The sequence below is a fragment of the Herbidospora cretacea genome (assembly GCF_001570605.1).
GTDB classification, from domain to species: Bacteria; Actinomycetota; Actinomycetes; order Streptosporangiales; family Streptosporangiaceae; genus Herbidospora; species Herbidospora cretacea.
Map to the genome: position 1 here is coordinate 199,693 of NZ_BBXG01000002.1, position 55,988 is coordinate 255,680.

55 protein-coding genes, 2 tRNA genes and 1 other RNA gene (2 of these 58 only partly in view) are annotated in these 55,988 nt (G+C 68.6%); 25 read left to right on the forward strand and 33 right to left on the reverse strand.

All coding sequences use genetic code 11. From position 1 onward, the window contains the following. Positions 1-678, forward strand: partial view of a ParA family protein gene (locus AW270_RS03435; protein WP_061290529.1) — the 3' portion only. Its footprint begins 204 nt before the window's first position; the window shows 678 of its 882 coding nt (coding positions 205-882); the start codon falls outside the window, past its left edge; its stop codon occupies positions 676-678. 74 nt (positions 679-752) lie between these two features. Next, positions 753-1,706 (forward strand): ParB/RepB/Spo0J family partition protein, encoded by a 954-nt coding sequence (locus AW270_RS03440; RefSeq protein ID WP_061290531.1) that lies wholly within the window; start codon positions 753-755, stop codon positions 1,704-1,706. Positions 1,707-2,733: 1,027 nt separating this feature from the next. Here the strand turns inward: AW270_RS03440 and AW270_RS03445 are convergent. From AW270_RS03445 to AW270_RS03460, 4 genes are all read right to left on the reverse strand, one after another. Continuing rightward, positions 2,734-3,480 (reverse strand): dienelactone hydrolase family protein, encoded by a 747-nt coding sequence (locus AW270_RS03445; RefSeq protein WP_245674552.1) that lies wholly within the window; start codon positions 3,478-3,480, stop codon positions 2,734-2,736. Positions 3,481-4,207: 727 nt separating this feature from the next. Continuing rightward, the gene (locus AW270_RS03450) at positions 4,208-5,245 is read right to left on the reverse strand and encodes a threonine aldolase family protein (protein ID WP_275477743.1); all 1,038 of its coding nucleotides are present in this window, start codon (positions 5,243-5,245) and stop codon (positions 4,208-4,210) included. Between the two features lie 538 nt (positions 5,246-5,783). Further along, positions 5,784-6,734, reverse strand: coding sequence for a D-alanine--D-alanine ligase family protein (locus AW270_RS03455; RefSeq protein ID WP_061290535.1), 951 nt, complete (start codon positions 6,732-6,734; stop codon positions 5,784-5,786). A 59-nt stretch (positions 6,735-6,793) separates the two neighbouring features. After that, positions 6,794-8,137 carry an aminotransferase-like domain-containing protein gene (locus AW270_RS03460; RefSeq protein ID WP_082801272.1) on the reverse strand — a complete coding sequence of 448 codons (1,344 nt, stop codon included), beginning with the start codon at positions 8,135-8,137 and terminating at the stop codon, positions 6,794-6,796. A 252-nt stretch (positions 8,138-8,389) separates the two neighbouring features. Between AW270_RS03460 and AW270_RS03465 the strand changes: the two genes are divergently transcribed. Further along, positions 8,390-8,920, forward strand: a complete 531-nt coding sequence (locus AW270_RS03465) for a GNAT family N-acetyltransferase (RefSeq protein WP_245674553.1) — start codon at positions 8,390-8,392, stop codon at positions 8,918-8,920. A gap of 56 nt (positions 8,921-8,976) precedes the next feature. On the opposite strand, the gene trxA is transcribed toward AW270_RS03465, so the two are convergent. The 8 genes from trxA to AW270_RS03505 all read right to left on the reverse strand — a co-directional run bounded on the left by trxA (position 8,977) and on the right by AW270_RS03505 (position 17,897). Next, a complete protein-coding gene (gene trxA / locus AW270_RS03470; protein WP_061290541.1) occupies positions 8,977-9,300 on the reverse strand; it encodes a thioredoxin in 324 nt (107 codons plus the stop codon). Positions 9,301-9,329: 29 nt separating this feature from the next. After that, positions 9,330-10,259 carry a thioredoxin-disulfide reductase gene (gene trxB / locus AW270_RS03475; RefSeq protein ID WP_061290543.1) on the reverse strand — a complete coding sequence of 310 codons (930 nt, stop codon included), beginning with the start codon at positions 10,257-10,259 and terminating at the stop codon, positions 9,330-9,332. A 116-nt stretch (positions 10,260-10,375) separates the two neighbouring features. Continuing rightward, positions 10,376-11,227: an anti-sigma factor family protein gene (locus AW270_RS03480; RefSeq protein WP_061290546.1), complete on the reverse strand. Its 852-nt coding sequence runs from the start codon at positions 11,225-11,227 to the stop codon at positions 10,376-10,378. Beyond that, positions 11,217-11,861 (reverse strand): RNA polymerase sigma factor SigM, encoded by a 645-nt coding sequence (sigM, locus tag AW270_RS03485; RefSeq protein ID WP_061290548.1) that lies wholly within the window; start codon positions 11,859-11,861, stop codon positions 11,217-11,219. Before sigM ends, AW270_RS03480 begins: the two co-directional genes overlap by 11 nt. Before the next feature lie 96 nt (positions 11,862-11,957). Then, the gene (locus AW270_RS03490) at positions 11,958-13,448 is read right to left on the reverse strand and encodes a protein kinase family protein (protein WP_063819083.1); all 1,491 of its coding nucleotides are present in this window, start codon (positions 13,446-13,448) and stop codon (positions 11,958-11,960) included. Positions 13,449-13,636: 188 nt separating this feature from the next. Beyond that, the gene (gene murJ / locus AW270_RS03495; RefSeq protein WP_061290552.1) at positions 13,637-15,250 is read right to left on the reverse strand and encodes a murein biosynthesis integral membrane protein MurJ; all 1,614 of its coding nucleotides are present in this window, start codon (positions 15,248-15,250) and stop codon (positions 13,637-13,639) included. A 42-nt stretch (positions 15,251-15,292) separates the two neighbouring features. Further along, a complete protein-coding gene (locus tag AW270_RS03500; protein WP_157521660.1) occupies positions 15,293-17,356 on the reverse strand; it encodes a DUF6049 family protein in 2,064 nt (687 codons plus the stop codon). Between the two features lie 37 nt (positions 17,357-17,393). Then, positions 17,394-17,897, reverse strand: a complete 504-nt coding sequence (locus tag AW270_RS03505) for a YbaK/EbsC family protein (RefSeq protein ID WP_061290556.1) — start codon at positions 17,895-17,897, stop codon at positions 17,394-17,396. A 114-nt stretch (positions 17,898-18,011) separates the two neighbouring features. Here AW270_RS03505 and AW270_RS03510 point away from each other — a divergent pair, with 114 nt between their 5' ends. Both AW270_RS03510 and AW270_RS03515 read left to right on the forward strand, forming a co-directional pair. After that, the gene (locus AW270_RS03510; RefSeq protein WP_061290557.1) at positions 18,012-19,427 is read left to right on the forward strand and encodes a CCA tRNA nucleotidyltransferase; all 1,416 of its coding nucleotides are present in this window, start codon (positions 18,012-18,014) and stop codon (positions 19,425-19,427) included. A 5-nt stretch (positions 19,428-19,432) separates the two neighbouring features. Further along, positions 19,433-20,644 (forward strand): adenosylmethionine--8-amino-7-oxononanoate transaminase, encoded by a 1,212-nt coding sequence (locus AW270_RS03515; protein ID WP_082801333.1) that lies wholly within the window; start codon positions 19,433-19,435, stop codon positions 20,642-20,644. Here the strand turns inward: AW270_RS03515 and AW270_RS03520 are convergent. Beyond that, positions 20,634-21,935, reverse strand: a complete 1,302-nt coding sequence (locus AW270_RS03520) for an MFS transporter (protein ID WP_061290561.1) — start codon at positions 21,933-21,935, stop codon at positions 20,634-20,636. The two genes, AW270_RS03515 and AW270_RS03520, sit on opposite strands and share 11 nt — an antisense overlap. Before the next feature lie 91 nt (positions 21,936-22,026). Here AW270_RS03520 and idi point away from each other — a divergent pair, with 91 nt between their 5' ends. Next, positions 22,027-22,614, forward strand: coding sequence for an isopentenyl-diphosphate Delta-isomerase (idi, locus tag AW270_RS03525; protein WP_061290563.1), 588 nt, complete (start codon positions 22,027-22,029; stop codon positions 22,612-22,614). A gap of 47 nt (positions 22,615-22,661) precedes the next feature. On the opposite strand, the gene AW270_RS03530 is transcribed toward idi, so the two are convergent. After that, positions 22,662-23,741, reverse strand: coding sequence for an inositol-3-phosphate synthase (locus tag AW270_RS03530; RefSeq protein ID WP_061290565.1), 1,080 nt, complete (start codon positions 23,739-23,741; stop codon positions 22,662-22,664). A 21-nt stretch (positions 23,742-23,762) separates the two neighbouring features. Next, entirely contained in the window at positions 23,763-24,356 is a 594-nt protein-coding gene (locus AW270_RS03535; RefSeq protein WP_061290566.1) for a PadR family transcriptional regulator, read from the reverse strand. Between the two features lie 677 nt (positions 24,357-25,033). Between AW270_RS03535 and AW270_RS03540 the strand changes: the two genes are divergently transcribed. From AW270_RS03540 to AW270_RS03550, 3 genes are all read left to right on the forward strand, one after another. Beyond that, on the forward strand, positions 25,034-27,601 hold the full coding sequence (locus AW270_RS03540) for a transglycosylase domain-containing protein (protein WP_157521661.1): 2,568 nt from the start codon (positions 25,034-25,036) through the stop codon (positions 27,599-27,601). A gap of 138 nt (positions 27,602-27,739) precedes the next feature. After that, positions 27,740-28,999, forward strand: coding sequence for a glycosyltransferase family 87 protein (locus AW270_RS03545; protein WP_245674554.1), 1,260 nt, complete (start codon positions 27,740-27,742; stop codon positions 28,997-28,999). Positions 29,000-29,002: 3 nt separating this feature from the next. After that, complete coding sequence (locus tag AW270_RS03550; RefSeq protein WP_061290571.1) at positions 29,003-30,211, forward strand: glycosyltransferase family 87 protein; 1,209 nt, start codon at positions 29,003-29,005, stop codon at positions 30,209-30,211. 60 nt (positions 30,212-30,271) lie between these two features. Here AW270_RS03550 and AW270_RS03555 read toward each other — a convergent pair whose 3' ends face one another. After that, entirely contained in the window at positions 30,272-31,045 is a 774-nt protein-coding gene (locus AW270_RS03555; RefSeq protein WP_174549838.1) for a deoxyribonuclease IV, read from the reverse strand. 111 nt (positions 31,046-31,156) lie between these two features. On the opposite strand from AW270_RS03555, the gene AW270_RS39400 reads away from it, so the two are divergent. Beyond that, entirely contained in the window at positions 31,157-31,333 is a 177-nt protein-coding gene (locus AW270_RS39400; protein WP_169807248.1) for a hypothetical protein, read from the forward strand. A 60-nt stretch (positions 31,334-31,393) separates the two neighbouring features. Here the strand turns inward: AW270_RS39400 and AW270_RS03560 are convergent, their stop codons facing one another. Then, entirely contained in the window at positions 31,394-31,702 is a 309-nt protein-coding gene (locus AW270_RS03560; RefSeq protein WP_061290573.1) for a hypothetical protein, read from the reverse strand. 166 nt (positions 31,703-31,868) lie between these two features. Here AW270_RS03560 and rpsF point away from each other — a divergent pair, with 166 nt between their 5' ends. The 4 genes from rpsF (at position 31,869) to rplI (ending at position 33,553) form a co-directional block, all read left to right on the forward strand. Further along, complete coding sequence (rpsF, locus tag AW270_RS03565) at positions 31,869-32,159, forward strand: 30S ribosomal protein S6 (RefSeq protein ID WP_030452633.1); 291 nt, start codon at positions 31,869-31,871, stop codon at positions 32,157-32,159. A gap of 68 nt (positions 32,160-32,227) precedes the next feature. Next, positions 32,228-32,788, forward strand: coding sequence for a single-stranded DNA-binding protein (locus AW270_RS03570; RefSeq protein ID WP_061290575.1), 561 nt, complete (start codon positions 32,228-32,230; stop codon positions 32,786-32,788). A gap of 63 nt (positions 32,789-32,851) precedes the next feature. Next, positions 32,852-33,088, forward strand: a complete 237-nt coding sequence (rpsR, locus tag AW270_RS03575; protein WP_030452635.1) for a 30S ribosomal protein S18 — start codon at positions 32,852-32,854, stop codon at positions 33,086-33,088. An 18-nt stretch (positions 33,089-33,106) separates the two neighbouring features. Continuing rightward, positions 33,107-33,553, forward strand: a complete 447-nt coding sequence (gene rplI / locus AW270_RS03580; RefSeq protein ID WP_061290577.1) for a 50S ribosomal protein L9 — start codon at positions 33,107-33,109, stop codon at positions 33,551-33,553. 49 nt (positions 33,554-33,602) lie between these two features. Here the strand turns inward: rplI and AW270_RS03585 are convergent, their stop codons facing one another. Next, positions 33,603-34,916, reverse strand: coding sequence for an MATE family efflux transporter (locus tag AW270_RS03585; RefSeq protein WP_061290579.1), 1,314 nt, complete (start codon positions 34,914-34,916; stop codon positions 33,603-33,605). A 261-nt stretch (positions 34,917-35,177) separates the two neighbouring features. Between AW270_RS03585 and dnaB the strand changes: the two genes are divergently transcribed. Together dnaB and AW270_RS03595 are read left to right on the forward strand one after the other, a co-directional pair. Continuing rightward, entirely contained in the window at positions 35,178-37,733 is a 2,556-nt protein-coding gene (gene dnaB, locus AW270_RS03590) for a replicative DNA helicase (protein WP_061290581.1), read from the forward strand. 55 nt (positions 37,734-37,788) lie between these two features. Next, positions 37,789-39,177 carry a hypothetical protein gene (locus AW270_RS03595; protein WP_061290583.1) on the forward strand — a complete coding sequence of 463 codons (1,389 nt, stop codon included), beginning with the start codon at positions 37,789-37,791 and terminating at the stop codon, positions 39,175-39,177. Here the strand turns inward: AW270_RS03595 and AW270_RS03600 are convergent. Genes AW270_RS03600 through AW270_RS03620 form a run of 5 tightly spaced genes read right to left on the reverse strand, consistent with a single transcriptional unit; the run spans position 39,159 to position 42,876 of the window. Then, positions 39,159-39,902 (reverse strand): metallophosphoesterase, encoded by a 744-nt coding sequence (locus AW270_RS03600; RefSeq protein ID WP_061290585.1) that lies wholly within the window; start codon positions 39,900-39,902, stop codon positions 39,159-39,161. The two genes, AW270_RS03595 and AW270_RS03600, sit on opposite strands and share 19 nt — an antisense overlap. Before the next feature lie 9 nt (positions 39,903-39,911). Then, positions 39,912-40,367: an SRPBCC family protein gene (locus AW270_RS03605; RefSeq protein ID WP_061290587.1), complete on the reverse strand. Its 456-nt coding sequence runs from the start codon at positions 40,365-40,367 to the stop codon at positions 39,912-39,914. Between the two features lie 27 nt (positions 40,368-40,394). Beyond that, entirely contained in the window at positions 40,395-41,165 is a 771-nt protein-coding gene (locus AW270_RS03610) for a helix-turn-helix domain-containing protein (protein WP_061290589.1), read from the reverse strand. A 58-nt stretch (positions 41,166-41,223) separates the two neighbouring features. Beyond that, positions 41,224-41,982, reverse strand: a complete 759-nt coding sequence (locus AW270_RS03615) for an ABC transporter permease (protein ID WP_061290590.1) — start codon at positions 41,980-41,982, stop codon at positions 41,224-41,226. A 39-nt stretch (positions 41,983-42,021) separates the two neighbouring features. Continuing rightward, positions 42,022-42,876, reverse strand: a complete 855-nt coding sequence (locus AW270_RS03620) for an ABC transporter ATP-binding protein (RefSeq protein ID WP_061290592.1) — start codon at positions 42,874-42,876, stop codon at positions 42,022-42,024. 132 nt (positions 42,877-43,008) lie between these two features. On the opposite strand from AW270_RS03620, the gene AW270_RS03625 reads away from it, so the two are divergent. The 3 genes from AW270_RS03625 (at position 43,009) to dnaN (ending at position 46,317) form a co-directional block, all read left to right on the forward strand. Continuing rightward, a complete protein-coding gene (locus tag AW270_RS03625; protein WP_061290594.1) occupies positions 43,009-44,496 on the forward strand; it encodes a sensor histidine kinase in 1,488 nt (495 codons plus the stop codon). 6 nt (positions 44,497-44,502) lie between these two features. Further along, positions 44,503-45,150 carry a response regulator gene (locus tag AW270_RS03630; RefSeq protein WP_061290596.1) on the forward strand — a complete coding sequence of 216 codons (648 nt, stop codon included), beginning with the start codon at positions 44,503-44,505 and terminating at the stop codon, positions 45,148-45,150. Between the two features lie 75 nt (positions 45,151-45,225). Continuing rightward, the gene (gene dnaN, locus AW270_RS03635) at positions 45,226-46,317 is read left to right on the forward strand and encodes a DNA polymerase III subunit beta (protein ID WP_061290599.1); all 1,092 of its coding nucleotides are present in this window, start codon (positions 45,226-45,228) and stop codon (positions 46,315-46,317) included. Here dnaN and AW270_RS03640 read toward each other — a convergent pair. The 6 genes from AW270_RS03640 to upp all read right to left on the reverse strand — a co-directional run bounded on the left by AW270_RS03640 (position 46,314) and on the right by upp (position 50,286). Then, positions 46,314-47,000: a FadR/GntR family transcriptional regulator gene (locus AW270_RS03640; RefSeq protein ID WP_061290601.1), complete on the reverse strand. Its 687-nt coding sequence runs from the start codon at positions 46,998-47,000 to the stop codon at positions 46,314-46,316. The genes dnaN and AW270_RS03640 overlap by 4 nt on opposite strands. A 114-nt stretch (positions 47,001-47,114) precedes the next feature. After that, positions 47,115-48,443 (reverse strand): helix-turn-helix domain-containing protein, encoded by a 1,329-nt coding sequence (locus AW270_RS03645; protein WP_061290603.1) that lies wholly within the window; start codon positions 48,441-48,443, stop codon positions 47,115-47,117. Between the two features lie 145 nt (positions 48,444-48,588). Then, positions 48,589-49,119 carry a PH domain-containing protein gene (locus tag AW270_RS03650; RefSeq protein ID WP_061290605.1) on the reverse strand — a complete coding sequence of 177 codons (531 nt, stop codon included), beginning with the start codon at positions 49,117-49,119 and terminating at the stop codon, positions 48,589-48,591. After that, positions 49,116-49,274, reverse strand: a complete 159-nt coding sequence (locus tag AW270_RS40435) for a hypothetical protein (RefSeq protein WP_170991084.1) — start codon at positions 49,272-49,274, stop codon at positions 49,116-49,118. The genes AW270_RS03650 and AW270_RS40435 overlap by 4 nt, the downstream gene beginning before the upstream one ends. An 83-nt stretch (positions 49,275-49,357) precedes the next feature. Then, on the reverse strand, positions 49,358-49,552 hold the full coding sequence (locus tag AW270_RS03655; RefSeq protein ID WP_061290607.1) for a three-helix bundle dimerization domain-containing protein: 195 nt from the start codon (positions 49,550-49,552) through the stop codon (positions 49,358-49,360). A 95-nt stretch (positions 49,553-49,647) separates the two neighbouring features. Further along, a complete protein-coding gene (gene upp / locus AW270_RS03660) occupies positions 49,648-50,286 on the reverse strand; it encodes a uracil phosphoribosyltransferase (RefSeq protein WP_061290608.1) in 639 nt (212 codons plus the stop codon). 139 nt (positions 50,287-50,425) lie between these two features. Between upp and AW270_RS03665 the strand changes: the two genes are divergently transcribed. The 4 genes from AW270_RS03665 (at position 50,426) to AW270_RS03680 (ending at position 51,983) form a co-directional block, all read left to right on the forward strand. Continuing rightward, complete coding sequence (locus AW270_RS03665) at positions 50,426-50,914, forward strand: tRNA adenosine deaminase-associated protein (protein WP_061290611.1); 489 nt, start codon at positions 50,426-50,428, stop codon at positions 50,912-50,914. Positions 50,915-50,933: 19 nt separating this feature from the next. Next, the gene (locus AW270_RS03670) at positions 50,934-51,416 is read left to right on the forward strand and encodes a tRNA adenosine deaminase-associated protein (RefSeq protein WP_061290613.1); all 483 of its coding nucleotides are present in this window, start codon (positions 50,934-50,936) and stop codon (positions 51,414-51,416) included. A 17-nt stretch (positions 51,417-51,433) separates the two neighbouring features. Then, positions 51,434-51,871, forward strand: coding sequence for a tRNA adenosine(34) deaminase TadA (tadA, locus tag AW270_RS03675; protein WP_061291428.1), 438 nt, complete (start codon positions 51,434-51,436; stop codon positions 51,869-51,871). Between the two features lie 24 nt (positions 51,872-51,895). Beyond that, positions 51,896-51,983, forward strand: a tRNA-Ser gene (locus AW270_RS03680). 43 nt (positions 51,984-52,026) lie between these two features. Here AW270_RS03680 and AW270_RS03685 read toward each other — a convergent pair. The 4 genes from AW270_RS03685 to AW270_RS03700 all read right to left on the reverse strand — a co-directional run bounded on the left by AW270_RS03685 (position 52,027) and on the right by AW270_RS03700 (position 53,978). After that, the gene (locus AW270_RS03685; RefSeq protein WP_061290615.1) at positions 52,027-52,317 is read right to left on the reverse strand and encodes a type II toxin-antitoxin system VapB family antitoxin; all 291 of its coding nucleotides are present in this window, start codon (positions 52,315-52,317) and stop codon (positions 52,027-52,029) included. 33 nt (positions 52,318-52,350) lie between these two features. Further along, entirely contained in the window at positions 52,351-53,244 is an 894-nt protein-coding gene (gene ypfJ, locus AW270_RS03690) for a KPN_02809 family neutral zinc metallopeptidase (RefSeq protein WP_245674556.1), read from the reverse strand. Positions 53,245-53,281: 37 nt separating this feature from the next. Then, positions 53,282-53,653, reverse strand: a complete 372-nt coding sequence (locus AW270_RS03695; protein ID WP_157521662.1) for a hypothetical protein — start codon at positions 53,651-53,653, stop codon at positions 53,282-53,284. 236 nt (positions 53,654-53,889) lie between these two features. Then, positions 53,890-53,978: transfer RNA gene (locus AW270_RS03700), tRNA-Ser, on the reverse strand. Between the two features lie 88 nt (positions 53,979-54,066). Here AW270_RS03700 and ffs point away from each other — a divergent pair. Continuing rightward, positions 54,067-54,164, forward strand: an RNA gene (gene ffs, locus AW270_RS03705) — signal recognition particle sRNA small type. 31 nt (positions 54,165-54,195) lie between these two features. Next, a protein-coding gene (locus AW270_RS03710) for a DNA polymerase III subunit gamma and tau (protein WP_061290621.1) crosses the window boundary here: on the forward strand, positions 54,196-55,988 show its 5' portion. 802 nt of this gene lie beyond the right edge of the window; 1,793 of the gene's 2,595 nt are visible here — the first part of the coding sequence; its start codon is at positions 54,196-54,198; its stop codon lies off the right edge, out of view.

Sequence of the window (55,988 nt, forward strand, 5' to 3'; positions counted from 1 at the left end):
GTCGACCTCGACCCGCAGGGCAACGCCTCGACGGCTTTGGCCACCGAACACCGGGCCGGGACGCCCTCCATTTATCAGGTCCTCGTGGAAGACCTCCCGCTGGAGTCGATCGTGACCGGCGTCCCGGACATGCCGGGCCTCTTCTGCGCCCCCGCCACGCTCGACCTGGCCGGCGCGGAGATCGAGCTGGTCCCCATGGTCGGCCGGGAGACCCGGCTGCGCCGCGCCTTCGCGGCCTACGAGTCGGCCGAGATGGACTACATCCTGATCGACTGCCCGCCGTCGCTCGGCCTGCTGACGGTCAACGCGCTGACGGCCGCCCAGGAGGTCCTGATCCCGATCCAGTGCGAGTACTACGCGCTGGAAGGCCTGACCCAGCTCCTCCAGAACGTCGAACTGGTCCGCGTCCACCTGAACCAGCCCCTGAACGTGTCGACGATCCTGCTGACCATGTACGACGGCCGCACCCGCCTGGCCTCCCAGGTCGCCGAGGAGGTCCGCTCCCACTTCGGCGCCACCGTGGTCGACGCGGTCATCCCCCGCAGCGTCCGCGTCTCGGAGGCCCCCAGCTACGGCCAGTCGGTCATGACCTACGACCCGGGTTCGAGCGGCGCGATGGCCTACATGGACGCGGCGCGAGAGATCGCCTATCGAGGTGCTGCGGTCGCGGAGGCGTGAACCGGTAGCCTTCTACAATCGCGCGGCGGTTGAGGAATCGACGCGGCGTTTCTTTGGTGCGGTAAGGAGCAAGGGTGAGTCAGCAGCGTCGGGGACTCGGCAAGGGCCTGGCCGCCCTCATCCCCAACGGCCCGGTCCACGAGCCGGGGGTCGTGCCGCCGCCCGCACCCCCCGGTGACCGGGATCTGGTGCCCGTGGCCGGGGCACACTTCCAAGAGATCCTGATCAGCCAAATCCTGCCCAACCCCCGCCAGCCCCGGGACATCTTCGACGACGACCGCATCAAGGAGCTGTCCGAATCGATCGTGGAGGTGGGCCTCCTCCAGCCGATCGTCGTCCGCGCCGCCGGCCGGGACAAGTTCGAGCTCATCATGGGCGAACGCCGCTGGAGGGCCAGCAAGCTGGCCGGCCTAGAGCGCATCCCCGCGATCGTCCGCACCACGAGCGACGACGAGATGCTCCGCGAGGCTCTCATTGAGAACCTCCAGCGAGAGCAGCTCAACGCCCTGGAAGAAGGCGCCGCATACCGCCAGCTCCTCGACGACTTCGGCGCCACCCACGAACAACTGGCCAAGAAGGTCGGCCGCTCCCGCTCCCACATCACCAACGTCCTCCGCCTCCTGAACCTCCCGGCGAACGTCCAGGTCCGCCTGGCGGCCGGGACGATCACGCCGGGACACGCGCGAGCACTGCTGGCCTTGGGCGACCCGGCTGCCCAGGAGCGGCTGGCCGACCGTATCGTGGCGGAGGGTATGACGGTCCGGACGGTCGAGGAGATCGTCTCCATGGGGGAGGCGACCGCGGGCCCCGCGCCTCGGAAGCCGAGGGTGAAGCAACCGACGGCACCGGCGCTGCGGACGTTGGCGGATCGGCTGTCGGATCACTTCGAGACCAAGGTGAAGGTCGATTTAGGGCGTCGGAAGGGACGGATCGTGGTGGAGTTCTCCACGATCGACGACCTTGAGCGCATCATCGGGACCATGGCGCCGGACGCGGCCAACCAGATGCGAGGGCTAGAAGGCGACTAGGTTTCACGTGAAACAGCTCCTCTGGGCTTTGGCCTAGGGGAGCTGTTTTGGTTTGCGGAGGGGTGTGGGGTGCGTCTTGGTGGCGTGCCGCCCTGCTGGGAGGGAACTGAGTTGCTTGGTTTCACGTGAAACAGCGCGTGGAAGGCGGGCACCTCAGCCACGAGCATTTGCTCGCTAAGCGATGGGTTCAACTGTTCCCCGGCTGCGACCCCTACACCCACAGCGCGGGATGACCGTGGGTAGGCCGCGCGTGCCTCCGTCGTGGAAGCCAGTGGTGTCGCCAAGAATTGTGCCGCTGAGCCTCTACGCCTCCAGATGCATGTGTCTCCCAAGCGCGTGTCCCGCCTAGTGTTCCGCTCAGTGTGTCGAGCCCAGAGGCGTCCACCCAGGCGTCCCACCCAGGCGTCTGTATCGGTCAGGGCGTCCGCTGAGCCCGTCTAGCCCAGCGCGTCCCGCTCAGTGTGTCGCCGAGTGCGTCCCGCTCATTGGGGCCCTCCAAGGCGATGGCATTGCTGACGGCTGAACCTCAAGTGATCAGTGGATCGAATCCCCACCGGACCCACGCAGGCGGTCTCACGGGTGGCGGTCTCGAGTGCCCGGGAGAGGTGCAATACCTGTTGTTCTGGCCCTCAGAGTAACGACCACGCAACTCCCGCGAGAGCGTGCATCTCCGACGGGGATGATCTGGTCGTGGACGTCGGTGGTGAGATCGTCCATGGGAGGGAGTGGATGTTGTCTGAGGCGCTGTTGGAGACGATGCCGCGTTGGCGACGGTGACGATGAGGCGGTGGTGTGGTCAGGGTGAGCCAGATCTTCGGGCATAAACGAATGGGCTTATGCCTGTGCCGATCCGTGCGTCTGCTGTCTTCGAGTGCTGGGTGCCCGTCGGCGGCGCCCTTCGGGTACACCACCGACGTGGAGAACTTCCCGGGATTCCCGACGGCATCATAGGAGCCGGGTGCTCCGGAGAAATGGGCCGCACACGCTGATCGGGCGCGGCGCCCGATCAGCGCGTCACGAGCGAAGGTCAGTTCAGATGTCTGGCGAAGAACCGCAGCGAACTGTCCATCTCGAACAGCGGGACCTCATGATGCCTACCCGGGTTGGCATGCAGCGTCTTCTCGGCTGAGCCGAAGCGATCGAAGAGCGCCAGACCGGCTGCCCGGGGAACCATCTCGTCGTCCCACTGCACGAGAAACTCCAACGGAACGGTGATCTGCTCGGCAGCCTCTGCAGCGTTCTCCGCTCCACTGAGCCCCAGCACCGCCGCCCTAACTCGAGGCTCGGCGGCGACGAACGGAACGCCAAGCGCACAACCCAGCGACACCCCCCAGTAGCCCACCGGTCCGGTCCCGATGTGGTCGAGCTCCTGAACCGCATCCAGAACCGCCCGCCACTCCGGGACGCTCTGGCCGGCGATGAGCGTGTGAAGCTCCGCGAGCACCGGAGTCGCGTCACCTCCGGTCTGGAACCGAGCCCGCATCTCAGCGATGAGCCGACTGTGTTCCTCGGATTGCGGCCGCCCGCCATGAGCCGGGGAGTCGACAGCCACGACGGCGAACCCGCCCTCGGCCACGAAACGCCGGGCACGTGCCTCAACGCCGGGAGCCTTCTTGTGCTGGCCGCCACCATGCCCGATGACGATGAGAGGACGAGTGCCCGTAGCGGCGTCCGGCGACCAGAGCACACCGGGGATGTCGTCGAAGCTGGAGGAGAGAGTGAAGGACTGCTCAGTGACGCCCTCGGAGGACGACTGAGAAATGAAGCGCAACATGCGCGGAGAGCCTTTCGAGATGCCTTATGCGGGCACTCCCCAGCCCACGAGCGGGAGGGAGCCCCGACCTGTCCCAGCGTTGATCGGTCTCACCTCCTCAGATCGCAGCAGCATCTAGCGCCGCCGAACCTACCACACCGACCCGCATCCCCCGCGAAGCCCTCAAGACAACGTCATCGAGCCAACGTCAGCAAAGCGAACAGCTCCGTTTCACGTGAAACATCGCGCCGACCGCTCAGGCAGAGCCTCGCTTATCCCCCAGCACGAATAACCACCCATTCTCCGCTCACCAACTTTGCGTTCCAGTTGGGGACAGCCACGCGCGTGTGCTTGACGCGGCAGTGTCTCAGCCGCCAATACTTCGACACATGGCTGCGCATGATCCCCTCGTCAGGAGACGGCGAGCTAGGTGTTCCCTCACTCAATCTGCCGCGAGTGCTTCGTAGAACGTCTCGTTCGACTTGACGATTCTTCGAGCACCAATCGTGGCCGCCTTCGGTCAGGTAACTGAGCGAGGGACGGATGTCGAGGTTCTGGCCACCCACGGTGGGTCTCTTCGGGAGTGCAAATCTGCCGCCACCCCCGCAACTAGAGGCCCTGTCAGATGGCTGAGCGCGTGGGTTACGGCTCCGGTAGACGTCGATGTTTGCGGTCGCCCTACGGCTCTGTGGAGAGCATGAAGAGGGGGCGGGCTGAGCAAAACGTCAGCCGGCCCCGTCTCGATGTTTCACGTGAAACTGAGTGCCTCGTGTGTCGCCGCGACCAACGCGTCGACGTCTTCTTCGGTCGTGTCGAACGACGTGACCCAACGCGCGACTCCCCCGGCCCTGTCCCAGATGCCGAAGGTGAACCTCTCCAGCAGATACGGAATCGCCTTCTCCGGCAGCACCGGGAACACCGCGTTCGACTGGACCTCGTACCGGAACTTCACCACCGAAGACACCCCGTCAGCCAGCCGGTGCGCCATCGCATTGGCATGCGCCGCGTTCCGTAGCCACAGGTCGCCGCGGAGCAAGGCGGTGATCTGAGGCGAGACGTACCGCATCTTCGACGCCAGCTGCATGCCCTGCTTCCGCAAGAACAGCGCTCCGGGCGCCAGTTCCGGCCGCAGGACGATCAACGCCTCCGCGCCGAGGGCGCCGTTCTTGGTCGCGCCGTAGCTGAGGACGTCCACGCCGCAGGCGGTGGTGATGTCGGCCAGGCCGCAGCCCAGTTCCGCGGCCGCGTTGGCGAGCCGAGCGCCGTCCATGTGGAGGAAGAGGCCGTTCTCGTGGACGACCTCCGCCAGCGCCGCGATCTCCTCCGGCGTGTAGACCGTCCCGCATTCGGTCACCTGGGAGATGGAGACCACCCGGGGCTGCGACAGGTGCTCGTTGCCGATCGCGCCCAGCTGGGCCAGGACGTCGGCCGGGCGGAGCTTCCCGTCGTCGGTCGGCACGGTGAGGAGCTTCGTGCCGAGCACCCGCTCGGCGGCGCCGGCCTCGTTGCCGTTGATGTGGGCGCTGGCCGGGCAGATCACCCCGTCGTACGCGCGGAGCATCAACCCCAGCCCCACCACGTTGGCGCCGGTCCCGTTGAACATGGCGTAGCCCTGCGCCTGCTCCCCGAAGACCTCCCGGACGGCGCTCTCCATGTCAGCCGTCCACGGGTCGCTGCCGTAGGGGAGCGTGTCACCGTCGTTGGCCGCCACGACCGCGGCCATCACCTCGGGATGAACACCCGCATGATTGTCGCTACCAAAACTTTTCGCATGAACCACCCGCACAGCCTAGGTGAGCTCGCACCGACCGATTGACGGGGCTGCCGTGATCGTCGAACAGCGTGTGTACTTCAGCACCGACGAACTCGACCCCGAGTCGATCAGGCGGCACCTCGGGATCGCGCCGAGCCGGACCGAGTTCAAGGAGTCGAGGAGGCCCGCCGGACAGGACAGCTCGTGCCGCCCCTCGGTGAGTGGGCTGTCGAGGCGGATTCTCCAGAAACCGTGTCCCTCGGCAATCAGAGGAAAGCCGTCATGACGCGTCCGAGGGCGCTTGGGGTCGCACCGTTGAACTGACCACGGTGGGTGTGAGGTCGCCCTTGTCATGTCCTGCGGGGTGGTACGAGCTGCCCTGTCGGAAGGTTCGCCTCGACTCATTGTCACGAGCCGGCAGCGGCTTTACGACACGGCAAAGGTCTGGGTCGCCGCACTAGATGTGTGCACCCCCGCCAACACCCGCGAACCACCACGATCTCTCACACCCTCGGTGAGAGCGCTTCAAGTTCAGGTCTCCGCGCTGAAACCGGCAAGGCAGAAGCCCTTCTCACCCTCGCCGCGCCGCGTTCTCCAGCAGCCCCCGGCACAACGCCCCCAGATCCCGCCCGGCAGCCTCAGCCGCCATCGGCAGCAGCGACGTCTCAGTCATCCCCGGCGCCACGTTCACCTCGAGGAACCACGGCTTGCCGTCGCCGTCGACGATGAGGTCGGTCCGGGACACGTCCCGCAGCCCCAGCGCCGAATGCGCCGCCACCGCCATCGCCTCGCAGGCGGCCATCGCCTCGTCCCCCAGCCGGGCGGGCGCGAAGAACTCGGTCCGGCCGGCGGTGTAGCGGGCCGCGTAATCGTAGGCACCGCCGTCGGGCACGATCTCCACGGGAGGCAGCGCCACCGGCCCGTCGCCCAGGTCGACCACGGACACCGCCACCTCCACGCCTTCGATGTAGGTCTCGATGAGCGCGGTGTCCCCGTACGCGAAACAGCCCACCATCGCGGCCGGCAGCTCCTCGGCCGACCGCACGATGGACGCGCCCAGCGCGGACCCACCCCGGGAAGGCTTCACGAAGAGCGGCAGCCCCAGGGAGTCGACGATCCGCGAAAGGACCGCCGAGGCCCCCAGGTCGTGGAAGGTCTCCTTGGGCAGCGCCACGGAGTCAGGGGTGTTCAGTCCCCACGACCGCACCACGGCCTTCGCCGTCGGCTTGTCGAAGGCCACCCGGCACGCGTCAGGCGCGGCCCCCACATAGGGCACACCGAGGAGCTCAAGCACGGAGCGGATCGCGCCGTCCTCCCCGGCCCCGCCGTGCAGGGTCACGAAGACCACCGTCGGACGGTCGGACAGGACGGTCGGAACCAGGGTGGAGTCGGTGTCGCGGGTCTCCACGTCGACGCCCTGGGCGCGCAGGACCTCGGCCACCCGGCGGCCGGACCGGATGGAGACCTCCCGCTCGTAGGACAGTCCCCCTGCCAGTACGAGCACGTGTCCGAGATCGCTCATAGCCCGGCCTTTCTCCGATTCCTGTACGGCTAGCCCGAACAGGCTAGCCGTACAGAGGATCAGGCGAGGTCCGGACCGGGTGTGTCCACGCCCGAGTGGCCCTCACGGGAGCGGGTGCCGAACATCTCGACGGTCCGGAGCTCCTCCTCGATGACGCCCGACAGACGGCGGACGCCTTCGCGGATGCGGTCGGGCTGCGGATAGCAGTAGGACAGCCGCATGTGGCGGGAGCCGGAGCCGTCGGCGTAGAAGCCCGTGCCGGGGACGAACGCCACGCGCTTGTCCACAGCCTGGGGAAGCATCGCCTTGGAGTTGAGGCCCTCGGGGAGGGTCATCCACACGAAGAATCCACCGGCCGGTTTGGTCCAGGTGCAGCCTTCGGGCATCTGCGTCTCCAGCGCGCCGAGCAGGGCGTCGCGCCGTTCCCGGTAGAGCTCGCGGAAGGTCTTGATCTGCTCCCGCCACGGCTGCGTCGCCAGGTACTGCCCGACGGCGAGCTGGGTGAAGGTCGAGTGGGACAGCACGGCCGACTCCATGGCCAGCACGAGCTTCTGCCGGATGGCGTGAGGGGCCAGCGCCCAGCCGACCCGGAAGCCGGGAGCGAGGGTCTTGGAGAACGATCCCAGGTAGACGACCCCGTCGGGGTCGTCGGCGCGCAGCGCCCGGAGCGGCTCGCCGTCGAAGCCGAGCAGACCGTAGGGGTTGTCCTCCACGACGAGGATGCCGGCCCGCTGGCAGATCTCCAGGACCTGCCGCCGCCGGACCAGGTTCAGGGTGACCCCGGCCGGGTTCTGGAAGGTCGGGATCGTATAGAGGAACTTGATGCGCTGGCCGGAGGCCTGCAGAGCGTAGATCGTCTGGGCCAGGGACTCGGGGACGAGGCCCTGGTCGTCCATGGCGATGTGGACGACCTTGGCCTGGTAGGCCGAGAACGTGCCGAGCGCGCCGACGTAAGAGGGACCCTCGGCGAGCACGATGTCGCCGGGGTCGACGAAGATGCGGGTGATCAGATCGAGCGCCTGCTGCGAGCCCACCGTGACGACCACGTCGTCGGCGCCCGCGTCGATGCCCTCCATGCGCATGACCTCGCAGATCTGCTCACGCAGTGCGGGGTCACCCTGGCCCGAGCCGTATTGCAGGGCTTCGGGGCCGCGGCGGTTCACGAGGTCGGCGACGAGTTCGCCGACCACATCCAGGGGGAGCGCCGTGACGTAGGGCATGCCGCCGGCCAGCGAGACCACTTCGGGACGCGAGGCGACGGCGAACAGAGCTCGGATCTCGGAGGCGACCATCCCGGTAGCTCGTGCGGCGTACCGATCGACGTAGGCATCGATGCGTGACCCGTGGGTCGCGGGTGTCCGACCGTGATCCGTCTCATTCGTCACGGTCCACCTCCGTTTCATAGGCGTTAATTAGAGGGTAAGGCAGGCGACTGAACAGTCCGCAATCGGTATCAGCATGAGAGAAGGGCCCCTGGGTGCGCGCCGAATTCCTGTTCGGACTGGGGGTACCGGCTACTATTCCAGCAAAACTGCCGGGACCAATGCCGGGAATAGGGGCGTCACGTGTCGCGTCGGCTGGCCAGCATCACGCTTGACAATCTTGATGACCTGCCGCGCAGGTGTCGTAATTGCGTGTTCTGGGAGCTTGACCCCATGGGGGGTGAGCGGGCCGCCCAGGCCGGGGATCCCGGCCTGGAGAAGGAGGCCTGGGTCTCCGCCACGCTGCTGGAATGGGGTTCCTGCGGCAAGATCGCGTATGTCGACGGGGTGGCCGCGGGTTTCGTGCTCTACGCGCCGCCCCTTTACGTACCGAGATCAGTGGCTTTTCCCACGTCACCGGTGAGTTCCGACGCGGTGCTGCTGATGACGGCCCACATCATTCCGGAGTTCTCCGGCGGCGGGCTCGGGCGCATGCTCGTGCAGGGCGTGGCGAAAGACCTGACCCGGCGGGGTGTACGCGCCATCGAGGCGTTCGGCGACCTGAAATGGGAGCAGCCGGGTGCGTGTGTGACGCCGGCCGACTATCTGCTGTCGGTGGGCTTCAAGACGGTCCGGCCGCACCTGCGCTTCCCCCGCCTGCGGCTGGAGCTCAAGACCGCCGTCTCGTGGCGTGAGGACGTCGAGGTGGCCCTGGAGCGGCTCCTCGGCTCCATGACGCCCGAACGAGCCCTCCGGCCCGTCTGAAACGATCTGAGAGCCGCAGAGGCCCTCCCCGTGGGGAGGGCCTTTCAAACCTCTGATCAGACGATGCCGTCGAGCTCGCGGAGGAGCATCGCCTTGGGCTTGGCGCCGATGATCTGCTTGACGACCTCGCCGCCCTTGTAGACGTTCATCGTCGGGATCTGCAGAATGCCGTAGTCACGAGCGATGTCGGGGTTCTCGTCGATGTTGATCTTCACGACGGTCAGCTTGTCGGCGTGCTCGGTGGCGATCTCCTGGAGGATCGGCGCGACCTGGCGGCACGGCCCGCACCACTCGGCCCAGAAGTCGACGATGACGGGCTTGTCGCTCTGCAGGACCTCGGACGCGAAGTCCTGGGTGGTGACGTTCTTGACGGTGCCCACGATGGCTCTCCTTGAAAAATGGGTTGGGACTATTCCTGATCGGTGAGCCAGCGCTCCGCGTCGAGCGAGGCGGCGCAGCCCGTTCCCGCCGCGGTGATGGCCTGGCGGTAGGTGTGGTCGACGAGGTCGCCACAGGCGAACACGCCGGGGATGTTGGTCTTGGTGGTGGGCGCCTCGACCTTGACGTAGCCCTCGTCGTCGAGGTCGATCTGGCCCTTGACCAGCGTGCTGCGCGGGTCGTGGCCGATCGCCAGGAACAGGCCGGTGGCGTCGACGGTCGACTCCTCGCCGGTCTTGAGGTTGCGGACCCGCACGCCCGAGACCTTGGCGTCGCCCAGGACGTCGACGACCTCGCTGTCCCAGAGGAAGCGGATCTTCTCGTTGTTGAACGCCCGCTCCTGCATGATCTTGCTGGCGCGCAGCTCGTCGCGGCGGTGCACGACGGTGACCGTCCGGGCGAACCGGGTCAGGAAGGTGGCCTCCTCCATGGCGGTGTCGCCGCCGCCGACGACCACGATGTCCTGGTCGCGGAAGAAGAAGCCGTCACAGGTGGCACACCAGGAGACGCCCTTGCCGGACAGCCGCTTCTCGTTGGTCAGGCCGAGCTCGCGGTAGCCGGAGCCGGTCGCCAGGATGACGGACTTGGCGTAGTAGGTGTCGGTGTACGTCTTGACGACCTTCGGGTTGGCGTTCAGGTCGACCTCGACGACGTCGTCGGCGACCAGTTCGGCGCCGAACCGCTCGGCCTGCTTGCGCAGGTTGTCCATGAGGTCGGGGCCCATGATGCCGTCGGGGAACCCGGGGAAGTTCTCCACGTCGGTGGTGTTCATGAGGGCGCCGCCGGCGGTCACCGAGCCCTCGAAGACCAGCGGACGCAGGTCGGCTCGGGCGGAATAGACGGCCGCCGTGTAGCCGGCGGGGCCCGACCCGATGATGATCACGTTACGGACGTCGCTCAACGCTCTGCCTTTCCTTCATGTCTGCACGGGCGTCAACAGATCCTAGGCGTCGGCGATTCCCGCCACACATGACGAAGGCCCCGCGGTATTCCGCGAGGCCTTTGATCAGCGCGAACTCAGTTCCAGGTCGCGAGGCCCTCGGGCCTCAGATTGTGGCAGTTGGAGCCGACGACGACGACGCGGACCGCGTTGATCGTCTTGTCCTCCCAGAAGGCCATGATCGTGGCGTCCTGCCCGTTGTAGAAGGCGCGGTCGACCGCTATCGGCTGGCGGTCGAGCTCGTTGGCCTTGCGGGCCACGCACTTGTCGGTCTGCTCGTCGCTGTTGCTGCCGGTGCCGGGCTCGGGACCGAAGTAGCCGAGCAGGGGGCCGTTCAGCTCGCGCGAGGTGTAGTTGTGGCCGCTGGCCCGGACCGCCCAGGCGGCCTCGGCGGTCTTCAGCGGCGACTTCTCCGGGGAGACGGCGGGTCCGGCGACTTGGCCGCCGGTGACGCCCTCACCCGGGCCGGAGGCCACGAGCTGCGTGGCGAGCCCGACCCCGCCGAACACCACGGCGGCCGCGGCGGCTGCCGTGATCGGCATCGCCCAGGCGCGTCGGGATCTCTTCCGCCTGGCGGCCAGAGGCACCACCTCGGGCAGGACCTGAGGCTCCGGCTCGGAGACCGGCTTCTCCTCCCAGGGCGAGTCCTTCATGATCTCGTCCCAGTCGGGCTCCTCGACGAGGCGGAGGCCACCCCGCTGCGCCTCTGCCTCCAGGGCCCGGTCGATCCTCATCGCGACGCCCAGCGGCATCGCGGTCACCGGGACCGCGGAGAGAAGTTCACGAACCGCGGCCAGACCGGCGAGGCTCTCCCCGCAGGCGTCGCAGATCGCGAGATGCGACCGGACTTCCAGGGCCGTCGCGTCGTCGAGGAGTCCCTCGGCGAGCTCGGCCAGGATCTCCAGGTCGTAGTGCGTGTCACCCGTCACGAAGTTCTGCTCCCTTCGGGGATGAGACGCGAGTGAGGTCTGATCGGTTCCGCAGATGCGAAAGAATTGGGGCAAGTTTCGCGCGCCCCCGCGCACATCGACTCTTCACCGTTCCGGCTGGAACGTCCAGCACGGCCGCGGCGTCCTCGACCGAGTAGCCCATCATGTCGACCAGCACCAGCGCGGCCCGCTGATCGGCCGGCAGCAGCTTGAGCGCGGCCGTGACCTCGAGAGACACCTCACGCTCGGCCGTCTGGTCGGGCAGCGGCATGTCGCGTTCGGCGGCCTCGATGAGCTCGTCGTCGGCCACCGGGCGGACCGATTTCCGGCGCATACGGTCAAGGCAGGCGTTGACCACGATGCGGTGGAGCCAGGTCGTGACGGCGGCGTCGCCCCGGAAGCTCTCGGCCTTCCGGTAGGCGGAGACGAACGCGTCCTGGACCGCGTCGGCGGCCTCGTCGGGGTCGCCCAGCGTCCGCAGGGCGACGGCCCACATGCGGTCGCGGTGGCGCTTGACGATCTCGCTGAAGGCCGTGGTGTCGCCACCGATGTGACGGGTCAGCAGATCGGCATCACTCAGCGCCGGCTGACCCGATGGATCGGCCGGTTGGGGGAAGTCTGGCGGCGAGGTCACTGGTCTGCCGATCCCGAGGGGTTCACGTGCACGATGGTGCCACCATACTTCCCTCTGGGATTGGCAAAGCGCGTAAAACAGATCAAACCGGCCTGGTCATCCCTTGGCCGCCATCAACTTGACGTCGCGGATCATGGTCCGGTAGCCCTGCCCGTGGGGCGGGAGCTCGGTGAACCACACGAGCAGATAGCGGGTCGCCGACGAGCCGTTGAGGTCGAAGGTGACCTTGCCGGTGACGTCCTTCCGGGTCAGGAAGGTCTTCAGGCTGCCGGGCTCGGGTGAGGTGCCGGTGCGCAGCTCGACCGTGCCGCCCGACTCGCCGAAGTCGATGACCGCCTGGGTCAGCCGGGTCTCCTTGCCCAGGTCGAGCAGCAGGCCGACGCCCTCTTTGAGGCGGCCGAAGTCGGGGCCGCCGTAGGTCTCGGTGTGCCAGTCGGTGGTGGCGGAGCCGTCGATGGCCAGGGCGGCCAGTTCGTTGCGCTCCTCGCCGTCGCCTAGCGGGTCGAACCCGATCGCGCCGGCGATCTTCACCTCGGTGGGCTTGCCGGCGGCCTGGCCCTCCTCGGCGGGGGTGCTCGGGGAGGCGCTCGGGACGGCGGGCTCGGTGCCGAGGCTCTTGCCGAGCGTCCAGGCGCCGACGCCGACCACGACCATGGCCAGCAGCACCACCACGGTCAGCACGAACCGCGACAGCATGGGGGAGCGGCGCGGGGGCGGCGGGCGGTGGATGATCGGCGGCATGGCCGACCGGCTGCCCATCGTGTCGACCGGCTCGGAGCGCAGCTCGACCGCCGGGGGGACGGTCGAGACGGAGGCGGGCGCCGGGCGGGGCACCGACGACAGGGCCTCGGCGATCTCCTCGGGGGTGTCCATCGGCTCGGCGCCCCGGCGCAGGCCGAGGATGCGCGAGGCGATCGTGTCGAGGTAGCCGGGCACGCCCGCCGTGACCTGGCGCGGGGTGCAGTAGTGGTCGTCGTCGCGCGGGGCCTCGGGCAGGCCGCACTCGTCGTCGGGCGAGGGCCAGTGGCCGGTGAGGGCGGCGTAGAGGAGCCGGCCGAGACCCTGGGCGTCGGCGTGGGCGAGTTCCTGCTCCGACAGGCCGTCGGCGGCGTCGAGGATCGCGGCGTCGACGCCGACCCCGAGCAGCTTCACGGTGTTCCCGGAGGTCCACATCAGCCGGTTGGGCGTGAGGTTCAAGTGGGCCAGGCCGTGGGCGTGGGCGTGGGCCATCGCCTCGGCGGCCTCGGCGACCAGGGCGGCCCCGCGCTCGGCCTCCAGGGGACCGGCCGACAGCAGGTCGAGCAGCGTCTCGCCGGAGACCCACTCGCTGACGACGTAGGCGACGCCGTCCTCGTCGGCGGCGTCGAAGACCTGGGTGAGCCGGGGGTCGGTGAGCCGGGAGGCCGCCCGCGCGGCGATCACGACCTCATGCTGACGTTCGAAATCAGGGGAGAAGGTGTGGACGGCCACCGGCCGCGCCAGCACCTCGTCGATGGCCTTCCACAGGGTGGCGCCGGCCGACTCGTTCACCCGGTCTTCCAGCCGGAATCGATCAGCGAGACGGGTTCCGGGTTCGACAGTGGACATGCTCACGCCGCCGCTCCCCAGAACGGCAGCCGACTCCGGGTGGATCCGCCCACACCTGCTCGCTTCCGCTCGACTCTGCCACTACCGCGTCCTCCGCGGCGCACCATGCTAGTGCCGCGCCGGTCTTGCCCGCCTTCCCCTTCGGAGTCGTATCAACCGGACCTTAAGCCCCGTTGGCACGGAAACCGTTAGCGTCCTACCCGTCTCGTCACCATTCCAATGATGGACCGCACTTCCTGGATGCCCAGCCGGTGCGCGAGAACGAGGTAGACGCCACCCGCGAGACCGCCGCCGACGACGAGCACGACCAGCGAGCTGAGCACGGTCACCTCGGTGATCCGCACGCTCCCCCACAGCACCGCCAGCGCCACGAGGGCGGCCGGGATAGCCGCGAGGTACATGCGCATCAGCCCGGAGGCCACTGCCCGCCCGCCGAGTCCGCCGACCCGCCGCGACGCCAGCACCCACGTGAGGACGCACGCCAGAACGTACGTCACTGTGAACGAACCCGCCAAACCCATGACAACAAGGTCTGGCGGGATAGTGAAGTACAAAGTTAGACCAATCGCAGCGTTGACCACCACGTTCGCACCGGCGATCACCGCCGGCGTGCGGGTGTCGCCGAAACTGTAGAAAACCCGCAGCAGCAACTGGAAGATCGAGAACGGCACCAGCGCCAGGCCGAACACCTGGAGCACGTTGCCGATGTAGATGGCCTGGTCGACCGAGACGGCCCCACGCCCGAAGATCAGCACGGTCACCGAGGGCCCGAGCACCATCAGCAGCAGCCCGGCGGGCACGATCAGGGCGCTGACCGTCCGGATCCCGCCCGCGAACTCCTGGCGGGCCGAGGCGAAGTCCTTGTCGTGGACGAAGCGGCTGAGCCGGGGGAGCAGCGCCGTGATGACGGAGACCGCGATGATCCCGTACGGGAGCTGGAAGAGCTGGAAGGCGTAGGAGTAGGGCGTCAGGCCCCGGCCGTGCACGCCCTCCTCGGCGGCGGCGGCCCCCGCGCCGACGGCCAGGTTGGTGGTGATCACGAAGCCCACCTGGTTGATCACCGTGAAGGCCAGCGCCCCCGCGCCGAGCCGGGCCATCTCCCCCAGCCCCGCGTTGCGCAGGTCGAACCTAGGCCGGAACTTGACCCCGGCCCGCAGCAGCGAGACGACCAGCACGATCGCCTGGGCGACGATGCCCGCGGTGGTCCCCAGGCCGAGCAGCACCAGGTCGGCCTGGGTGACCCGGTCGATGTCGGAGGGGCCGTCGCTCAGCAGGTAGGCCGCCGCGACGCCGATGACCACGAGGTTGTTGAGCACCGGCGCCCACATCGGGGCGGCGAACCGGTCGCGGGCGTTCAGCACCGCCCCCGCGACGGCGCCGACGCCGAAGAAGGCGATCTGGGGAAGGATGAACTGCGCCATCGTCACGGCCGCGTCGACGCCCTCGGGGGGGAGCTTGTCGGCGTACAGGAGCACGAGGGGTCTGGCCAGCACGACGGCGACGATCGCGACGGCGGTGAGGCCGAGCGCGGCGACGGTCAGGAGCCTCTGCTCGTAGGCGGCTCCCCCGTCGGGATCCTGTTTCTGCCGCTTGACGATCGACGGCACCACGACGCTGCTCAGCACGCCGGTGATCAGCAGGTCGAGCAGCACGAAGGGGATCGTGTACGCCACGTTGTACGCGTCGCCCAGGATCGCCGTGCCGATGGCCGAGGCCAGGATGGCGGTCCGGAGGAACCCGGTCAGACGCGACACGAGCGTGCCCGCCGCCATAATCGCGCTCGCGCGCAACATCCGGCTCATCGATCGACTCCTTGATCCACCCGGGCAACGGCGAGACGAAGGCTACGCCCCTTGGGGCTCCTCCTGCTCTATGGGCATCGGCACGGGCGCCGGGAAGACCGGATCCTTGCGCTGACGGCGGCGCAGCAGCCGCATCACGACGGCGGCCAGCATGATCGTCACCGCCACGCCGACGATCACCAGGGCGATGCCGGTGTACCCGGTCGCGGAGATGATGATCTTCGTCGGCTTGCCGTACTTCCGCCCGTCGGGCGTCAGGAGCTGCACGTCGAAGGTGGCCCGGCCGTGGTCGGCGGGGACCACCACAGGGATCTCGAACGACCCGGCCTTCCCGGCCTGGACCTCGGCGAGCTTCTGGATGAACACGCCGCCGGCCGCCTCGACCTGGAGCTGGTCGGGGTCGCGCGAGGTGACCTCAAGGTTGAACTTCACGTTCTCGCGCAGGGTGTTGCGGACCGTCACCAGGATGCGGCCGTTGTTGCCGGCCACCGCGAACGGGTCGTTGGCGCCGACGATGAACACCCGGTTCATCTGCTTCACGATCGCGGTGTTGAGCTGCTTGGCGAACGCGGGCGCCTTCTTGCCGCCGCGCCACGACGCCGAGGTCAGCCGCAGCACCGCCCGGTCGTAGGTCCGCTGGCCGCTGGTCGGCACCGCCATCGCGACCTCGGCCGTGCGGGCGATCCGGCGAACCCCGTTCATGTACGACTTGGGCAACTCCGCCTGCCGCGCCTGCCCCGGATAGACCAGGTCGTCGACCGCGGCCCTCTTCCCGGGCCGGATCGAGGCCAGCGGCACGTCGCGCACCCACGGCAGCGGCTTGAGCAGGGCGTTCATGAACGTCGGGTCGGGATTCCACAGGTGGTTGGAGGGCATCGCGATCAGCGGCGCGGCCTTGGCGGCGGTGAGCCCGTTCATGGCCGTCTCGGCGATGTAGCGCTGCCGGGCGGCGACGGTCGCCCCGGCCGCCTTGCCGTCGGTGCCGAGCAGCCCGCTGAGCACCGGATCGGCCGTCTGCACGATCACCGGCCCGCCCACCGTGTCGACCACTCCGGCCGAACCGGCCCGCGCCACCGTCGCGCCGGGCGGCACCGCGGCCTGGGCCAGGAGCACTGTGTCGACGCCGTTGACGGCCAGCGCGTCGAGGGTGTCGCGGTCGATCACCCCGCCGACGGGCCAGACCGTGGACGTGGTGGCGGAGGTCAGTTTGAGCATCTGGTTGGTGGCCAGCGATCCGACCAGCAGCGCCGTGCGGGTGGTCGTGTCGAGCCCGTTGTGGACGACCGAACCGAGGTCGGAGTCGGCGTAGGGCATCGCCACCACGGGGTTGTCGGCCAGCGCCGAGCGCAGCGAGGTCACCCACTCGGCGCCCTGGCCGATGCCCGGCTTGTCGTCGCCGTCGGGCTCGAAGTAGGGCCGCGACACGCGCTGGGCGTCGTCGAGCACCGACCCGTCGACGAACCAGGTGGCGGTGTCCTCGGTCGCGGTGGCCAGCGCCAGCAGGTTGTTGAGGCGGCCGTCGCCGAACAGGTCGTCGCTGAGGAACGTCTGGTCGTCTGCCCGCTTCGGCTGCGCGGTCAGGGGGAGGGCCAGCGCCAGCCGGGTCGGCTTCACGGAGGTGCCCTTGGGGACGTACGTCAGGAAGGTGCGCTCGACCCCGACGACCTGCCCGGTCGCGCCGTCGACGGCCTCCACCTCCAGCGGGTAGACGCCGGGCTGGCCGATGCCGAGCTCGGCCGGGGTGAAGGTGACCGTGAACGGGAGCTTGCCCGAGCCGTCGAGCTGGGTCGACTGCACCTTCGTCCGCCACGAGTTCGTGAAGACCGACTGGCCGGTCACGTAGGCGGCCATCTCGGCGCGCGAGGTGAAGGGCCGTCCGGCGGCGAACTTCACGTGGACGCTCACGAAGCTCTGCGGGACGCCGGTGACCGCGCCGGCGATGGTCACCAGCTGGTCGGGCTTGTCGGGGGATTCGGGGCTGAAATCACTCAGCGTGACCGGGTCGGCCGCCCGCGCGGAGGCCGCCGCGGCAGTGGGGGCCGCCGGGATCGCCAGGCTCGCACCGGCGAGCAGAAAGGCGAACAAGACGGGACCGAGGCGACGCACGCCCTGAATGCTATAGGCCCCGGCCATATGGCCGATGTCAGCTTGCCAGGCCGTGACCGGCGAGCTCCACGGGCTTTCCCGAGGCCAGAGGGAACAGATGCACAGCCCGTAGTCGCAGCGCGGTCATGCGTTCGCCGGTCGCGGTGTGCACGAACTCGTCGGGGTCGGTCGCGTCGACCAGCCGCCGGTCGATCAGCAGGGTGAGCTTCTCGGGCAGCAGCAACGGGCAGACCAGACCGGCCGCGTAGTCGGTGACCGCGTTGACCGTGTAGGAGGAGGCGGGCCTGACCCGCTCGGCCCCTAACGCGGCGGCGATCACGCCCGGACGGGGACGCCCGGCCACCGAGCTGATCACGGCGACGGGTTCGCGGCAGCCGCGGGTGGTCACCTCGAACACGGTGACGGTCACGCACGTCTCGGGCGGCACGCCCAGCATCTCGGGCAGCTCGTCGGCGGAAGTCAGGACGCGCGGAAGCCGTACGATTTCATGGTGGATTTGACGGGCGAGGAGCCAGCGATGGATCGCGAGGGCGTCCTGCATGTGGTCTGCTCCTTTTCGCGGCCCCCGACAGATCTGCACTGAACGTAGCCTGCTGATCGCCATAGGTGTATTAGCCCAGTGGCACCTGTTCCGTAACCGAAGGACCTACCCAGCTTGTCCCCTACAAACCCGATAGAGACCGCTCTGGCCGACCTGCTCCGCCGGATCGAACCCGTCGCCCACGAACTGGGCGACCTGTTCGCCAAACACGGCCACGAACTGGCCCTGGTGGGCGGGCCGGTGCGCGATGTGCTGCTCGGACGATCGGGGGCCGACCTCGATTTCACCACCGACGCCCATCCTGAACGAGTTCTGGAGATCGTGCGCGATTGGGGCGATGCGATCTGGACCATAGGCATCGACTTCGGCACGGTCGGCGTGCGCAAGGGCGACTGGCAGCTCGAGATCACCACCTATCGCAGCGAGTCCTACGACCCCAAGTCCCGCAAGCCCGAGGTCGTCTACGGCCAGACGCTCGAAGCCGACCTGGCCCGGCGTGACTTCGCGGTCAACGCGATGGCCGTCCGGCTGCCCGGCCGGGAGTTCGTCGACCCCTACGGCGGCCTGGGCGACCTGGCCCGCAAGGTGCTGCGCACGCCCGGCACGCCGGAGCAGTCGTTTGACGACGACCCGCTGCGGATGCTGCGGGCCGCCAGGTTCGCCTCGCAGCTCGGGTTCACCGTCGACCCCGACGCGGTCAGGGCGATGACCGAGATGTCGGGCCGCATCGAGATCGTCTCGGCCGAGCGCATCCAGGCCGAGCTCGACAAGCTGATCTGCGGCGCCCACCCACGCGCGGGCCTGTCGCTGCTGGTCGACACCGGGCTGGCCGACCACGTGCTGCCCGAGCTGCCCAAGCTGCGGCTGGAGATCGACGAGCACCACCGCCACAAGGACGTCTACGAGCACACCCTGATCGTCCTCGACCAGGCCATCGCCCAGGAGATCGGCGGCCCCGACCGGGTGCTGCGCTGGGCGGCGCTGCTCCACGACATCGGCAAGCCCAAGACCCGCAGGAACGAGCCCGGCAACCGGGTCTCCTTCCACCACCACGAGGTCGTCGGCGCCCAGATGACCAAGCGCCGGCTGACCGCGCTGCGGTTCCCCAAGGAGGTCACCTCCGACGTGGCCCGCCTGGTCGAGCTGCACCTGCGCTTCCACGGCTACGGCACCGGCGAGTGGACCGACAGCGCGGTGCGCCGCTACGTCCGCGACGCCGACCACCTGCTCGACCGGCTCCACAAGCTGACCAGGGCCGACTGCACCACCCGCAACAAGCGCAAGGCCGCCGCCCTGGCCCGCACCTACGACCAGCTCGAAGAGCGCATCGCCAAGCTGGCCGACGAGGAGGAACTGGCCAAGATCCGGCCCGAGCTCGACGGCAACGAGATCCAGGAGATCCTCGGCATCCCGCCGGGCCCCATGATCGGCAAGGCCTACAAGTTCCTGCTCGACCTGCGGATGGACGAGGGCATGCTCGGCAAGGACGTCGCCCGAGCCCGCCTCCTGGAGTGGGCGGCCCAGAAGTGAGCGACCTGGTCGAGCTCGACCGGAGGCACGTGTGGCATCCCTATGCGACCGTGCCGCCCGCCGTGCCCACCCACGTGGTGGAGAGCGCCGACGGCGTGCACCTCCAGCTGCAGGACGGGCGTGAGGTCGTCGACGGCATGTCGTCGTGGTGGGCGGCCATCCACGGCTACCGGGTGCCGGAGATCGACGCCGCGATCACCTACCAGCTCGGCCGGATGGCCCACGTGATGTTCGGCGGGCTCACCCACGAGCCGGCGATCCTGCTGGCCGAGCGGCTGGCCGCGATGACCGGCTACGAGAAGGTCTTCCTGGCCGACTCGGGCAGCGTCGCGGTCGAGGTGGCGATCAAGATGGCCGTCCAGGCGACCGGGAAGCGGCGGCTGCTGACGGTCCGGGGCGGCTACCACGGCGACACGTTCGGCTGCATGTCGGTCTGCGACCCGGTCAACGGGATGCACCACATCTTCACCGGCGCGGTCGCCGAGCAGGTCTTCGCTCCGGTGCCGCCGCTGGGCTACGACGCCCCCGTCGACCAGGCCTACCTCGACGAGGTCGACCGGCTGGCGGGCGACCCGGCGGTGGGGGCGATGATCCTGGAGCCGGTCGTCCAGGGCGCCGGGGGGATGCGCTTCTACAATCCGGCCTACCTGCGGGCGTTCCGGGAGATCTGCGACCGCCACGGGCTGCTGCTGATCGCCGACGAGATCGCCACCGGCTTCGGCCGCTCGGGCGAGCTGTTCGGCTGCGACCACGCCGGGATCAGGGCCGACATCGTCACCGTCGGCAAGGCGCTGACCGGCGGTTACCTGACCATGGCGGCCACACTGACCACACCCGAGATCGCCGAGCGCATCGGGCTGCTGATGCATGGGCCGACGTACATGGGCAACCCGCTGGCCGCCGCCGCGGCCGGCGCGTCCCTCGACCTGCTGGCCGAGCGCCCCTGGCGCGAGGAGGTCGGCCTCATCGAGCGGACCCTGCGCGAGGGCCTGGCTCCGGTGGAGGCCTCGGTGGCCGACGTACGCGTTCTCGGCGCCATCGGGGTCGTCGAGTGTCACGAGCCGGTGGACATGAGAAAGGCGCAGGACGCCGCTCTGGATCACGGCGTCTGGCTGCGCCCCTTCGGGAAGCTCGTCTACGCGATGCCGCCCTACGCCTGCACCCGGGAAGAGGTGGCGCTCATCGCTGCGGCGATGGTCGCGGCGGTCACGGCTTGACGGCGACGGGCTCCACCTGCCGGACGACGGGAAGCACCGCCAGCCGGTAGGCGCCCGCCGCCACGAGGTAGAGCACGGTGATCATGGTCAGCACCACCACCGACCGGCCGTCGGGCGGCAGCAGCAGCGCCGACAGCGAGACCCCGGCCACCATCATGCCGTTGAACAGCAGGTCGTAGATCGAGAAGACGCGGCCGCGGTAGGCGTCGGCGATGCCGCGCTGGACCACCACGTCGGTGCAGATCTTGCCGCTCTGGCCCAGGACGCCGGTCACGAAGCCGGTGACCAGGAAGCCCCATTGCTGGAACGGGACGCACAGCAGGAACTCCAGCACCCCGCACACGGCCAGGGTGATCGGGATCCACGTCTCGATCCGGAAGTGCTGCGTCGCCCACGGCGTCAGGAACGCCGCCGCGAAGTAGCCCAGCCCCGAGGTGGCCACGACGCCGCTGAGCGCCATCAGCCCCACCTCGGCGTCGGTGGTGAAGTAGTAGCGGTAGAGCATCAGCACCATGCCGAGCGACATGCCGTAGAGGACCCGGTGGGCGGCCATGCTCCCGAGGGCCGCGGCGGGTCCCCGCCGGTGGGCGATGTAGCGCACGCCGTCGACCAGCCCGCTGACGACGTGGCGCACGGCGTCACGCGCCTGCGGCCGGTCGGGGTCGAAGGAGGGGCCGAGCAGTTCCCGGCTCATCCGCCGGGCGATCAGCGCGCTGGACGCGAAGATCACACCCGAGATGAGCAGGATCCCGGCGGTGCCGAGGTGCTCGGGCCCGAAGATCCACCGCAACCCGAAGCCGACACCCGCGCCCACGAACGTCACGACGGTCCCGGAGGTCGGCGTGACCGCGTTCGCGATCATGAGCGTGTCCTTGGGGACGACGTGGGGCAAGGAGGCCCCGAGCGCCGCGAGGAAGAACCGGTTGACGCCGAGCACGCCGAAGGCAGTGGCGTAGAACATCCAGTCGGGGGCCTGCAGCGCGACGACGACCGCCGCCAGCAGCAGGAGGGCCGCTCTGACCAGCGGGCCGACGACCAGGATCTGCCGCCGTGACCAGCGGTCGATGAACACCCCGGCGAACGGGCCGACGATCGAGTAGGGCAGCAGAAGGACCGCGAAGGCGGCCGCGACATCGGCGACCGACGTCTGCTTCTCGGGACTGAAGAAGGCGTATCCGGCCACCGCGAGCTGGAAGATCCCATCGGAGAATTGAGAGACCAGGCGAGTGCCGAAGAGCCGTCGGAAGTCCCTGCCTCGCAGAACGACACGAAGATCTGAGACGTAGGACACGCCCGTCAGCCTACGCGTGGCCCAAGCCTGGGACATCAGGGTCATCCCGGATAGGGCAGAACCGGAACGGAAGAGACCGTAGTCTCATTGCGTGACGAACGATGAACACGTCGTACTTGTCGATCCCGAGGGCAACGCGGTGGGCACCGCCCCCAAGTCCACGGTCCACGGCACGGCGACCCCCCTGCACATGGCCTTCTCCAGCTACGTCTTCGACGGGTCGGGCAACGTGCTGCTCACCCGGCGCGCCGACCACAAGATCACCTGGCCCGGGGTGCTGACCAACAGCTGCTGCGGTCACCCCCTGCCCGGCGAGGGCCTTCCTTCGGCCGTCATTCGCCGGCTGTCCCACGAGCTTTCGCTGACCGTTTCCTCCGTCGACCTGCTGCTGCCCCGCTTCTCCTACCGCGCGGTCATGCCCGACGGCACGGTCGAACACGAGCTGTGCCCGGTCTACCGGGCGCTGGTGGGCGAGGAGCCGACCGCCAATCCCGACGAGGTCGGCAGCGTCCTGTGGATGCCGTGGAAGGAGTTCTCCGACCGGGTGCTGTCGGGCGAGCTGGAGATCTCCCCGTGGGCCACCGAGCAGCTCCCCCAGCTGGCCGCCCTCGGGCCCGACCCCCTGACGTGGCCGGTGGCCGATCCGGGTGAGCTTCCCGCGGCCGTACGCGATCTGTAGGAAAGCCGAGGGGCCCCGGGATCATCCCGGGGCCCCTCGGCTGTGGTCTAGCGCTCGACCTCGCCGCGGATGAAGGCCTCCACCGCGTCGCGGGCGTCGTCGTCGGAGTACTGCTCCGGCGGCGACTTCATGAAGTAGGAGGACGCCGACAGGATCGGCCCGCCGATGCCTCGGTCGAGGGCGATCTTGGCGGCCCGGACGGCGTCGATGATGACACCGGCGGAGTTGGGCGAGTCCCACACCTCGAGCTTGTATTCGAGGTTGAGGGGCGTGTCGCCGAACGAGCGGCCCTCAAGGCGGACGTAGGCCCACTTGCGGTCGTCGAGCCACGGCACGTGGTCGGACGGGCCGATGTGCACGTCGGCCTTGGCCATCTCGTGGGGGATCTGCGAGGTCACCGACTGCGTCTTGGAGATCTTCTTCGACTGGAGGCGCTTGCGCTCCAGCATGTTCATGAAGTCCATGTTGCCGCCGAAGTTGAGCTGGTAGGTGCGCAGCAGCTCCACACCGCGGTCTTCGAACAGCTTGGCCATCACCCGGTGGGTGATGGTCGCGCCGACCTGCGACTTGATGTCGTCGCCGACGATCGGCACCCCGGCGTCGGTGAACTTCTGGGCCCACTCGGGGTCGGAGGCGATGAAGACGGGCAGCGCGTTGACGAAGGCGACCTTGGCGTCGATCGCGCACTGCGCGTAGAACCGGTCGGCCTCTTCCGAGCCCACCGGCAGGTAGGAGACGAGCACGTCGACGCGGGCGTCCTTGAGCACCTGGACCACGTCGACCGCGTGGTCGTCGGACTCCTGGATGATCTCGCGGTAGTACTCCCCGAGGCCGTCGAGGGTCGGGCCACGCTGGACGTTCACGCCGAGCGGCGGCACGTCGCAGAACTGGATGGTGTTGTTCTCGGAGGCCAGGATCGCCTCGGAGAGGTCACGGCCGACCTTCTTGGCATCGACGTCGAACGCCGCCACGAACTCGACGTCGCCGACGTGGTAGTCGCCGAACTGGACGTGCATGAGGCCCGGCACACGCATGTCCGGGTCGGCGTCCTTGTAGTAGTGGACGCCCTGCACCAGTGAGGCGGCGCAGTTCCCCACACCCACGATGGCTACGCGCACCGAACCCATCGCACTCGCTCCTTTGGATCGTTATTCATCGGAATCGGGACGTTTGTCCCGTTCTGATTGGCTTTTATCGGCTTGCGCCCGTTCAGTGTTGATCAGCTCGTTGAGCCAGCGGACCTCGCGTTCGACCGACTCCAGCCCGTGTCGCTGCAGCTCGAGCGTGTAGCTGTCGAGCCGCTCACGGGTTCGGGCCAGGGCCGTGCGGACGTTTTCCATTCGTTCCTCCAGGCGGCTGCGCCGCCCTTCGAGGATCCGCAGGCGCACTTCGGCCTCCGTGTGACGGAAGAACGCGAAGTGGATGCCGAAGCTCTCGTCCTCCCAGGAGGAGGGACCCGCCTGGGTCAGCAACTCCTGGAGACGCTCCTTGCCCTCGGCGGTGAGCTTGTAAACGATCTTCGACCGGCGGCCGAGGACCACGTCGTCCGGAGGCTCCTCCTCGACGATCAGGCCGTCGGTGAGCAAACCCTTCAAGCATGGGTAGAGCGAGCCGTAGGAGAACGCGCGGAACATCCCGAGCAGGGTGTTGAGGCGCTTGCGCAGCTCGTAACCGTGCAGCGGGTTCTCGTGGAGTGAGCCGAGGACGGCGAGCTCCAGGACGCCGTTTCTGGACCCGGTCACTGAAGCACCTCCTCGGTATGCTTGAGCGATGTATCGAGCTGATACATCTGAAGGATACGTCGCGCCGTCAGGGCACGCAACGCGGGGCAACGGTTGGGCACGTTTTGGCAAAGGGACGTAATCTTGCCCACATGTGGTCACAGCGGACGGGAGTGGCGCGAGGGTCGACGCGACCTGGAACCGTGCCCGCACGCTGGGTAAAAGCCCGGTCAGCAAGGGCCCCGATGGCCCATGAATCCGGCGAATACCCCTCTGGGTCGCCGGAGAACCTGTCAAGGTTGTGACCGGAACCGTCTGGTGGTCTCGTACGTCCTCGGGACAGACGCCGAGTGGACGTCGCGAACATTCCCCACGAACTTTGACGAGGACGCGTGAGTAACAGCAGCTATGGCCCGGGACAGACGGGCGGCCCCTCGGAGGGTGCCGGTCGTGCGCCCCGACCTGGGCGGCGCCGTCGCTCGCCCGCCGAATCGGCTCCCCCTCAGGCACCGCAGCCCCCGCAGCAGCCGACCGGCGGCTGGGGACAGCCCCCCGCCCCGCAGCACCCCGCGCCGCACCCCGGCCAACATCCCGGCCAGCACCCTGGCCAGCACCCTGGCCAAAATCCCGGCCAGCATCCCGGCCAGCGGCCCCAGCCGAGCCGCCGCCAGGAGGCCGCCTTCGAGGACACCGCCTCCATGGGCGCCGTCCCACCCCCGGCGGGCGCAGGCCCCGGGATGGGTCCGGGCGCCGGCGGCCCCGGCCAGCCCACCCGCATCGGCCGCCCACCCGGCGGACCCGCCGGGAACCTGCCCTACCCGCAAGGTCCCAGGCCGGGCGCGCCGCAGCGTCCCGTCGAGGGCGAGTCGACCCAGATGATGGGCGCCAACGGCGGTCGCCGCCGCCGGGGCGGCCCGCCGCAGGCCCTGCCCGCCGGTGGTCCCGGCGGACCTGGCGGCCCGCGTGGCCCGCAGGGCCCCGACGACTTCGACGACGACGACGACGAGAAGCCGCGCCGCACCGGCTGGCGCCGGTTCGTGCCCAACTGGAAGATCGTCGTGGCGGGCGTCACGGTGACCGTCGCCGGGGTGTTCGGGATGATCGCGATCGCCTACGCGAACACCCCCGTCCCCGACAAGAACGACGCGCAGGCCGAGGCGCTGGCCCAGGGCAGCACCGTCTACTACGCCGACGGCAAGACCCCGATCGCCCACCTGGGCACAAAGCGCGTCATCGTCGACATCACCAAGATCTCCACCACGTTCCAGGACGCGGTCATCGCGATCGAGAACGACACCTTCCGCGAGGACTCGGGCATCTCCATCCCCGCGATGTTCCGGTCGGTGTGGATGACCGCCACCGGCCAGCAGCTCCAGGGCGCCTCGACGATCACCCAGCAGATGGCCCGTAACTACTACGACGGCCTGAGCCAGGAGGTCTCGTTCAAGCGCAAGGTCATGGAGATCTTCGTCGCGGTGAAGATCAACAAGACGATGGAGAAGGACGAGATCCTGGAGCAGTACCTCAACACGATCAACTTCGGCCGCGCCTACGGCATCGAGGCCGCCGCGCAGGCCTACTTCGGCAAGAAGGCCACCGCCGCCAACCTGACCGTCGAGCAGGCGGCCTACCTGGCCGCCCGCGTCCAGACCCCGAGCTGGTCGGCGGACGAACCGGCGCTCCAGTCGCGTTTCAAGGACGTCCTGAACGCGATGGCCAGGCTCAACCCGGAGAAGTACGGCAACCTGCCGGCCACGGCCAAGTTCCCCAAGACGGTCAAGGACCCCAACCTCGTCAACGAGATGGGCGGCCTGAAGGGCTACATGGTCTCCGTGGTCATCAACGAGCTCATCAAGCAGCGCGGCATGACCGAAGACCAGATCAAGAGCAGCGGCTACAAGATCGTCTCCACCTTCGACCCGAAGCTCATGAAGACCGCCCAGCGGGTCGTCAAGAGCGTCATGTCCGGTGTGCCGAACAACCGCGAGGTGCACGCCAGCCTGGCGGCCGTCGACCCGACCAACGGCCGGGTGATCGCCTTCTACGGCGGCGACGACTACGTCAAGGACAGCTGGAACGAGCCCTTCGACTCCGCCAAGCAGGCCGCCTCGGCGTTCAAGCCCTACGTGCTGGCCGCCTGGCTGGAGGCCGGCTACAGCCTGAACAGCTGGCTGCCCGGCAACGAGACCGTGCCGAAGGAGATCCCCGGCCAGGCCAGGGGCGGTTTCACCAACGACCACGGCGGCCCGGCGGCGGTCACCGCGATCACCGCGACCTCGGCCTCGGTCAACACCGCCTACGTCTCGATGGCCTACAAGCTCGACCAGGACGCCGGGACGGTCGGCAAGCTCAGCGCGGTCCGTGAGATCGTGCTCGACTCAGGCTTCTCCGAGAAGCGCATGGACGCCGACATCAAGCGCGGCAACTACCAGTTCTCGATCGGCTCGGCCCCGGTCACCGCGGTCGAGCAGGCCGCCGGATATTCGATCTTCGCCAACGCCGGCAAGCACGTGAACTACCACGTGGTCAAGGGTGTCTACCTGGGCAAGGAGCTCAAGTACCCCGAGCGCAAGCCGGTCAAGCAGGTCATCTCGCCCGAGGCGTCGGCCGACGCGGTCGTCGCCCTGGAAGAGGTCCTCAAGTCCGGCACGGCCGGCGGCCAGGGCATCGGCCGCCCGGCCGGCGGCAAGACCGGCACCAACAACGAGGAGAAGGAGGCCTGGTTCGTGGGGTTCACCCCGCAGGTCTCCACCGCCGTCGGCATGTACCGCGAGGAGTGCCGGACCAAGAGCGGCAAGGTCGTCCCCCCGGTCGACGCGCGCTGCCCCTGGTGGAAGGGCAAGTCGCAGGAGAAGAGCGACCCCAAGTTCACGATGGCCAACCCGTACAGCGAGCCCTATGAGGTGTCGCTGGGCTTCGCGGGCGCCAGCTTCCCGACGCGCATCTGGCGGGAGTTCATGCTGGAGGCGCACAAGAACAAGGAAGTCGTGCAGTTCCCGCCGAAGGCCGGGATCGGCAGCCCCGAGGACATCGTGCCCAGCCCGACCCCGACGCCCAAGCCGTCGGAGGAGGTCGTCGAGGAGCCGAGCCTCCCCTGGGAGGAGGACGGTCAGCCCGGCGAGAGCGAGTGCTTCCCCGGCGCCCCCGACTGTGAGGTCGACATCCCGAGCGAGGGCGGCGCGGAGGATCCCTTCGACCCGTTCAGTTCACCGGCCACACCGGCGCAGCCACAGGCGAATCCGGCGTCCACCGGACGGCGCTCCTAAGGCCGCCTGATAGACAAAGGTCGGGGTGTCGCCGGTACAGTGCGACACCCCGACACCTGATCGAATGGCCTCATGATGACCCGGACGACAGAAGCTCCCGGGCCGCGCGCGGCGGTCGTAAACGGACTCATTCCGTATGTGCCGCTAGGGCTGCTGGCCTCGTTGGGCGCGATCCTGGCCTATTACTGGAAGTCGGCCTGCCGGTTCGGCGGAGCCTGGAATTCCGGGATCGATCAGTACACGAACTTCTGCTACACCGACATCTATCCGCTCTGGTTCGCGCGCGGCCTGAATGAAGGAAAGATCCCTTACATTCAGGGCGACGTCGAATATCCCGTCGGCATCGGCGGGATCATGGAGCTCGTGCGCCGGCTGTCGTTCGGCGACGCGGTCCGCTTCTACGACATCACCGTGATCATCATGGGCGTCTCCCTGGTGATCGGTGTGCTGTGCATGGCCGCGCTGGCCGGGCCGACCCGTAAGTGGGACGCCCTCTGGTACGCGCTGGCGCCGGCGGTCATCCTGTCCGCGTACATCAACTGGGACCTGGCCGCCGGAGCGCTCGCGCTCGGCGGGCTGCTCGCCTGGGCGCGGGAACGCCACTACTGGGCCGGGGCGCTGCTGGCGCTGGCGGTGGCGACCAAGTTCTACCCGCTGATGTTCCTCGGGGCGATCTTCCTGCTGACCGTCCGCACCGCCAAGTGGGTGCCGTTCCTGAAGATGCTGGGCGCGGCGGTCGGGGTGTGGCTGCTGGCCAACGTGCCGATCATGATCGCCAACTTCGACGGCTGGACGCGCTTCTACACCTTCAGCAGCGAGCGCGGGGTCGACTGGGGCGGCCTGTGGTTCTTCTTCCAGAAGTACCAGTGGGGAATCCTGGCCGACGGCGAACACCTCAACCTGATGGCGATGATCGCGGTGGGCCTGCTCCTGCTCGGCATCGCGATCCTCACGCTGACCGCCCCGACCCGGCCCCGGCTGATGCAGATCTGCTTCCTGGCGCTGGCCGCGTTCATGGTCACCAACAAGGTCTGGTCGCCCCAGTACGTGCTGTGGCTGATGCCCTTCGCGGTGCTCGCCCGGCCGAAGTGGCCCTCGCTCGCGGTGTGGCAGGTGACCGAGGTCTGGTACTTCTTCGCCATCTGGCTCTACTTCGTCGGGATGGACCCGGCCCACGCCGCGCAGGGCATCGGCGACGGGCCCTACTTCCTGGCCGTGTGGGCGCGGGCGCTGGCGGTCGTCGGGCTGATGGCGCTGGTCGTGCTCGACATCCTGATGCCCGACCGCGACGTGGTCAGGGTCGCCGGGATCGACGACCAGGCGGGCGGGGTGTTCGACGGGGCGCCCGACCGGTTCGTGCTCAGACGCCGCCGCCCGGCCACGACCGAAGTGAGCTGAGGCATGCGCTATGCCGCGCCGGTGTGGCTGCTGACGCGCGTCCTCGTCTTCCTGGCCGCGATGCAGATCATCCCGGTGGGCTTCCCGATGTCGTTCGAGAACGACATCCGGCTCTACTCCGACTGGTCGAACGTCCTGCTCAGCGGCCAGTTCCCCGACAACGACGACAAGTGGCAGTATCCGCCGTTCGCGGCGGTGCCGATGCTGGTGCCCCACCTGCTGCCGTTCCTCGACTACCTGGTGTCGTTCTTCGTCATCTCGATCCTGTGCGACCTGGGGATCCTGCTGCTGATCCGGCGGTTCTGCCGGCGCACCGGCGGCGGGCTCGGGGCGGTGTGGGCGTGGGTGGCCGGGCCGGTCCTGCTGGGGCCGCTGCTGATCGCCCGCTACGACCTGATGGTGGCGATCTTCGCGGTGGCCGCGCTGACCGCGTCGGTCGACCCGGCGGTCCGGGGGCTGTTCGTCGGCATCGGGTTCTCGATCAAGGTGTGGCCGATCGCGCTGCTGGCCGGGCTGCGGCGCTGGCGCGAACTGCTCACCGGCGGCGCCTCGGCGCTGGCCGCGACCGTGGTGGCCTGCGGCGCGACCGCGCTGATCATGCCCAACGCGCTCGACTTCCTCACCGCGCAGCAGGAGCGCGGGCTCCAGGTCGAGTCGATGGCCGCGACGCCGTTCGTGCTGCTGCGCGCCGTCGGCCTGTGGGACGGCTTCTCCACCTACCAGCACGGCGCGATGGAACTGGCCGGGTCGGGGGTCGAGACCGCCACCCGGCTCGCCATCCTGGCCACCCCGCTCGCGGCGGTGCTGCTCCTGGTGTGGTGGCTGCGGGCCCACCCGACCGAGGCCACGTTCTACGACGCGGCCCTGACGACGGTGCTGTTCCTCGTGCTGACCAGCCGGGTGCTGTCACCCCAGTACATGATCTGGCTCATCGGCCTGGCCGCCGTGGTGTTCTCGGTGCCGGGGTCGAGCCAGAAACCGGTCGCCTGGCTGCTGCTGGCGGCCACGCTGCTGACCGGGATCACCTATCCGTGGGTCGAGGAAGACTACTCGTGGAAGGGCGACCTGCCCGGGACCCTGGTCCTGGTCGCCCGCAACGTGGTCTTGCTGGTGGCGGCGGTGGAGTCGTTCAGACGCCTGTGGACGAGCACACGACGACCCCCGGTTCAAGACTCCGACGGGCAGGAACGAGAAGCCGTACCCACTTCTTGATCGTGGGAATCCGCAGACTTTATCCACAGGCTGTGGAAGAGTTCGCGCTCGGGATCTGCCTCAAGACAGGTTCTTCCTGAGGAAGGCGATGTCCTCGGCCTGGCCGTCGCCGGGCGTCTCGACCACGATCGGGGCGCCCGCCTGGCGGCAGATCTCCAGGATGAGCTCGGGGTCGATCTGGCCGTGGCCCAGGTTCGTGTGACGGTCGGCGCCCGAGTCGAACGCGTCGCGCGAATCGTTGCAGTGGACCAGGTCGATGCGGCCGGTGATGGCCATGACCCGGTCGACGATGCCCTCCAGGTCCTCCCCGGCGGCGTGGGCGTGGCAGGTGTCGAGACAGAACCCGATCTTCTCGGGCTCGCGGGCCTTCGAGGTCACCGCGTCCCACAGGCGCGCGATGGTGTCGAGGTGGCGGGTCATCGCGTTGTCGCCGCCGGCGGTGTTCTCGATCAGGACGGGGATCGGGCAGTCCATCCGCTCGAAGACCTTGCCCCAGTTGTCGAAGCCCTTCTGCGGATCCTCGCCCTTGTTCAGGTGGCCGCCGTGCACGATCAGCCCGGTCGCGCCGATCTCGGCGGCGGCCTTGAGCTGGCCCTCCAGCAGCTTGCGGCTGGGGATGCGGATGCGGTTGTTCGTCGTGGCGACGTTGATCAGATAGGGAGCGTGGACGAAGACCTGAACGTCAGAATCGCGGATCGCGTCGGCGCTCTCGGGCATGACCGGGCCCTTGAACCCCTGCGGATCACCGAGGAAGAACTGGACCACCTCGGCCTCCCGGGCGGCGGCGTGGGCCAGCGGGTCGTCCTGGTCGACATGAGCTCCGATTCGCACCATGCCTTCGAGCCTAACGGGCTTTTCGCGGGCGTTTCAAAGGTGATCGTCCGGGCAGTCGCGAGTGCGGTTGACGCGCCCTGCGACTCGCGCGTCGCGACATAAGGAGACGACATGCGCTACCGGGTCGGGAGCTTCATCCTGCTGATCTACATCCTGGTCGGCATTTACGTGGCGTGGACCTACGACTACCTCACGCCCGGCATTCTGCGAGACATCGCCGAAGCCCTTCTTTCGATCTTCCTCTGGTTCCTCGTCCTGCTGGGCGTGGATCTGCATATCGGTAAGTGACTTCGCCTTTCATGCGAAAAGGGCCGTGGCGGTGAGCCACGGCCCTTTTCGTAAGTGTGCTCAGACGAAGCCGCCGTGCGCGATGCCCAGACCGACGCCGACGAAGGAGGCGACGATGCCCATGATGTTGAACACCCGCTGAGGCGTCGTCACCGAGATGAACTGGGAGAACAGTCCGGTGACGAAGCCGACCGCGCCCAGCCACGACGCCGGGACGTGCAGGGACACGACGAACCCGAAGACGAAGGCGAACACCCCGATCACGAACACCGACAGGCACAGGGTGTTCTGGAGGCGATGAGGCCGGCCGTCGGTGTTGAGCGTGAACCTGCGCGGCGGTTGTGTGACGGGATCCAAGATGTGTGGCATTGGCGCCACCCCCTTCTCCTATCCTCCACCGTTGATTCCCGTGCGGGACGGGACACAACCGCCGCCCTGGTAGCCTTGACAGGCCGCGTCTGCTAAGGACGCGTGTTTTTCCTCCTGTCACGGCAAGTCGTCGTGGCCGCAGAGTCCAGAGGAGGTTGGATTCCGCATGCGTCGATACGAGATGATGGTCATCCTCGACCCGTCCCTCGATGAGCGCACCGTGCAGCCCTCACTCGACCAGTTCCTCGCCGTCGTCCGCAACGACGGTGGCACTGTCGAGAAGGTCGAGGTCTGGGGCCGCCGTCGGCTGTCCTACGACATCGACAAGAAGTCCGAGGGCATCTACGCCGTCGTCGACCTGTCGGCCGAGCCGGCCACGGTCAAGGAGCTGGACCGCCAGCTCAACCTCAATGAGGGCATTCTTCGTACGAAGGTGCTGCGTCCCGAACTTCACTGACGTTTTGTCGGAGCCTGGCTTTACGCTGGGCGACTAATACGTCGGCGGGATACGAAAGGCAACGACCGATGGCAGCAGGCGACACCACAATCACCATCGTCGGCAACCTTGTCGACGACCCCGAGCTCCGCTTCACGCCCACGGGGCAGGCGGTGGCCCGGTTCCGCATCGCGTCCACTCCGCGGTTCCTCGACAAGCAGACCAACGAGTGGAAAGACGGAGAGGGCCTGTTCCTCACCTGCAACGTCTGGCGTCAGGCGGCGGAGAACGTCGCCGAGAGCCTCCAGCGCGGCATGCGGGTGATCGTGCAGGGCCGGCTGCGCCAGCGGTCGTACGACACCAAGGAAGGCGAGAAGCGCACCGTCTACGAGGTCGAGGTCGACGAAGTCGGCCCCTCGCTGCGCAACGCCACCGCCAAGGTCAACAAGACGGCCCGTCAGGGCGGCGGCGGAGGCGGCTTCGGCGGCCCCGCCAACGACCCCTGGGCCTCGGCGTCCCCGGCCCCGTCCGGTGGCGGCGGCTTCCAGGGCGGCGGCGGTAACAGCGGCGGTGGCGGCGGCTACGGCGGCGGCAGCCCTCAGGGCGGCGGCGGCTTCGGCGGCGACTACAGCGACGAACCGCCTTTCTAAATCCACCCGTAATAACCGAGCGACCATTCCCGCCTCGCGCGGGGCTCTGAAAGGAGCACCACGATGGCCAAGCCGGCACTGCGCAAGCCCAAGAAAAAGGTTTGCCTGTTCTGCCACGACAAGATTTCCTACGTCGACTACAAGGACACGGGCCTGCTGCGGAAGTTCATCTCCGACCGCGGCAAGATCCGCGCCCGCCGGGTGACGGGCAACTGCACCCAGCACCAGCGTGACGTCGCCACCGCGATCAAGAACGCCCGCGAGATGGCGCTGCTGCCCTACACCTCGACCGCGCGCTGAGAAAGGAGCCTTGGGAAAATGAAGCTCATTCTGACGACTGAGGTCTCCGGCCTCGGCGCCCCTGGCGACATCGTCGAGGTCAAGAACGGCTACGGCCGCAACTACCTCATCCCGCGCCAGTACGCGATCCTGTGGACCCGCGGCGCCGAGACCCAGATCTCCTCGATCAAGAAGGCGCGCGACGCCCGCGAGATCCGCGACCTGGGCACGGCCAAGGAGGTCGCCGGTCAACTGGGCGCCCTCAAGGTCAAGCTGAAGACCAAGGCCGGCGCTTCGGGCCGCCTCTTCGGCTCGATCACCACGGGCGACATCGCCGACGCCGTCAAGGCGGCCGGCGGCCCCACGCTCGACCGCCGTCGCATCGTCATCGACAACGCGATCAAGACCACCGGCACCCACCGGGTCAGCGTCAAGCTGCACCCCGAGGTCGCCGCCGCGGTCGACATCGAGGTCCTGGCCAGCTAGCCGGTCCTTCGACGTGAGCCCCCTCCGGCGCGAGCCGGCGGGGGCTCTGTCATGTCCGGGTCACGCGCGAGGTCATGGTGGGGCCGCTGACCAGCCATTTCGAGCCGTAGGCGCGGGTGCCCAGAGTGGCGAGGCGGGCGGCCATCCAGACGCCCATGGCCAGCCACAGGCCCGGCAGGCTGCTCGCGACCAGGGCGACCGGGAGGAAGGCGACGGTGGTCCCGACCGCCGCCCAGGCCAAATAGCGCTGGTCCCCCGCGCCGATCAGCACCCCGTCCAGGACGAACACCACGCCCGCGAGGGGCTGGAGCAGGGCCACGATCCAGATGATCGACGTGAGCGCGGCCGTGACCGCGGCGTCGGCGTCGAAGATCCTGGGGATGACCGGCGTGGCGGCCAGCACCCCCAGGCCGAGCACCACACCCGAGCCGACGCCCCACAGGATCATCCGCCACGTCGCCCGCCGCGCGGCCGTCACCGCCCCCGCGCCCAGTTGACGGCCGATGATCGCCTGCCCGGCGATCGCGATGGCGTCGAGGGCGTAGGCGAGCAGGGTCCAGATCTGGAAGACGATCCCGTGCGCGGCCACCTGGGCGGTGCCCATCCGGGCCGCCATCACGGTGGCCACGATCAGCACGATCCGCAGGCAGACCGTTCTGATCAGGATCGCGATCCCGGCCAGGCCGGAGGCCTTGATCCCGGGGACGTCGGGACGCAGCGACGCGCCGTCCCTGCGAGCCCCCCGGACGACCATGACCAGGTAGGTCACCGCCATGAGGGTCTGCGCGGCGGCGGTGCCGGAGGCGGAGCCGGCCAGGCCCCAGTCGAGGCCGAGGACGAACCACGCGTTGAGCGCCGCGTTCAGGGCGAACCCGCCGACGGAGACGACCAGGGGAGTCACCGTGTCCTGGAGACCGCGCAGGACGCCCGTGCCGGCGAGGACCAGGAGCATGCCCGGAGCGCCGAGCAGGCTGACGCGCAGATAGGTCACGGCGTCGTCGACGACGCCCGGTTCGGCTCCCACCAGGCCGACCAGCCACGGCGCCAGCGGCCAGCAGACCACGACCACGGCCAGACCGATTCCCGCCGCGAGCCACAGTCCGTCCATCCCGCGCTGGACGGCCTCCCGCCGCGCCCCGGCTCCGATCCCGCGCGCCACGGCGGCGGTGGTGCCGTAGGCCAGGAACACGCATAGATTGACGACGGTCGCGAGAATCGTGCCCGCGACGCTCAGCGCGGCGAGGGAGCCGGTGCCGAGGCGTCCGACGATGGCGTAGTCGGCCAGCAGGAAGAGGGGTTCGGCGACGAGCGCCGCGAACGCGGGGATGGCGAGCCGGAGGATCTCGCGATCGTCGGGGGACATGAAGTCATTCTGCCGGGCCGGAAAATTCTTTTATCCACAGGGGGTGGATAACGTATGTGCAGCTCAGAGCGTTATCCACAGACATGTGGAAAGGTTGTCCACAGGCTAATCCCCAAGCTACCCACACCCTTGAGGGCTTCGTCCACAGGTTGTCCACAGAGTTATCCACAGGGCCGCGTTGCTGATGGCGAGAGGTGGCGGGAAACTGTCGGAGGCGTCATCTACAAATGAGGGTGGGTGCGAGCGAGGGGGGAGGGCCAAGTGAGCGTCGTCGACTTCTCCGGCGGGCCTTCCGAGCCGTCGTTCGAGCGAACCCCGCCCCACAACATCGAGGCCGAGCAGTCCGTCCTCGGCGGCATGATCCTCTCCAAGGACGCCATCGCCGACGTCGTGGAAGTCCTCCGCTCCGACGACTTCTACCGCCCGGCCCACCAGATCATCTACGAGATCATCACCGACCTCTACGGCCGGGGCGAGCCCGCCGACGCCGTCACGGTCTTCAGTGACCTGCAACGCCGCGGCGAGGTCGGCCGCGTGGGCGGCGGGGCCTACCTCCACACCCTGACCGCCGTCGTCCCCACCGCCGCCAACGCGGGCTACTACGCGAAGATCGTCCGCGAACAGGCCGTGCTCCGCCGCCTCATCGAGGCCGGCACCCGCATCGTCTCCTACGGCTACGGCGGCCAGAACGAAGAGGTCGACGACCTGGTCGACCGCGCCCAGGCCGAGATCTACAAGGTCACCGAGCGCCGCACCTCCGAGGACTATCTGCCGCTCTCGGAGATCATGCCCGCCGCCCTCGACGAGATCGAGGCCATCGGCAGCCGGGGCGGCCAGATGGTCGGCGTCCCCACCGGCTTCCAGGACCTCGACGCCCTCACCAACGGCCTCCACCCCGGCCAGATGATCGTTGTCGCGGCCCGCCCGGCCATCGGCAAGGCCCTTGCCCTCGACACGCCACTTCCCACCCCGACCGGCTGGACGACCATGGGTGACGTGGCAGTCGGAGACCAGCTCATCGGCGCCGACGGCAAGCCGACGACAGTGGTGGCCGCGACCGAGATCCTCGAAGGCAGGCCCTGCTATGAGGTCGAGTTCAGTGATGGCGCGGTGCTCGTGGCCGACGCCCAGCATCAGTGGCTGACCAGAACTCGATCCGAGCGGCGCAACGGCCTTCCCGGTTCCGTCGTGACGACCGAGCAGATCGCTCAGACGCTCCGTCGTCCCTCTGCCGATCGGCGCCTCAACCACGCGGTGCCGGTCGCCTCCGGAGTGGTCCTGCCCGAGGCCGATCTGCCGGTGCCGCCTTACACGTTGGGTGTCTGGCTTGGCGACGGGAACAGTGCCACGGCGATGTACACGAGCGCGGATCCTGAGATCGCGCAGCACATCGAGGCCGAAGGTCTGCGCGTTGTCAGGGCCGGTGATTCGCTGCGCTATCGCATCCAGTTTTGCGAGGCAGAGGCGATCCCAGCCCGGACCTGTGTGGTCTGCGGTGCGTCGTTCGTGCCACGCACATCACAGGTGCGCACCTGCGGTCAGTCCTGTGGCGGCCGGGCCAGGTTCCTGTCGGCCCCGGTTCCCGCGCCGACCTGTCCCGATTGCGGCCGGCCGTCAACCGGGATGCGCCAGTGTCAGAAGTGCCGTGACAACCACGGAACCCTGCAGGCGGTGCTGCGCAGCATCGGTGTGCTGAACAACAAACACATTCCGGCGGGCTACCTTCGCGCGTCCGAGGAGCAGCGGCGGGCCCTGCTGGCCGGGCTGCTCGACACCGACGGTTACGTCAACAAGACGGGGACGGTCGTGCTCGCCCTGACCAACCGTCGGTTGGCGGAGAACGCCTGGGAGTTGGTGCTCAGTCTCGGCTACAAGGCCACCTGGACGGAGAAGCCCGTGCCTGGTCGCACCGTCGAGTCGTCGACCAGCTACGCCATCACGTTCACGCCGGCTGACCGGGTTTTCCGGCTCGCTAGAAAGGTCGCCCGACAGACTCTTCGCGATCACCCGACGACGCGACTGCGCTACATCACCGATGTCCGGCCGGTGGCAAGTGTGCCGGTGAGGTGCGTTGAGGTGGACAACGATGCCCACCTTTATCTCGCCGGGCGCACCTGGATCCCGACCCATAACTCGACGCTAGGGCTAGATTTCGCCCGTTCTGCGGCTATCAAGCATGGAATGACCACTGTGGTCTTCTCGCTGGAAATGTCCAGAAACGAGATCACCATGCGCCTGCTGTCCGCCGAGGCCAGGGTCGCCCTCCACTCCATGCGCTCCGGCATGATGAACGACGACGACTGGACCCGCATGGCCCGCCGCATGGGCGAGGTCGCGCAGGCCCCCCTGTTCATCGACGACTCCCCCAACATGTCGATGATGGAGATCCGGGCCAAGTGCCGCCGGTTGAAGCAGCGCAACGACCTCAAGTTCGTGATCGTCGACTACCTCCAGCTGATGAGCTCCCCGAAGAAGACCGAGAGCCGCCAGCAGGAAGTGTCGGAGCTGTCCCGTGCGCTCAAGCTCCTGGCCAAGGAGCTGGAGGTCCCCGTCATCGCGATCTCCCAGCTGAACCGTGGCCCGGAACAGCGAACCGACAAACGCCCACAAGTGAGCGATCTACGCGAATCGGGCTCGATCGAGCAGGACGCCGACATGGTCATCCTGCTCCACCGTGAAGACGCCTACGAGCGCGAGTCCCCGCGGGCCGGTGAGGCCGACCTGATCGTGGCCAAGCACCGAAACGGCCCCACCGCCACGGTGACCGTCGCCTTCCAGGGCCACTACAGCCGCTTCGTCGACATGGCCGCCCACTAGTCCAGGTGATCGTTAGGCTTCGGGCTTTCCGCCGGATCGCCTGGAGAGTCCCCCGATGCGCATGGCGAAGTTCTTCTGGTGGGCGGCCGTTCTGCTGTCGCTGTGGGAATTTCTGGTTCTGCTGGTCTCCCCCGACAGAGGCTCAGCCAGGGCCACGGTCGTCTGCATGAGCGCCGCCCCTCTGGAATTCGAGCCGCCAGGCTTTCCCGCCGTGGCGGCCGGAGCGCTGGACCTCTGGTTCACCCTGGCTCAGCCGGTGCTGCTGGGCCTGATCGGATTCTGGGCGATCAGGTCGAAAGGGAAGTGGGGTGTGGCGGCCCTGGGCCTGGTGGTCGCGGTCCTCCCGGTCGGGCTGAGCGAGGCGGCAGAGTGGCTGGCCCCGGACGAGCCGTTCCTGTGGCGGGAGTGCCTGAACGAGCAACTCCCCCAGCAGCCCGTCTCGGTTCCGTGGCTGGTGCTGACCTGGGTGAGCTCCCCCGCTGTCATGGTCGTCCTGGCCGGGATCGCGAAGGCGGATGTCCGGCCGGGGGCGAGGGACCTCGGCCGGGCCGCGGCGGCGTCGGCCGTCGTCGTGGCGGTCTCGCTGGTGCCGGTGCTGCTGGCCTCGCCGCCCGAGAACTCCGACGGCACGCCCCGCTACGCCGTGTCGGCAGGCGGTGGGCGGCCCTATGTCGTCGACCTTCAGACGGGGGAGCCGGTGAGCATGCTGCCTGCGGCGAGCCGGGCCTACGGCGCCTATCTGGAGATCGTCCGCGATGTCGAGCCCGATCGGTTCGTGGCCGCGCTGGCGAGCCGGTCGGGAAACCACTTCCGCCTCTATCGGCTGACCATGAACCCCGATGGCAGGTTCACGGTCGACGAGCGGCTGACCCCTACCATCAGGGGCTCGGCCAACGGCCTGGCGGTCTCGCCGCAGGGCCGGATCGCGTACGGCTACTCGACCGCCGCCGGGAGCTTCGTCGGCACGCTGGAGCGTGAATGGCCGGCCGGCGGGTGGGGCGTCCAATGGCTCGACGAGAGGACGCTGGCGCTGCCTGGCGACACCTCGCAGGTGAGCGGGCTGGCCACACTCGACGTCGGCACCGGGGTGGTAGGGAGCGTCCCGGTGCCCGACGCCAGTAAGGCGCTGCTGGTGCTTCCCGACGGGCGGCAGGTGCGGGCGGTCGGCTGGCCGACCCGGGAGGTCGTGCTGCACGACGGGGTGCGGCTGGTGAAGAAGCTGTTCACGATCGACTGCGGGCACATCGAGTCGGTGGTGGCCGCGCCGACCGGTCGTCATCTGCTGGTCGGGGTCGACCGGGCGGCCGAGGAGATGGACCGGAGCCCGATCGCGGGGCTGCCCCCGTGTGGGGGCGACCCGGCCCGGTTGGTGCGGGTCGACGTCGAGTCGGGGGCCGTGACGGTCGTGCCGGGGGAGAACGAGCCCTACGTCGAGGCCTGGTGAGGGACGACCCGATAGTGGGTGGCCAGGTGTTCGCCGTCGAACACGTGGAGGGCGAAGCCCGGCGGCTCGTCCAGAGTGACGGGCGGGCGGGCCTCGGTCTCGTAGGGCGTCAGGCTGGTGCTGACCACGCCGGGGCCGAGCAGCAGCGGCAGGCCGGCGAAGGTGGTGGCGCCGGCGGTGTGGGCGTGCCCGGAGATGACGGCGACCACGTTGGAGTGGCGGCCGAGCACGTCGGCCAGGTCGCCGGGGTTGCGCAGCCCGATGCCGTCCACATAGGGGACGTGGATGGTGGACGCCTGGTGGTGCATGCCCACGAACGCCTGTCCCGGCGCTTCGGCGAGGGTCTCGTCGAGCCAGGTCAGCGTCTCGGGGTCGAGCCGGCCCTCGGCGCGGCCGGGGATGCTCGAATCGGCCAGGACGATGCTGAACGTCCCCACCCGCAGCACCTGGTTCACCGGGGCGTCGCCGTCGGAGTCGAGCAGGACCTCGCGGAACGGGCCGCGTGAGTCGTGGTTGCCGGGGCAGATCAGCGTCGGGTGGCGGGTCGTGAGGATCTTGCGGGCGATCTCGTATTCGGCCGGGGATCCGTTGTCGGCGACGTCGCCCGTCACGATCACGGCGTCGACCGTCAGGCCGTCGATGTGGCGCATGACCTGTTCGGCGCGTTCGGTGGCGCGGGGTCCGCCGTCGATGTGGGTGTCGCTCACCTGGGCCACGACGATCATCGGCACTCCTTAGACGGGGCCTCCCACGCTACCCTTCAGCCTTTCGGCGAGGATGCGGGCTCGGGCCAACTGCACCTTGCGGGCCTCGCCGGCGGCGTACCGGATGATCAGGGAGGGCGCCGACAGGGTGAGGGTGTCTTCCATGCGGGTCCCGGTTCCTTCGGCGCTGAGGTCGAACCTGTACGCCATGCGCACCCCGCCCGGGCTCTTGACGTCTCCCCACACGGCGCTGTCGTCGGTGAAGAGCTCGACCGCGATGGGGTTGTCCCACTTGACGAACCCGAAGAATTTGAAGCGCTCGGTGGCGGTGTAGCGGACGACTCCGGGGGTGGACCTGTCCACACCTTCGACGGCGACGACGATCGGAGAGAGGCCGATGTAGTTCTCCGGTGTCGTCAGGTGTTCCAGGACGACCTTGAGATCGGCGTCAATGTGGAACGTGTTCTTCAACACCTGAACCCGCACGCTGGGCCTCCGGGGTAGAACCTGATCTTATCTCGCGAATTCTGCCATCTCTCGGCGAGTGTGATCGTCGGCCGGAAAGAACGATTCGATGGCCAACTCGGCGACGGTTACGTCAAGGGGCGTGCCGAAGGTCGCCATGATGCTGAAGAAGCGGAGTTCGCCGTCTCTGTGGCGCAGCCGCAGCGGGATGAAGATGTCGCCGGGGCCGGGGAACTCCACCTCGGGTTCGGGCTGGTCGCAGGGGTAGGCGCGGATCTCCTCGTACAGGGAGGTGAGCTCCGGGTCGCCGGTGAAGGAGATCTGGCGGCGCAGGCGGGCGAGCAGGTGGGCGCGCCATTCGCCGTGGTTGACGATGCGCGGCGCCAGGCCCTCGGGGTGGAGGGAGGCGCGCAGCACGTTGGCGGTCAGGTCGGGGTCGATGCCGTCGGCGAGCAGGGCGAGGCCGGCGTTGGCGTCGACGAGGTTCCAGCGCTGGTCGACGACGACCGCGGGGTAGGGCTCGTGGCCGGTGAGGACCTGCCGGATGGCCGCTTGGATGGCGGCCATCCGGGGGGAGCTGAGGGAGGTCTCGCCGTAGACCGGGGCGAAACCGGCTGACAGCAGCAGGCGGTTCCGCTCCCGGAGCGGCAGGTCGAGACAGTCGGCGATGCGGAGGACCATCTCCCGGCTGGGGCGGGCCCGGCCGGTCTCGAGAAAGCTGATGTGCCGGGTGGAGATGTCGGCGGCGACGGACAGGTCGAGCTGGCTCAGGCGGCGGTTCTCCCGCCATCCGCGGAGCAGGGGGCCTACTGCGGTCATCGTCACACCTCCGAACGTAGACACTGGTGGGTCACCCGGGCGATTACCCGCCAGGTAATCACGACCACCGGAAGAACCGGACGGCGGCGATCCCGGCGACCAGGCCCCACGCGACCATCACGCCGATGTTCATCCACTCCGCGGTGCCGGTGGCCAGCATGTCGATCAGGGCCGCGCCGAAGGCGCCCGACGGGGTGAACTCGGAGATGGTGCGCAGCAGGTCGGGCATCAGGGCGTGGGGCACCCACATGCCGGCGAAGAACAGCGAGGGGAAGAACACCGCCATGCCGAGGCCCTGGACGATCCGGGAGGTGGAGGCGAGCGCGGCCAGCAGCAGCCCGATGGCGAACGACGACACCATGCCCAGCAGCAGGATCCCGGCGAAGGCGAGGGGCGTCTTGGGGAAGGGGACGTCGTACACGAGATTGGCCAGGACGAGGATGAGCACGGTGGTCAGCACCGACATGGCGACGTTGAGCGTGAGCTGGACCCCGAGCACGGTGATCGGGCTGACCGGTGTGGTCGACATCCGCTTCAGGATGCCCCGCTCCCGGTAGGTCACCAGCACCGTCGGCAGCAGCGAGAACGCGCAGGTCAGGACCGACAGGATGATCATGACTCCGGGGAGGTGGGTGTCGATCGGCCGGAGCCCGCCGAGAGCGGGGTCGGGGACCGTGAAGTCGGGGATCGTGCCGCCGAGGATCAGCGTCAGGGCGATGGGCAGGCCGACGGCGAAGAAGACGACGGCGGGTTCGCGCAGGTAGAGCTTGGTCTCGACAGCGGTCAGGCGGCGGACCTGGGGAGTGGTGACGGCCATGTCAGGCAGAGCTCCTTGGGTGGTGGGGGTGGGGGCAGGTCATTCGCCGGTGAGGGCGAGGAAGGCGTCGTCCATCGAGCTGGTCTCGGTCTTGAGGTTGGAGATCGCCGAGTCGGGCAGGGCCGTGACGATCGCCCGCAGCACGTTCTGGTCTCCGGTCACGGTCACGTGTCCGGCCTCGACGGCCACCGAATGCACCTCGGGCAGCGACCTGAGGCTGTCCACCGGCACCGTCGACCGGAAGGTGATGCGCTGCACGCCGCCGGTCCGCGAGATCAGACCGGCCGGGGTGTCGACGGCCAGGACGGCGCCTCCGGCGATGACCGCGACCCGGTCGCAGAGCCGTTCGACCTCTTCCATGAAGTGGCTGACCAGCAGCACGGTCACGCCGCGGTCCCGGACCCGGCTGATCAGCTCCCACGTCTCGCGCCGGGCCTGCGGGTCGAGGCCGGTCGTGAGCTCGTCCAGGATCGCGATTCTGGGGTTCCCGACCAGGGCCAGCGCGATCGACAGGCGCTGCCGCTGGCCGCCCGACAGTTTGGCGAAGCCGACCTTGGGGTCGAGCCCGACCTCGTCGAGCAGCTCGGTCACCGAGGCGGGGTTGGCGTAGAAGGAGGCGTACAGGTCGAGGGCCTCGCCGACGCGGAGCTTGTCGGGCATGATGCTCTCCTGGAGCTGCACCCCCACCTGCTGCTTGATGTCGGCGTCGACGCGGATGGTGCCGCCGTCGGGCTTGCGCAGGCCCGCCACACACTCGACGGTCGTGGTCTTGCCGGCGCCGTTGCGGCCGACGATCCCGTAGATCTCGCCCTCTTCCACGGAGAACGAGACATCCCTGACGGCGACCTTGTCGCCGTACTGCTTCCGCAGGTTCTGCACCGTGATGATTGCCATGCCGAGAACGTTAGAAATTCGCGAGCTCGGAGGTAATGCGTCTGGTAACCCGGCCGGGGTGGAGGAAACCCCACCCCCCTCGGGCGGCTTCACCCACTCCCGCCGGGGCTGGGACGCGGTCACACTGATCGCATGAAGCAGGTCAGATCGCTCGGATACGGGCTCGCGCTGTCGGCGTTGGTGTTCGTGCAGATCCCGGTCGCGCTGGTGTCGATCCTAGGGGTGGTGGTGTCGACGGTCCTGGGCATGGTGTTCCTGCTGGAGCCGTCGGTACGGCTGATCCGCTTCATGGCCGGCATCGACCGCAACCTGATGCGCCGCTGGGTGGGGGTGGACATCCCCACCCCCTACCGCCCCAAGCCGCCGCCGCTGGTGCGGGCCCGTGACGGCTACTACCACCACAAGGGCAAGCGCTACCGCACGGCGACCTCCCCGCACATCGACCGGATGCTGGCCTGGGTGATCACCGACCCGGCGACCTGGCGCGAGCTGGTGTGGATCATCCTCGACCCGTGGACCCGGTCGGTGCTGGCCCTGGGGCCGACGTTCGTCATCGGCTGGGGCGTCTGGCTGACCGTCGTGGAGGGCCTGTACTGGGGCCTGGCCCTCTCCGTCGTGGCCTTCTTCCTCGCCCCCGCGGCGCTGAAGAACTATGGCCTGTACGCCCTGGCCCTGCTCGGCCCCACGGCCAACACCCAGCTCGTCGGGCAGGTCAACAGGCTCAACCAGGTCAGGGCCGACCAGCTCGACCTCCAGGCCGCCGAGCTCCGCAGGATCGAACGCGACCTCCACGACGGCGCGCAGGCCCGCATGGTGGCCGTCGGCATGACGATCGGGGCCGCCGAACATCTCGTCGACAGCGATCCGGCCGCCGCGAAGGCGCTGCTGGTGAAGGCCAGGGAGTCGTCGGCGACCGCCCTCCAGGAGCTCCGGCAGCTCGTCAGGGGCATCCACCCGCCCGTGCTGGCGGAACGGGGGCTCGGCGACGCCATCAAGGCGCTCGCCCTCGACAGCCCGCTCAAGGTCAAGGTCCACGCCGACCTGCTGGAGCGGCCCGAGTCGCCGGTCGAGTCGGCGGTCTACTTCGCCGTCAACGAGTTGCTGGCCAACGCGTCGCGGTACGCGTCCAAGGTCACCATCGACATCAGCCGGCGCGGCCGGGCGCTGCGGGTGACGGTGTCCGACGACGGGCCGGGCGGGGCGAAGGCCGTGCCGGGAGGGGGACTGGCCGGCATCGAGCGGCGGCTGGCCGCCTTCGACGGGGTGCTGGCCCTGTCGAGCCCGCCCGGCGGCGGCACCACGGCGACCATCGAGGTGCTCGACGCGCTGCCCGGCGACGACGAGGACGTCGAACCGGTCAACGCGCTGCCGAAGGGCTGGCGCGGCCTGGTCTACGCGCTCTGCTGGAGTCTGTGCTGGCTGCCGCTGTTCCCGCAGGGCCTGGTGGCGACGTTCATGCTGATCTTCCAGCCGGAGGAGCGGTCGTGGTTCCTGGCCCTGTACATGCCGGCTCCGTACCAGTGGCCCACGGTCGCGGTCATGATCGCGCTCGGCGCCACCATGCTGGCCACCGGCATTCGGCTGAACCCCGCAGTCGCCAACAAGCCGGGCGTATGCTGAGCGATCATGAGGGTCGTACTCGCCGAAGACCTCCACCTGCTGCGCGAGGGCCTCGTCCACCTGCTCCGCGCCCATGAGTTCGACGTGGTCGCCGCGGTGGAATCGGGCCCCGAACTGCTGGACGCCCTGGTCACCCACCGCCCCGACGTCGCGGTCGTGGACGTGCGGCTCCCGCCCACCTTCACCGACGAAGGTCTCCAGGCCGCGCTGGCGGCCCGCAAACAGGTCCCCGGTTTACCGGTCCTGGTGCTCTCGCAGCACGTCCAGCAGCTCTACGCCCGCGAACTGCTCGCCGACGGCACCGGCGGCATCGGCTACCTGCTGAAAGACCGGGTCTTCAACACCGACCAGTTCATCGACGCGGTGAAGCGGGTGGCCGGCGGCGGCACCGCCATGGACCCCGACGTGATCGCCAAGCTCATGGTCAGCAACGCCCGCAACGAGCCGATCGGCAGGCTCACCCCGCGCGAACGCGAGGTCCTGGAGCTGATGGCCGAAGGGCGCTCGAACGCCGCCATCGGCCAGCGCCTGTTCCTGAGCGAGAGCGCCGTGGGCAAACACACGGCCAGCATCTTCGGCAAACTCGCCCTCGCCCCGAGTGATGACGACAATCGGCGGGTATTGGCGGTTCTGGCATACCTCAACGGCCGCTGATCGAGATACGGCGGGTTTTGTCGGTGGTGATGGGTAGCGTGTCGTCACTGCCCGTGGTGAGGTCGGAGGTCAAAGGTGAAAGTCCAGGTCAACCGCGACGTGCTGGCTGAGGCCGTGGGCTGGTGCGCCCGCGTCCTGCCGACCCGTCCGGCTCTGCCGGTGCTGACCGGCCTGCTCCTCGAAGCATCCGGTGAGCTGCGCATCTCCGCGTTCGACTACGACGTGTCGGCCCGTGCCGAGGTCGACGCCTCGGTGGCCGAGCCGGGTCAGGTGCTGCTGCCGGGCCGGGTGCTGGCCGAGATCGTCCGCAGCCTGCCGGGTGAGGTCGTCGACATCACCACCAGCGGCACCGAGGCGGTGCTGACGTGCGGGAGCGCCGAGTTCGGGCTGCTCACCATGCCCGCCGACGACTTCCCGATCCTGCCGCCGATGCCCGCCAAGGTCGGCGCGGTCGGCGGCGGACTGTTCGCCTCTGCGGTCGCCCAGGTCGCGGTGGCCGCCAGCCGGGACAACACGCTGCCGATGCTGACCGCGATCCGCGTCGACACCGACGGCGTCAACATGACGATGGCGGCGACCGACCGCTACCGCATCGCCGCCCGCGACTTCCTGTGGCATCCCGAGGGCGAGGCCACCGCCCACGGCGCGATGATCCCGGCGAAGGTCCTGGTCGACGTGGCGAAATCCCTGCGTGCCGGAGAGGTGAGCGTCTGCCTGGGCGGCAACGTCGCCGGTTTCGAGAGCGCGGGCAAGTCGACCACGGTCCGCCTGCTCGACGAGCAGTTCATCGACTACCGCTCCCGGCTGAACGGCGACTGGGGCATTAGGGCCACGGTCAGCGTCCAGCCGTTCCTTGAGGCGATCCGCCGGGTGGCCCTGGTCTCCGGCCCTCATTCGGCCGTGCGCCTGTCGTTCTCCCAGGGCCAGGTGCTGATCCAGGCCGCGGGCGACGAGATCGGCCGGGGCGCCGAGGTGATGGAGGCCGACCTCGACGGCGACGACATCCTGATCGCCTTCCAGCCCCACTTCCTGCTCGAAGGGCTGGCCGGGGTCGAGACCGAGCAGGCGGTGCTGCACCTGGAGTCGCCGACCCGCCCGGCTCTGATCACCGACGCGGGTGACGACCCGGCGTTCCGCTACCTCGTGATGTCGCTGCGGATCAACTAGTCGAGCTCGCCCGTCTCGGTGAGGGCGATCAGGATGTGCTCCATGCACGCGTGCCCCGCGTGCTCGGCAGCCGTGGCGTCGCCCGAGGCGATCGCCCGCAGGATGCCGTCGTGGGGGATGTAGTTCTGCTCCAGTGAACCGCCGGCCGCCGCGATGCTGGTGCGCAGCGCCGCCGAGAAGTCGACGTAGAGGTCGATCAGCACCCGGTTGTGGGTGGCCTGCACGACCGCGACGTGGAAGGCCAGGTCGGCCTCGACGAACGCGTCGACGTCGCCCGAGGCCCAGGCCTGCTCGCGCCGGGTCAGCGCCGCCTGGATGTTCGCGATGTCGCTGTCGCTCCGCCGGGTCGCCGCCAGCCGGGCCGCCTCGACTTCGAGCGCCCGCCTGACCTCGAGTATCTCGAGCTGCTCAGCGGCCCGGAGCCGCCGCGCCATCGCGCCGGACAGCTCACTGATGGCCCTGACGTAGGTGCCGTCGCCCTGACGGCAGTCGAGCAGCCCGGCGTGGGTCAGCGCCCGCACGGCTTCACGAACCGTGTTGCGCCCCACCCCGAGCTGCTCGGCCAAAACCGTCTCGGTGGGGATCTTGCCGTTCAGCTTCCACGATCCCGAAGTGATCTGCTCCTTGAGCTGATCGATCACCTGGTCCACGAGAGACGCCCGCTGCGCCGTACGCAGACTCACAACAGTCCGCCTCCTAAGGGGAAACCAGTCATCCCATGAGTCAATGACTGGTCGACCCTAATTATTCCAGAGCTTCCGGCACAAATCCGGTGCTCTAGGAGGCTTGTCTGGCTCTTACCGGGTGAGCACCGCGGGTGCGACGATCCCCGGCATGTTCGCGTGGACGCCCACCGCTTCGAGCGCCCTACGATACGCCTTCGACTGATCTTCGCGGGAACCGGCCTGGCCCCAGAGGTCGCCCAGCTCACGCCAGGTGCGGGCCGCCTCGCGGTCGGGCGCGGGCCCGGTCGCGGCAAGCAAGTCCTGCGCCTTGCGAAGCTCCGTGGAGGCATCTTGGGACCGTGCCAAATGGACTTCCGCCAGCACGAGATAGGCGGTCGCGGGAATCGTGCCCCGGATGCCGACGAGCTGGTCGAGAGCGCGATTGGCCAGGTCACTGGCGCCTTCGGTGTCACCGGAGCGCAGGCGCACCGACGACATCACGATCAGGCTGCGAGCGTGGTCGAGGTGTTCGGACGGGAAAGCGCCCAGCACCGAACCGGCGGACGCGGCCAGGACATTGGCGCGGTCCAGATCGGCGTCTTCGGGGTGGGTGGCTGTGATCTTCGCCCAGGTCATCGCGATGCGGGCCATCCGGACCGCCATGCGCGACGGCCGTCCGGCCGCGATCGCGTCCTCCGCGAGCTGCACCGCGAGCGCCGAGTCCTCCCCTTCTGCGGCGGTCACGCTGGCCTGCCAGAGCGCGAGGATCTCGGTCGTTCGGTCTTCGACCTGCGGCAGCCCATTGGCCACGAGCACGCGGTCGACGAACGGAAGTCCGGTCTCGGTCTCGGCAAGCGCGGCGGCCAGCTCCACGGCGAGCTCACCCTGGGTCACCCCGAGGGCCTCGACACGGGCCAGCGCGTGCGCTCCAAGGTCACGGGCGCGAGCAAGGTCGCCGGCCCGGTGGTAACACCGGCAGAGGGCGACGGTAAGGGGCAGTGCGGCCAGGCGCTCGGGGTGGGCGCCGGCCTCCCGCCGGAGTCGTTCGTATGCTTCGACGGCCCGGCCGATGCGACCCTGCGCCTCAAGCGCGCGGGCCCGGCCGAGACGGGCGTGGGCGGCGAGCATGGCGTTGTCCTCGCCGGCCGCCTTGACGATGTCACTGAATCGGTCGGCCGCCATGGCCGGGTCGCCGTGGTGCAGCTCGAGTTCGGCGTGCCGGAGGCCAAGCTCGGTGTCGATCCGCTGACGCGGCTCGATTCCGTGAAGGAGGAACTCCGTCGTACAGCCGAGTCGCTCGGCGAGAAGGCGGGCGACGACGGGCGTCGGCGTTCGCTTCCCCGATTCGATGAGAGAGACGTAGCTGTCGGACAGATCGGGCCCAGCGAGCTGGGCCTGGGACATGCGCCTGCTCAGTCGCAGCGCTCGGACGCGGTCGCCTATGGTTCCCTGACTCGGCATCTGTTCTCTCAGGGCAGGGGATTGGTCAATGGTCCCGCCATGATGGCACGAAGCTGTCGAATCGGGTAACCCTCCCGTCAAGAATCCCGAGGGCGAACTATGTTCGCTCCTCGGGAATCCTTGCTGGAAAGCGGCATTTCGGACGCTAGTCGTCCGAGTCGTCCTTGTTCGGGAAGATCATCTGGCAGACCTCGAGGTAAAGGGTCTCGGGGTACGGAATGTAAGGGACCGTCCGCAAGGCCTGGTCTTGACCGGCCGATTCCATGACGAATTCCCCGTAGCCCAGGATCCGGCCCATGAGGTCACGCTGGAAGCTCATGTCGGTGACCTTGCCGAGGGGCATCATCGCGACCTTCCGGGTGATCAGCCCGGTGGCCAGCATCATCCGCTGGGACGTCACGACGAAGTAGTCGACCGACCACTCCGCCACCTTCCAGACGAAGCGGATCAGCAGCAGAAGCCAGGCCCACCAGATGATGACGAGGGCCTGGCCGTTTTCGCCGGCGCCGAGAAACTGGCTGGCGAGTCCCGCGAGGATCAGGCCGCCGAAGATCTCGGCGACCGGACGGAGCAGCACGGCCGGATGACGCCGGACCATGATGACCTGGTGCTCGTGGGGAAGTAAGTAGCGGTTGACGGAGGACGGGGCCGAGTCCCCGTGGGTGACCAGTCTCATGACAGTCGCGCGAAGAATTGGGCGACTGAGTTGGCACCGTTGACGACCCCCGTGACCGCGCCGGTCACGGTGTCAGCGGCGTCATGCGGCCGCGACAAGAGGTAGAAAGCCACCAGAGCAACAGCTCCCCACTTGAGAATCTTCTTGACCTGCACTTGCCGTCACCACTCCCACTGAGTCATAGATTACCCAGGCACCTGGTTCGGTAAAGCGCATAAAGCCGGAACTACCGGCCTCGCTATGACTCCGTCGCGGTAGCGAGAACCTGGAGATGCCGGCGCGCGATGCGCTCCACCAGCCCGGGATAGGCGTGACCCGTCACTTCCACGGCCCCATGGTGGGCGGCCTGAATACAGCGTGTGACTGTGGCGGCCGGATGGACACCGGCGAATTCGTCACGGAGCGCGGCCTCGACCTGCTCGTACTGACTCATGGCTCTCCCTGGTGCGCGCCCCCACGTACAGCGAGTGACGCTAAAGAGACGTCGTCACTACTGTACGTACCCGAGCAGTCACCAAGTGTAACTAATCAGACGACACCGTAGAGCCGGTCTCCGGCGTCGCCCAGGCCGGGGAGGATGTAGCCCAGTTCGTTGAGACGCTCGTCGAGACCGGCGGTGACGACCTTGATGGGGCGGCCCGAGTCGTGGAAGACCGACTCCAGGTGGGCCAGGCCCTCGGGGGCGGCCAGGAGACACAGTGCGGTCACGTCTTCGGCGCCGCGGGCGAAGAGGAACTCGATGGCGGCCGACAGGGTGCCGCCGGTGGCGAGCATGGGGTCGAGCACGAAGCACTGCCGGCCGGAGAGGTCCTCGGGCAGGCGGGTGGCGTAAGTAGAGGCCTCCAGGGTCTCCTCGTTGCGGATCATCCCGAGGAAGCCGACCTCGGCCGTGGGGAGCAGCCGCATCATCCCGTCGAGCATGCCGAGGCCCGCCCGCAGGATCGGCACTACCAAAGGTGTGGGGCGGGAGAGTCGTACACCCTGAGTGGAGACCAGGGGTGTCTCGACGGTCACCTCGCTGACGCGCACGTCACGCGTGGCCTCGTAAGCGAGGAGGGTCACCAGTTCGTCAGCCAGCCGCCGGAAGGTCGGCGAGTCGGTCCGCACGTCACGAAGTGTCGTGAGCTTGTGCGAAACGAGCGGATGATCAACGACATGGGTCTCCATGGGTACAGAAGGTACCGCGTAGCGGAACAGACATCCGAACCCGCCCGGCGGTTTTGATCACAATTTGCGCGACAACCGGACGGGGGTGTCGCGCGTCTGAAACCATTACGGCCGTGATGACCGCGTCCGTGGAGACCAGATGACCGACGAAGACGTACTTGACTTCGCCATCGTGGTCTACCGCGAAGACGACCAGTGGGAAGCGGAGATGCTCCCGGTGGCGCTCACCTCTGACCTCAGAGGTCTCCTCCAGGCCCTTCGCCAGCAGCCCAGCAGCGCCGGAACGATTGGCCTGGTGGCTGTGGGGGATGACTTCTTCGTGGCATTACGGGTCTTCGGCGAGCGGGTGAGTGTCTTCCTGTCCGACATCACCGCGTCGTGGGAGTGGCCGCTGGCGCGGCAGGTCCTCGACTTCATCGACATCCCGGTTCCCGAGGAGGAAGAGCTCGACAGCGTGCTGCCCGCGGGCGACCTGTCGGTCTTCGCCGACCTCGGCCTCGACGAGATGGAGCTGGGGGCGCTGTCAGGCGACCGCGACCTCTACCCCGACGAGGTGCTGTTCAGCATCGCCGCCCGACTCGGATTCCGCGACCCCTTCGAACGCGCCGTCGACGCCATCATCGGCTGAGAAACCTCGGGACCTCGCCATGCCCACGCGAACCAATCTCTTCGCCGCCGCTTTCCTGCGAACCAACGGCCGCTGGTCGGGGGCCGAGGTCGACCTGTCCGAGGCCGAGATCGCCGACGACGTCGGCGACGCTGTCAGCGAGGCCCTCGGCCTGTCCGGCGACGAGCTCGTGCTGCTCTGCGTCGAGGTCGAGGACGAATGGTTCGCCCTCGTCCGCTACGAGGGCGAGCTCGACCCCCGGGTGTTCCTATCCGACGCCCAGGCCGGGGCGAGCGACCCGCTCGGCGAGCTGTTCGCCGAGCTGGCCGGCATCGCGGTCGACAAGGAGACGCCCGACCTCGGGGTCCGGCCGGGTGGTGACTTCGAGCTGCTGGCCGACTTCGGGCTGCGCGCCGAGGAGCTGCTGGAGCTGAGCGTCGAGGAGGGCATGCTGCCCGCCGACGTCCTGTCGGTCGTGGCCGAGCGCCTCTCGTTCGGCGAAGAGCTCGACCGGCTCAGGTGATCTCGTACGACCAGGTGATGGGCCTGGCCCTGCTTGAGGCCGCCGAGGCGGGTGAGCGGGGCGAGGTGCCCGTCGGGGCCGTTGTGGTGGATGCGGGCGGCCGGGTTCTGGCGCGGGCCGGGAACGCCCGGGAGTCGTCCGGCGATCCGACCGCCCATGCCGAGATCCTGGCCCTGCGGGCCGCGGCTTCGGCGCTGGGCGAGTGGCGGCTGCCCGGTTGCACCCTCGTCGTGACGCTGGAGCCCTGCACGATGTGCGCGGGGGCCGCCGTGCTGGCCCGGGTCGACCGGATCGTCTACGGGGCCGTCGACGAGAAGGGCGGGGCCGTGGGGTCGCTGTGGGACGTGGTGCGCGACCGGCGGCTGAACCATCGGCCTGAGGTGATCATGGGCGTACGGGAGGAAGAATGTTCTTCGCTCCTTTCGGCCTTCTTCGCCGCGCGGCGCCAACAGTGACCGGAGTCCGGTAAGCTGCTGCGCGGTGGTGTCTCCTAGTGGCCGATGGAGCGCGCCTCGAAAGCGCGTGTAGGGCAACCTACCGTGGGTTCAAATCCCACCACCACCGCCACATGAAAAGGCCCGGTGCTCACAGCACCGGGCCTTTCGTGTTTCTAGAGTTCGAGAACGCGGGCGTGCAGGACCGACCGCTGGTGCAGCGCCGCGCGCAGGGCCCGGTGGAGCCCGTCTTCCAGATAGAGCTCGCCTTCCCACTGCACGACGTGCGGGAAGAGGTCACCGTAGAAGGTGGAGTCCTTGGCCAGCAGAGAGTGCAGGTCGAGGACGGCCTTGGTGGTGATGAGAGCGTCCAGTCTGACCTGGCGGGGCGGAATCTGCGCCCACTCTCGATGCCCGAGCCGGTGCTCGGGATAGGGACGTTCGTCGCCGACCAACTTAAAGATCACGCTATGTAGTTTATGAGACGAAGGTGGGCGGGGTCAGATCGACCCGGAGAACGTGTCACATCGGGCGGGATCCCCTGATTTGTAGCCGTTCGTGAACCAGGTGACCCGCTGTTCCGAGGTGCCGTGGGTGAACGCGTCCGGGTTCACCTGGCCACCGCTCTTCTGCTGGATCGAGTCGTCGCCCACCGCCGAGGCGGCGGCCAGCGCCTCCTGGATGTCGGCGTCGGTGAAGGGCTTGGCGAAGAAGCCGGTGTCCACGGCGTTCTTGGCCCACACGCCGGAGTAGCAGTCGGCCTGGAGCTCCACCCGTACCGATCCGCTTTCCGCGCCCTCGCCGCCGCTCTGCTCAAGCGTGCCCGTCAGGTTCTGTACGTGGTGGCCGTACTCGTGCGCGATCACGTAGGCCTGGGCGAACGGGGTGTTCTTGGCGCCCAGCTGCGATTCGAGCTGGTTGAAGAAGCTGAGGTCGAGGTAGACATAGCGGTCGACCGGGCAGTAGAAGGGCCCCACGGCCGACTCGGCCGCGCCGCACTCGGTCTGGACGCCCTGCTCGAAGAGGGCCGTCTTGGCCGGCTGGTAGCCGTCGACCTTGGTGGCCCAGTAGTCCTGAAGGCTGTTGACCACGCCGACGACCCTGCACTGTTCGTCCTGGTCGGCGTCGGTGCCCTTCTGGCACTTCTCGCTGAGGTTGCCGGACGACGGCTGGACGCCGGGGTTCTCCGCGCCTCCGCCACCGGTGAGACCACCGATGTCGAAGCCGAAGACGAGAGCGACGATCAGCGCGATGATGCCGGCCGCGCCGCCGCCAACCGCAAGCCCGCCACCGGGGATGCCACCCCGGCCGCGGTTCTCGACCTGAGAGCCGTCGAGCTGTGCTTGGTCGTCGAAATCCATGACGGCGTGACTTCCCCGGAGAAGGGCGATCATGCGCCGGCGCCTCACGTGGAGGCGCCGGCTCGGCAGGTCACCAGTTGTTGATGCGGATCGACATCCGGGCGCAGTTGTCCAGGCGGCCGTAGTAGCTGCTGTACAGGCCGCCGACCGTGATCTGCACGGCTCCGGTGCCGCGGTAGACCACCTTGCCGTTGACGGCGTCCACGAGCTTGAAGCGGATCTCGCTCGGATCGCAGATGGGATTGGGGATGTAGGACTCGAACGTGGTGATCTGGATGTAGTGGCCGGTGGGATGCGCCTGGACGTTCCCCGTCGAGCAGGTGGTCCAGAAGTTCTGGACGGTGCACTCGGAGTTGGCCGCCAGAGCGGCCGAGGCGGGCAGCAGGGCCGCGCCCACGCCGAGGGCCAGCGCGGCGGCCGCCATTCTCTTACGGATCTTCATGATCTCTCCTTCTCTCGGCTGGACGACTCCGAGTGAAGGAAGGAGCGGTATAGGTCGGGTATACGACCCTTGTGGCCTGCGGGAACTCGTTGGCGGGCGAGGTGGGCGCGGCCGGTTGGCGCCGGGTGCGGGGCCTGCCCGGGGCGGTGGGCGGTGTGAGGGTGGGCGGAGCCGTAACGGAAAGTGGCTTTGAAAAGGAAGAAGGGGCCGGTCGCAAATCGACCGGCCCCTTCTGGTGGCGGAGGATAGGGGATTTGAACCCCTGATCGGTCTCCCGAAACACGATTTCCAATCGTGCGCCCTAGGCCAACTAGGCGAATCCTCCGCCGAGAAGCTTACATGACTTCGCGCATGCGCTGTCCTTCCGATCCGGAGCACTGGGCGCGGGTGGTCGGGGCGGCGGCTAGACTGTCCTCGGACCCCTCGCGCGGCGTCATCCTGTGAACCTCCCCAGGGCCGGAAGGCAGCAAGGATAAGCGGGCTCTGGCGGGTGTGCGGGGGGTTCTTTGCTTCCGGTTCTGCTCTCCCCGAGGAGACCGTCCATGAGTCTCGCGCTCTACCGCAAATACCGTCCTGGGACGTTTGCAGAGGTCAAAGGGCAGGAGCACGTCACCGACCCGCTCCGCCAGGCCCTCAGAAGCGGGCGCGTGAACCATGCCTACCTCTTCAGCGGGCCCCGGGGATGCGGCAAGACGTCGAGCGCGCGGATCCTCGCCCGGAGCCTCAACTGCGAGCAGGGGCCGACTCCCGATCCGTGTGGCGTGTGCGAGTCCTGTGTCGCCCTGGCCCCGACGGGCGCCGGCCACCTCGACGTGATCGAGATCGACGCCGCCTCTCACGGTGGTGTCGACGACGCGCGTGACCTGCGCGAACGGGCTTTCTTCGCGCCCGTGTCGGCGCGGTTCAAGATCTACATCATCGACGAGGCGCACATGGTGACCCGCGAGGGTTTCAACGCGCTGCTCAAACTCGTCGAGGAGCCGCCGCCCCACCTGAAGTTCGTCTTCGCGACGACGGAACCCGAGAAGGTCATCGGGACGATCAAGTCCCGCACCCACCACTATCCGTTCCGCCTGATGCCTCCGGCGACTCTGAAAGCGCTCATGGAGGAGATCCTGGCGTCAGAGGCGGTGCCGTTCGAGCCCGCGGCGCTTCCTCTGGTCGTACGCGCGGGGGCCGGCTCGGCCCGGGACTCGCTGTCGATCCTCGACCAGCTTCTCGCCGGGGCCGACGAGAACGGGATCACCTACTCCCGCGCGGTGTCCCTGCTCGGTTACACCGACGGCGACCTCCTCGACGAGATCGTCGGAGCCTTCGCCCGGCGGGACGGCGGGCTGGTCTTCCAGGCGGTGAACCGGGTGATCGAGGGCGGCCACGACCCCCGCCGGTTCGCGACCGACCTGCTGGAGCGGTTCCGCGACCTGGTGATCCTGGCGAACGTGCCCGAGGCGGCGGCCAACGGTCTGCTCGACCGGCCTGCCGACGAGCTGGAACGCCTCCAGGCACAGGCCGCGGCGATGGGGCCGGCGGAGCTGACCCGGGCGGGGGAGATCTTCAACGCCGGCCTGACGGAGATGCGGGGGGCTGCCTCTCCTCGGCTGCTGCTTGAGCTGATGTGCGCCCGCATCCTTCTTCCGGCGGCGGAAGGCGGCGAAGCGGCCATGCTCGCCCGCCTGGAGCGGCTGGAACGCGACGGCGTTCCGCAGGGTGGCGGGGGCCAGTACGCCTCGGGGCCGGGAGCTCCTTCTTACGCGGGCCGGGCGCAGCCGGGGCATATGGGGTCGGCCGGTCAGCCCAACTATCAGAGCCATACCGCGCAGCCTGGGGCTCAGCAGGGTCAAGCTTCTGGGGCTTACCCAGGCCATGCCGCGCAGCCGGGATCACAGTCCGGTGGTCACCCCGGCCATGCTTCGCAACCGGGGTCTGCGCAGGTCGAGACCTCGCAGTCCGTGGCTCGCCAAGCTCATGCCTCGCAATCTGGGGCTTACGAAGGTCACACGTCGCTGCCAGGGACCTCGCCCGGCCAGCCTGGGTCTCAGCAGGAGCAAGGCTTCCAGGTTGGCGCGCAGTCGGGGCAGGCGTCGCAGGGTGATGCGGCGAACGGTTCGGCTCCGCAGTCCGGCTCTCAGCAGGGGCAGTCTGGCGCTGGCCAATCGGGTGGGGCCCCGGTAGGCGCGAGCCCGCAGGGTGTCGACGACTGGCCCGAGACCGTGAAGCCTGGCTCGGGTGGTGTCCCCGCAGCTCGGGCCGCTGCTCCCCCGGCCGATGACTGGCCGGCGGCCGTCAAGCCCGGGGCTGGTGGGCCGTCCGCTGCCGATGTCCCGTCGGGAGCGCA

What these genes read in the sequence shown, in the direction of transcription:
- AW270_RS03630 (WP_061290596.1), top strand. Translation starts at nt 44,503, where the DNA reads ATGAGGGTCGTACTCGCCGAAGACCTCCACCTGCTGCGCGAGGGCCTC.
- AW270_RS03600 (WP_061290585.1), bottom strand. Translation starts at nt 39,902, where the DNA reads ATGATCGTCGTGGCCCAGGTGAGCGACACCCACATCGACGGCGGACCC.
- AW270_RS03560 (WP_061290573.1), bottom strand. Translation starts at nt 31,702, where the DNA reads ATGCCACACATCTTGGATCCCGTCACACAACCGCCGCGCAGGTTCACG.
- murJ (WP_061290552.1), bottom strand. Translation starts at nt 15,250, where the DNA reads ATGAGCCGGATGTTGCGCGCGAGCGCGATTATGGCGGCGGGCACGCTC.
- AW270_RS03555 (WP_174549838.1), bottom strand. Translation starts at nt 31,045, where the DNA reads ATGGTGCGAATCGGAGCTCATGTCGACCAGGACGACCCGCTGGCCCAC.
- AW270_RS03655 (WP_061290607.1), bottom strand. Translation starts at nt 49,552, where the DNA reads ATGAGTCAGTACGAGCAGGTCGAGGCCGCGCTCCGTGACGAATTCGCC.
- AW270_RS03610 (WP_061290589.1), bottom strand. Translation starts at nt 41,165, where the DNA reads ATGACCGCAGTAGGCCCCCTGCTCCGCGGATGGCGGGAGAACCGCCGC.
- AW270_RS03460 (WP_082801272.1), bottom strand. Translation starts at nt 8,137, where the DNA reads ATGAAACGGAGGTGGACCGTGACGAATGAGACGGATCACGGTCGGACA.
- AW270_RS03445 (WP_245674552.1), bottom strand. Translation starts at nt 3,480, where the DNA reads ATGTTGCGCTTCATTTCTCAGTCGTCCTCCGAGGGCGTCACTGAGCAG.
- AW270_RS03615 (WP_061290590.1), bottom strand. Translation starts at nt 41,982, where the DNA reads ATGGCCGTCACCACTCCCCAGGTCCGCCGCCTGACCGCTGTCGAGACC.
- AW270_RS03505 (WP_061290556.1), bottom strand. Translation starts at nt 17,897, where the DNA reads ATGCAGGACGCCCTCGCGATCCATCGCTGGCTCCTCGCCCGTCAAATC.
- AW270_RS03530 (WP_061290565.1), bottom strand. Translation starts at nt 23,741, where the DNA reads ATGGGTTCGGTGCGCGTAGCCATCGTGGGTGTGGGGAACTGCGCCGCC.
- rplI (WP_061290577.1), top strand. Translation starts at nt 33,107, where the DNA reads ATGAAGCTCATTCTGACGACTGAGGTCTCCGGCCTCGGCGCCCCTGGC.
- AW270_RS03595 (WP_061290583.1), top strand. Translation starts at nt 37,789, where the DNA reads ATGCGCATGGCGAAGTTCTTCTGGTGGGCGGCCGTTCTGCTGTCGCTG.
- AW270_RS03540 (WP_157521661.1), top strand. Translation starts at nt 25,034, where the DNA reads ATGGGCGCCGTCCCACCCCCGGCGGGCGCAGGCCCCGGGATGGGTCCG.
- AW270_RS03465 (WP_245674553.1), top strand. Translation starts at nt 8,390, where the DNA reads ATGGGGGGTGAGCGGGCCGCCCAGGCCGGGGATCCCGGCCTGGAGAAG.
- AW270_RS03650 (WP_061290605.1), bottom strand. Translation starts at nt 49,119, where the DNA reads ATGAGACTGGTCACCCACGGGGACTCGGCCCCGTCCTCCGTCAACCGC.
- AW270_RS39400 (WP_169807248.1), top strand. Translation starts at nt 31,157, where the DNA reads ATGCGCTACCGGGTCGGGAGCTTCATCCTGCTGATCTACATCCTGGTC.
- rpsR (WP_030452635.1), top strand. Translation starts at nt 32,852, where the DNA reads ATGGCCAAGCCGGCACTGCGCAAGCCCAAGAAAAAGGTTTGCCTGTTC.
- AW270_RS03695 (WP_157521662.1), bottom strand. Translation starts at nt 53,653, where the DNA reads ATGAAGATCCGTAAGAGAATGGCGGCCGCCGCGCTGGCCCTCGGCGTG.
- AW270_RS03665 (WP_061290611.1), top strand. Translation starts at nt 50,426, where the DNA reads ATGACCGACGAAGACGTACTTGACTTCGCCATCGTGGTCTACCGCGAA.
- AW270_RS03585 (WP_061290579.1), bottom strand. Translation starts at nt 34,916, where the DNA reads ATGTCCCCCGACGATCGCGAGATCCTCCGGCTCGCCATCCCCGCGTTC.
- rpsF (WP_030452633.1), top strand. Translation starts at nt 31,869, where the DNA reads ATGCGTCGATACGAGATGATGGTCATCCTCGACCCGTCCCTCGATGAG.
- AW270_RS03570 (WP_061290575.1), top strand. Translation starts at nt 32,228, where the DNA reads ATGGCAGCAGGCGACACCACAATCACCATCGTCGGCAACCTTGTCGAC.
- AW270_RS03490 (WP_063819083.1), bottom strand. Translation starts at nt 13,448, where the DNA reads ATGTCCACTGTCGAACCCGGAACCCGTCTCGCTGATCGATTCCGGCTG.
- AW270_RS03620 (WP_061290592.1), bottom strand. Translation starts at nt 42,876, where the DNA reads ATGGCAATCATCACGGTGCAGAACCTGCGGAAGCAGTACGGCGACAAG.
- AW270_RS03455 (WP_061290535.1), bottom strand. Translation starts at nt 6,734, where the DNA reads ATGAGCGATCTCGGACACGTGCTCGTACTGGCAGGGGGACTGTCCTAC.
- ypfJ (WP_245674556.1), bottom strand. Translation starts at nt 53,244, where the DNA reads ATGATCGCCCTTCTCCGGGGAAGTCACGCCGTCATGGATTTCGACGAC.
- AW270_RS03645 (WP_061290603.1), bottom strand. Translation starts at nt 48,443, where the DNA reads ATGCCGAGTCAGGGAACCATAGGCGACCGCGTCCGAGCGCTGCGACTG.
- AW270_RS03550 (WP_061290571.1), top strand. Translation starts at nt 29,003, where the DNA reads ATGCGCTATGCCGCGCCGGTGTGGCTGCTGACGCGCGTCCTCGTCTTC.
- tadA (WP_061291428.1), top strand. Translation starts at nt 51,434, where the DNA reads ATGGGCCTGGCCCTGCTTGAGGCCGCCGAGGCGGGTGAGCGGGGCGAG.
- upp (WP_061290608.1), bottom strand. Translation starts at nt 50,286, where the DNA reads ATGGAGACCCATGTCGTTGATCATCCGCTCGTTTCGCACAAGCTCACG.
- AW270_RS03670 (WP_061290613.1), top strand. Translation starts at nt 50,934, where the DNA reads ATGCCCACGCGAACCAATCTCTTCGCCGCCGCTTTCCTGCGAACCAAC.
- AW270_RS03625 (WP_061290594.1), top strand. Translation starts at nt 43,009, where the DNA reads ATGAAGCAGGTCAGATCGCTCGGATACGGGCTCGCGCTGTCGGCGTTG.